Annotated in this window: 52 protein-coding genes and 2 pseudogenes (2 of these 54 running past the window's edge); 22 read left to right on the top strand and 32 right to left on the bottom strand. The window is 67.3% G+C overall.

What is annotated here, in order from left to right; all coding sequences use genetic code 11:
- From ACPXB3_RS04995 to ACPXB3_RS04980, 4 genes are all read right to left on the bottom strand, one after another.
- Positions 1-345, bottom strand: partial view of a DUF4350 domain-containing protein gene (locus tag ACPXB3_RS04995; RefSeq protein ID WP_425726752.1) — the 5' end (the start) only. Its footprint begins 942 nt before the window's first position; the window shows 345 of its 1287 coding nt (coding positions 1-345); it begins with the start codon at positions 343-345; its stop codon lies beyond the left edge, outside the window.
- A complete protein-coding gene (locus tag ACPXB3_RS04990) occupies positions 342-1007 on the bottom strand; it encodes a DUF4129 domain-containing protein (RefSeq protein ID WP_425726750.1) in 666 nt (221 codons plus the stop codon). The genes ACPXB3_RS04995 and ACPXB3_RS04990 overlap by 4 nt, the downstream gene beginning before the upstream one ends.
- Positions 992-2020, bottom strand: coding sequence for a glycerophosphoryl diester phosphodiesterase membrane domain-containing protein (locus ACPXB3_RS04985; RefSeq protein WP_425726748.1), 1029 nt, complete (start codon positions 2018-2020; stop codon positions 992-994). The genes ACPXB3_RS04990 and ACPXB3_RS04985 overlap by 16 nt, the downstream gene beginning before the upstream one ends.
- 110 nt (positions 2021-2130) lie before the next feature.
- Positions 2131-2619, bottom strand: a complete 489-nt coding sequence (locus tag ACPXB3_RS04980; protein WP_425705319.1) for a winged helix-turn-helix transcriptional regulator — start codon at positions 2617-2619, stop codon at positions 2131-2133.
- Between the two features lie 131 nt (positions 2620-2750).
- On the opposite strand from ACPXB3_RS04980, the gene ACPXB3_RS04975 reads away from it, so the two are divergent.
- A complete protein-coding gene (locus tag ACPXB3_RS04975) occupies positions 2751-3155 on the top strand; it encodes a nuclear transport factor 2 family protein (protein WP_425726746.1) in 405 nt (134 codons plus the stop codon).
- 8 nt (positions 3156-3163) lie between these two features.
- Here ACPXB3_RS04975 and ACPXB3_RS04970 read toward each other — a convergent pair whose 3' ends face one another.
- On the bottom strand, positions 3164-3838 hold the full coding sequence (locus ACPXB3_RS04970; protein WP_425705317.1) for an SDR family oxidoreductase: 675 nt from the start codon (positions 3836-3838) through the stop codon (positions 3164-3166).
- Positions 3839-3933: 95 nt separating this feature from the next.
- On the opposite strand from ACPXB3_RS04970, the gene ggh reads away from it, so the two are divergent.
- Complete coding sequence (gene ggh / locus ACPXB3_RS04965; RefSeq protein WP_425705316.1) at positions 3934-5274, top strand: glucosylglycerate hydrolase; 1341 nt, start codon at positions 3934-3936, stop codon at positions 5272-5274.
- A gap of 129 nt (positions 5275-5403) precedes the next feature.
- Here the strand turns inward: ggh and ACPXB3_RS04960 are convergent, their stop codons facing one another.
- Positions 5404-6267 (bottom strand): SDR family oxidoreductase, encoded by an 864-nt coding sequence (locus ACPXB3_RS04960; protein WP_425726744.1) that lies wholly within the window; start codon positions 6265-6267, stop codon positions 5404-5406.
- 159 nt (positions 6268-6426) lie between these two features.
- Between ACPXB3_RS04960 and ACPXB3_RS04955 the strand changes: the two genes are divergently transcribed.
- Complete coding sequence (locus tag ACPXB3_RS04955) at positions 6427-6822, top strand: winged helix-turn-helix transcriptional regulator (RefSeq protein WP_425705314.1); 396 nt, start codon at positions 6427-6429, stop codon at positions 6820-6822.
- Between the two features lie 111 nt (positions 6823-6933).
- Here ACPXB3_RS04955 and ACPXB3_RS04950 read toward each other — a convergent pair whose 3' ends face one another.
- The gene (locus tag ACPXB3_RS04950; RefSeq protein WP_425726742.1) at positions 6934-8208 is read right to left on the bottom strand and encodes an MFS transporter; all 1275 of its coding nucleotides are present in this window, start codon (positions 8206-8208) and stop codon (positions 6934-6936) included.
- Positions 8209-8210: 2 nt separating this feature from the next.
- Positions 8211-8690, bottom strand: a complete 480-nt coding sequence (locus ACPXB3_RS04945; RefSeq protein ID WP_425705312.1) for a MarR family winged helix-turn-helix transcriptional regulator — start codon at positions 8688-8690, stop codon at positions 8211-8213.
- 57 nt (positions 8691-8747) lie between these two features.
- Here ACPXB3_RS04945 and ACPXB3_RS04940 point away from each other — a divergent pair, with 57 nt between their 5' ends.
- Positions 8748-8975, top strand: a complete 228-nt coding sequence (locus tag ACPXB3_RS04940) for a PLD nuclease N-terminal domain-containing protein (protein WP_425726740.1) — start codon at positions 8748-8750, stop codon at positions 8973-8975.
- Here ACPXB3_RS04940 and ACPXB3_RS04935 read toward each other — a convergent pair.
- Positions 8965-11061, bottom strand: coding sequence for a PhoX family protein (locus ACPXB3_RS04935; RefSeq protein ID WP_425705310.1), 2097 nt, complete (start codon positions 11059-11061; stop codon positions 8965-8967). The two genes, ACPXB3_RS04940 and ACPXB3_RS04935, sit on opposite strands and share 11 nt — an antisense overlap.
- A gap of 193 nt (positions 11062-11254) precedes the next feature.
- Here ACPXB3_RS04935 and ACPXB3_RS04930 point away from each other — a divergent pair, with 193 nt between their 5' ends.
- Positions 11255-12649, top strand: a complete 1395-nt coding sequence (locus tag ACPXB3_RS04930) for an IS1380 family transposase (RefSeq protein WP_425726738.1) — start codon at positions 11255-11257, stop codon at positions 12647-12649.
- A gap of 248 nt (positions 12650-12897) precedes the next feature.
- Here the strand turns inward: ACPXB3_RS04930 and ACPXB3_RS04925 are convergent, their stop codons facing one another.
- Complete coding sequence (locus tag ACPXB3_RS04925; protein WP_425726736.1) at positions 12898-14949, bottom strand: TPM domain-containing protein; 2052 nt, start codon at positions 14947-14949, stop codon at positions 12898-12900.
- Between the two features lie 73 nt (positions 14950-15022).
- Positions 15023-15805: an LLM class F420-dependent oxidoreductase gene (locus tag ACPXB3_RS04920; protein ID WP_425705308.1), complete on the bottom strand. Its 783-nt coding sequence runs from the start codon at positions 15803-15805 to the stop codon at positions 15023-15025.
- 116 nt (positions 15806-15921) lie between these two features.
- Here ACPXB3_RS04920 and ACPXB3_RS04915 point away from each other — a divergent pair, with 116 nt between their 5' ends.
- Complete coding sequence (locus ACPXB3_RS04915; RefSeq protein ID WP_425726734.1) at positions 15922-16524, top strand: class I SAM-dependent methyltransferase; 603 nt, start codon at positions 15922-15924, stop codon at positions 16522-16524.
- Positions 16525-16599: 75 nt separating this feature from the next.
- On the opposite strand, the gene ACPXB3_RS04910 is transcribed toward ACPXB3_RS04915, so the two are convergent.
- Positions 16600-18210, bottom strand: coding sequence for a DUF222 domain-containing protein (locus ACPXB3_RS04910; protein WP_425726732.1), 1611 nt, complete (start codon positions 18208-18210; stop codon positions 16600-16602).
- Positions 18211-18417: 207 nt separating this feature from the next.
- Here ACPXB3_RS04910 and dinB point away from each other — a divergent pair, with 207 nt between their 5' ends.
- From dinB to ACPXB3_RS04860, 10 genes are all read left to right on the top strand, one after another.
- The gene (dinB, locus tag ACPXB3_RS04905; RefSeq protein WP_425726730.1) at positions 18418-19629 is read left to right on the top strand and encodes a DNA polymerase IV; all 1212 of its coding nucleotides are present in this window, start codon (positions 18418-18420) and stop codon (positions 19627-19629) included.
- A 97-nt stretch (positions 19630-19726) separates the two neighbouring features.
- On the top strand, positions 19727-20422 hold the full coding sequence (locus ACPXB3_RS04900) for a HEAT repeat domain-containing protein (RefSeq protein WP_425706244.1): 696 nt from the start codon (positions 19727-19729) through the stop codon (positions 20420-20422).
- On the top strand, positions 20409-21422 hold the full coding sequence (locus ACPXB3_RS04895; protein ID WP_425706163.1) for a HEAT repeat domain-containing protein: 1014 nt from the start codon (positions 20409-20411) through the stop codon (positions 21420-21422). The genes ACPXB3_RS04900 and ACPXB3_RS04895 overlap by 14 nt, the downstream gene beginning before the upstream one ends.
- Before the next feature lie 137 nt (positions 21423-21559).
- Positions 21560-23983 (top strand): phosphoketolase family protein, encoded by a 2424-nt coding sequence (locus ACPXB3_RS04890; protein ID WP_425726729.1) that lies wholly within the window; start codon positions 21560-21562, stop codon positions 23981-23983.
- A gap of 170 nt (positions 23984-24153) precedes the next feature.
- Positions 24154-25593, top strand: coding sequence for an MFS transporter (locus ACPXB3_RS04885; protein WP_425726727.1), 1440 nt, complete (start codon positions 24154-24156; stop codon positions 25591-25593).
- Positions 25590-27122 (top strand): FGGY family carbohydrate kinase, encoded by a 1533-nt coding sequence (locus ACPXB3_RS04880; protein WP_425726725.1) that lies wholly within the window; start codon positions 25590-25592, stop codon positions 27120-27122. Before ACPXB3_RS04885 ends, ACPXB3_RS04880 begins: the two co-directional genes overlap by 4 nt.
- Positions 27123-27129: 7 nt before the next feature.
- Complete coding sequence (locus ACPXB3_RS04875) at positions 27130-28818, top strand: FAD-dependent oxidoreductase (RefSeq protein ID WP_425726723.1); 1689 nt, start codon at positions 27130-27132, stop codon at positions 28816-28818.
- Positions 28818-30338, top strand: coding sequence for an FAD-binding oxidoreductase (locus ACPXB3_RS04870; RefSeq protein WP_425726721.1), 1521 nt, complete (start codon positions 28818-28820; stop codon positions 30336-30338). The genes ACPXB3_RS04875 and ACPXB3_RS04870 overlap by 1 nt, the downstream gene beginning before the upstream one ends.
- Positions 30339-30359: 21 nt before the next feature.
- Complete coding sequence (locus ACPXB3_RS04865; RefSeq protein WP_425726719.1) at positions 30360-30938, top strand: glycerol-3-phosphate responsive antiterminator; 579 nt, start codon at positions 30360-30362, stop codon at positions 30936-30938.
- Positions 30931-31227 (top strand): putative quinol monooxygenase, encoded by a 297-nt coding sequence (locus tag ACPXB3_RS04860; RefSeq protein WP_425726717.1) that lies wholly within the window; start codon positions 30931-30933, stop codon positions 31225-31227. The genes ACPXB3_RS04865 and ACPXB3_RS04860 overlap by 8 nt, the downstream gene beginning before the upstream one ends.
- A 180-nt stretch (positions 31228-31407) precedes the next feature.
- Here the strand turns inward: ACPXB3_RS04860 and ACPXB3_RS04855 are convergent, their stop codons facing one another.
- The 9 genes and pseudogenes from ACPXB3_RS04855 to ACPXB3_RS04815 all read right to left on the bottom strand — a co-directional run bounded on the left by ACPXB3_RS04855 (position 31408) and on the right by ACPXB3_RS04815 (position 40981).
- Positions 31408-32682, bottom strand: a complete 1275-nt coding sequence (locus tag ACPXB3_RS04855; protein WP_425726714.1) for a DUF222 domain-containing protein — start codon at positions 32680-32682, stop codon at positions 31408-31410.
- 447 nt (positions 32683-33129) lie between these two features.
- Positions 33130-33627 (bottom strand): annotated as a pseudogene (locus ACPXB3_RS04850) (DUF429 domain-containing protein); the annotation flags it as partial.
- A 12-nt stretch (positions 33628-33639) separates the two neighbouring features.
- A pseudogene (locus ACPXB3_RS04845) lies at positions 33640-34216 on the bottom strand (GNAT family N-acetyltransferase).
- Positions 34213-35403, bottom strand: a complete 1191-nt coding sequence (locus ACPXB3_RS04840; protein ID WP_425726712.1) for a TerD family protein — start codon at positions 35401-35403, stop codon at positions 34213-34215. Before ACPXB3_RS04840 ends, ACPXB3_RS04845 begins: the two are co-directional and overlap by 4 nt.
- Complete coding sequence (locus ACPXB3_RS04835) at positions 35400-36236, bottom strand: HAD family hydrolase (protein ID WP_425706169.1); 837 nt, start codon at positions 36234-36236, stop codon at positions 35400-35402. Before ACPXB3_RS04835 ends, ACPXB3_RS04840 begins: the two co-directional genes overlap by 4 nt.
- Positions 36233-37357: a cysteine protease StiP family protein gene (locus ACPXB3_RS04830; RefSeq protein WP_425726710.1), complete on the bottom strand. Its 1125-nt coding sequence runs from the start codon at positions 37355-37357 to the stop codon at positions 36233-36235. Before ACPXB3_RS04830 ends, ACPXB3_RS04835 begins: the two co-directional genes overlap by 4 nt.
- Positions 37354-38652: a phosphoribosyltransferase family protein gene (locus ACPXB3_RS04825; protein ID WP_425726708.1), complete on the bottom strand. Its 1299-nt coding sequence runs from the start codon at positions 38650-38652 to the stop codon at positions 37354-37356. The genes ACPXB3_RS04830 and ACPXB3_RS04825 overlap by 4 nt, the downstream gene beginning before the upstream one ends.
- Complete coding sequence (locus ACPXB3_RS04820; protein WP_425706172.1) at positions 38649-39851, bottom strand: HpcH/HpaI aldolase/citrate lyase family protein; 1203 nt, start codon at positions 39849-39851, stop codon at positions 38649-38651. Before ACPXB3_RS04820 ends, ACPXB3_RS04825 begins: the two co-directional genes overlap by 4 nt.
- The gene (locus ACPXB3_RS04815) at positions 39848-40981 is read right to left on the bottom strand and encodes a hypothetical protein (RefSeq protein WP_425706246.1); all 1134 of its coding nucleotides are present in this window, start codon (positions 40979-40981) and stop codon (positions 39848-39850) included. The genes ACPXB3_RS04820 and ACPXB3_RS04815 overlap by 4 nt, the downstream gene beginning before the upstream one ends.
- Positions 40982-41137: 156 nt before the next feature.
- Here ACPXB3_RS04815 and ACPXB3_RS04810 point away from each other — a divergent pair, with 156 nt between their 5' ends.
- Genes ACPXB3_RS04810 through ACPXB3_RS04800 form a run of 3 tightly spaced genes read left to right on the top strand, consistent with a single transcriptional unit; the run spans position 41138 to position 43214 of the window.
- Positions 41138-41758 (top strand): AIM24 family protein, encoded by a 621-nt coding sequence (locus tag ACPXB3_RS04810; RefSeq protein WP_425706173.1) that lies wholly within the window; start codon positions 41138-41140, stop codon positions 41756-41758.
- An 11-nt stretch (positions 41759-41769) separates the two neighbouring features.
- The gene (locus ACPXB3_RS04805) at positions 41770-42456 is read left to right on the top strand and encodes an AIM24 family protein (RefSeq protein ID WP_425726706.1); all 687 of its coding nucleotides are present in this window, start codon (positions 41770-41772) and stop codon (positions 42454-42456) included.
- Positions 42453-43214 carry an AIM24 family protein gene (locus ACPXB3_RS04800; protein ID WP_425726704.1) on the top strand — a complete coding sequence of 254 codons (762 nt, stop codon included), beginning with the start codon at positions 42453-42455 and terminating at the stop codon, positions 43212-43214. The genes ACPXB3_RS04805 and ACPXB3_RS04800 overlap by 4 nt, the downstream gene beginning before the upstream one ends.
- 92 nt (positions 43215-43306) lie before the next feature.
- Here ACPXB3_RS04800 and ACPXB3_RS04795 read toward each other — a convergent pair whose 3' ends face one another.
- From ACPXB3_RS04795 to ACPXB3_RS04780, 4 genes are all read right to left on the bottom strand, one after another.
- Positions 43307-44461 (bottom strand): DUF475 domain-containing protein, encoded by a 1155-nt coding sequence (locus tag ACPXB3_RS04795; protein ID WP_425726702.1) that lies wholly within the window; start codon positions 44459-44461, stop codon positions 43307-43309.
- Between the two features lie 161 nt (positions 44462-44622).
- Positions 44623-45198, bottom strand: coding sequence for a TerD family protein (locus ACPXB3_RS04790; RefSeq protein ID WP_425706177.1), 576 nt, complete (start codon positions 45196-45198; stop codon positions 44623-44625).
- Positions 45199-45323: 125 nt separating this feature from the next.
- On the bottom strand, positions 45324-46733 hold the full coding sequence (locus tag ACPXB3_RS04785) for an acyl-CoA synthetase (protein WP_425726700.1): 1410 nt from the start codon (positions 46731-46733) through the stop codon (positions 45324-45326).
- A 26-nt stretch (positions 46734-46759) separates the two neighbouring features.
- Complete coding sequence (locus ACPXB3_RS04780; RefSeq protein ID WP_425726698.1) at positions 46760-47452, bottom strand: LuxR C-terminal-related transcriptional regulator; 693 nt, start codon at positions 47450-47452, stop codon at positions 46760-46762.
- Positions 47453-47595: 143 nt separating this feature from the next.
- Between ACPXB3_RS04780 and ACPXB3_RS04775 the strand changes: the two genes are divergently transcribed.
- Positions 47596-48324 carry a response regulator gene (locus tag ACPXB3_RS04775; RefSeq protein ID WP_425706180.1) on the top strand — a complete coding sequence of 243 codons (729 nt, stop codon included), beginning with the start codon at positions 47596-47598 and terminating at the stop codon, positions 48322-48324.
- A 30-nt stretch (positions 48325-48354) separates the two neighbouring features.
- On the opposite strand, the gene ACPXB3_RS04770 is transcribed toward ACPXB3_RS04775, so the two are convergent.
- The 7 genes from ACPXB3_RS04770 to ACPXB3_RS04740 all read right to left on the bottom strand — a co-directional run bounded on the left by ACPXB3_RS04770 (position 48355) and on the right by ACPXB3_RS04740 (position 56162).
- A complete protein-coding gene (locus tag ACPXB3_RS04770) occupies positions 48355-49428 on the bottom strand; it encodes a ThiF family adenylyltransferase (RefSeq protein WP_425726696.1) in 1074 nt (357 codons plus the stop codon).
- Positions 49425-50846, bottom strand: coding sequence for a hypothetical protein (locus tag ACPXB3_RS04765; RefSeq protein WP_425706182.1), 1422 nt, complete (start codon positions 50844-50846; stop codon positions 49425-49427). Before ACPXB3_RS04765 ends, ACPXB3_RS04770 begins: the two co-directional genes overlap by 4 nt.
- Positions 50847-51137: 291 nt before the next feature.
- Positions 51138-52076: a quinone oxidoreductase family protein gene (locus ACPXB3_RS04760; RefSeq protein ID WP_425726694.1), complete on the bottom strand. Its 939-nt coding sequence runs from the start codon at positions 52074-52076 to the stop codon at positions 51138-51140.
- Positions 52077-52114: 38 nt separating this feature from the next.
- A complete protein-coding gene (locus ACPXB3_RS04755; RefSeq protein WP_425706184.1) occupies positions 52115-52768 on the bottom strand; it encodes a TetR/AcrR family transcriptional regulator in 654 nt (217 codons plus the stop codon).
- 33 nt (positions 52769-52801) lie between these two features.
- Entirely contained in the window at positions 52802-54112 is a 1311-nt protein-coding gene (locus ACPXB3_RS04750; RefSeq protein WP_425706185.1) for a serine hydrolase domain-containing protein, read from the bottom strand.
- A 115-nt stretch (positions 54113-54227) separates the two neighbouring features.
- On the bottom strand, positions 54228-55169 hold the full coding sequence (locus ACPXB3_RS04745) for a TIGR03564 family F420-dependent LLM class oxidoreductase (RefSeq protein WP_425706186.1): 942 nt from the start codon (positions 55167-55169) through the stop codon (positions 54228-54230).
- Positions 55170-55274: 105 nt separating this feature from the next.
- Positions 55275-56162 carry a DUF5995 family protein gene (locus ACPXB3_RS04740; RefSeq protein ID WP_425726692.1) on the bottom strand — a complete coding sequence of 296 codons (888 nt, stop codon included), beginning with the start codon at positions 56160-56162 and terminating at the stop codon, positions 55275-55277.
- A 213-nt stretch (positions 56163-56375) separates the two neighbouring features.
- Between ACPXB3_RS04740 and ACPXB3_RS04735 the strand changes: the two genes are divergently transcribed.
- Both ACPXB3_RS04735 and ACPXB3_RS04730 read left to right on the top strand, forming a co-directional pair.
- Entirely contained in the window at positions 56376-57215 is an 840-nt protein-coding gene (locus ACPXB3_RS04735; RefSeq protein WP_425706188.1) for an SDR family oxidoreductase, read from the top strand.
- Positions 57212-57534, top strand: the beginning of a protein-coding gene (locus ACPXB3_RS04730) for a class I mannose-6-phosphate isomerase (protein ID WP_425726690.1). It continues 745 nt past the right edge of the window; 323 of the gene's 1068 nt are visible here — the first part of the coding sequence; its start codon is at positions 57212-57214; the stop codon falls past the right edge of the window. Before ACPXB3_RS04735 ends, ACPXB3_RS04730 begins: the two co-directional genes overlap by 4 nt.

The following is a 57534-nucleotide window of genomic DNA, read 5'->3' as shown; positions in this document are numbered from 1 at the left end:
GGACATGCTTGCTGCGCCGCTGATCACCACGGTCGTGTCGGCACCGGGCCGCTCGGTGGCGCGCAGCGCGTCGAGTCCGCGCACCGTCGCCACGTCCACCCCGTGGCCGGTGAGGATCGATGCCAGCGCGCTGGTGCCGGCCTCGCCGTGGTCGGCCGGGTCGAGGGGGGCGGAGCTCGTGGGATGGGCGTTGTTCGCCGCGGATGCGATGGTCAACAGCAGCAGGATCACCACGACCGCGACGACGACTCCGCCGATCACCCACCAGATCCAGCGTCGCGGCCGGCGGGGCGGTGTGCCGTGCGGCGGTGCGCTCGAGGTGCGCACAGCGCTCGTGGTGCTCATCGCGGCACCGCGTAGGCCGTGGCCGCGTCGCCGACGGTGCCGGACGGGCGCGCGGACTTCAGGTCGGCGTCGAGCGTCAGGACCGACCGCGCTTGTTCGGCGGTCGCGGTCGCGTGGCCGTACACGACCCGGTCGAAGAGGCCGGCGGCTTCGGTCAGGCTGATGGCGAATTCCCCGAACGCCGGCTGCAGCCGGACGGCGACCTCATGTGCGGTCAGTGACGGCGTGTCGTCGAGGAGCGATCGTTCGATGCTGCGGCGGGTGAGTGCGCGCATCGCCTCCCGGATACAGCCGGCGTTGTCGCCGGCGGCCAACAACTCCTCGGCGCGTGCGCGATGGGCGGCCGCCGACGTCGGATCGTCGGTCAGTACCCGGTGGTGTCCGTCGGTGACGGCGCTACGCGGGGTGCGCCGCACGAACCGGAGCGCGTAGATGATCAATGCCACCAGCAGCACGACGACGACGATCGCGATGATCCCCGGGATGGTCTTGCCGATGCCTGCCACGTCGGCGAACCGTTGGTAGATCCAGCTTCCGATGTCGTCGCTCAGCCGGTCGAGGGCGCTCGGCTGGGGGCTGGTCCACGCGTCACGGGCCCAGTCGCGCGCTTGGCCGTTGTCGGGTGACAGCCCGTCGGCGAGGACCGTCAGCGAGACACCCATGGTGGCCCCTCTCTGTCGGCCACGAGCTGTGTCAGCGCAATGTCCAAGCCTTCCTTGCGGATTCGCGAGTCGGTGTGCACCACCGACGAGGCCACCGCGAACATCGGCGCCAGGATGACCGTGACGAGCACCGCGGTGACGAGGCCGACGACGTCACCGGCGGTGCTCCCGACGACGTCGGTGATCAGACCCACGAGCCCCGAGAGCACGGTGTCGACGACGGTCGCGAGGATGCCCAGGATGACGAACACGGTGAAGTAACGGGCGAACAGGCCGCGGGTCAACGTAAACGACCGGGCGATGGCGGCCGGCGGCGAGAGGTTGTCGATCGTGACCGCCGGCATGGCCACCGACAGGCGGACGGCCAGCCACACCACCGGAATGATCAGGAGTACCGACGCCACGGCCACCGCGAGCAGGACGTCGAGATCGGGAGAGCCGATGCCGACGAGCAGCAGCGCGATGGCCGGTGCCGCGACGAGGACGAGGCCGACCGCCAGCAGCAGCACGGTACCGATGAGCCGACCGACGAACGGACGCCCGAACCGCCACGATTCGCGCAGGCCGGCACGCACACCGATCACGTCACGGGCAACGGGATAGGCCACGACGCCGGCGAGGAGCCAGCCGGCCACCGACCCGGCGTCGGTGGCGACACCGGACGCCGACGTGAGGGCCGCACGCGGATTCGGGAGACCGTCCCCGCCGATGACTCCCACCGCGACACCGATCACGAGATCGATGACGAGAGCCACGATGACCGTGGCCACGGTGACGACGGCCGACATCCCGAAGTAGACGCGCGGATTGCCGAAGACCGCGGCGAACGTCGCGCCGACGATGTCGCCGGGGCCGAGCGGACGCAACGGGATCACTCCCGGCTTGTGGGCGGGCACCGGTGGCGGCCACGGTGGCGGTACCGCCGACCGGTCGGGTCCCCGGCTCGATCGCGGGTCGCCGGTGGCCGAACCCCATTCCGGTTCCGGGAAGCCGTGTCCCGGGGACTCGGTCATGGTGGCTCCTCGGCAGGACGGTCGGCGCGCCGGCGTGGTCGCCGGGACATTCGAGCGCGAACCTATCAAACCGGCGATGTCCGCTGCCCTGTGGACGCCGGCCCGATCGGCTATCTGGATGACGGGCGGGGCGTGCGTTTGCGCGCGTACGATACGGCGATGTCGTCGCCGGTGAGGAGATCGCCCGATGCCGATCGCACCTCGACCCGGACCGGTGATCCGTCCTCGGCCCGCAGGCGCAGCGGAGCGCCGTCGGATTGCAGATGCCGGTCACCCCACTGCATGAGTCCGAGCACCACCGGCAGAAGTTCACGGCCCGCATCGGTCAACTGGTATTCGTACCTCGCGCGCTGACCCGGTTCGCGGTAGGGGACCTTGACGAAGATCCCGGCATCGGTGAGCTCACGCAGGCGCGCGGAGGCCACCGCCTCGGAAATGCCCACCCGGCGCACGAATTCGTCGAAACGGGTGGCGCCGTAGAACGCCTCGCGCAGGATCAGTAACGCCGAACGGGTGCCGACGACGCCGACGGCCTTGTCGATCGAGCATTCGGTGGCACGCCAACTGTCACGGTCGGACAACGTTCCGGTCAGCTTCACGTCCCCATCCTACGTGGCTTGGATCGACCGAAGTCAGCTGACGGAGATCCCGGCGTGAGCCCCTATGTCGAGGCCGCCCCTGCTATCGTCAAACGAGAACACGTTCTAATTCTGAGCAGAGGGGAAACTCGATGACTGTCGAGCAGGACAATGCCGCCGGAGCCGATCTCGCGGACCGGATCACCGCGGTCGTCGATGCCTACATCGACTTGCTGACCAACGGGACCGCCGAGCAGATCGCCGATCTCTACGCCTCCGACGCCACGGTCGAGGACCCGATCGGCACCGACGTCCGCAACACCCGCGAGCAGCTCGTCGAGTTCTACTCCGTCATCACCAACATGGACGAGCGCACCGCCACGCTGAAGTGGAAGAAGGTGGCCGGCGACACCGCGGTCTTCGAGTTCACCCTCGTCACCGGCACCTCCGGGATGCGCTTCGAGATCACCCCGGTCGACGTCATGGTCTTCGACGAGGCGGGCAAGGTCTCCTCGATGCGAGCGGTCTGGCAGGCGAGCGACCTCGTACAGCTCTGACGACGCCGCTAACGTCCGGTCGGCCGCAGCACGATCTCGGTCGGATGGGCGTCGGCCGGCGTGCCGACGGCATGGACGACGGCCGCCGCGACGGTGTCCGGTCGCAGGAACGCGTCCGGGTCGTAGTCCTTGCCCTCGATCGCGATCAGATCCCGTTGCATGTCGGTGTCGATGCGGCCCGGGAACACCGAGGTCACCCGCAGGTCCGGTTCTTCGGCGCGTAGGGCGTCGGCCAACGCTCGTAGCCCGAATTTGCTTGCGGCATAAGGAGCCCACCGCGGATTCGCGCGCTTTCCTGCACCCGAATTGATGAAGACGACGTGACCGCCGGCCGAGCGTAGCGCAGGCAACAGCACTCGCGTGAGCTCGGCGGCGGAGATCAGGTTCACCTCGAGCATCTGTCGCCACTCCTCGACGGACGTCTGCGCGACCGGTGACAGGGTGCTCCCGGCACCTGCGCTGTGGACGAGCACGTCGAGCGACGAGATCGATGCCGCCGCGGCCGCGACCGCCTCGTGATCGGTCAGATCGACGGCAAAGGTGGCCGCACGCAGTTCGCCGGCCAGGGCGTCGAGTCCGGCCGACGGGCGCCCCCCGATCAGGAGATCGTGGGTGGGGGCGAGTCGGCGGGCGATGGCTGCGCCGAGGCCGCGGCTCGCCCCGGTGATCAGTGCGGTGGGCATGACCCAAGCGTAGAGACCGCCCGGCCCGGCGCCGTCGTGCCGTGCCCGCCGGCACTCGTCGGGCAACCCATGCCGCCGCGGGGCAGAATCGCCGCATGGCGCGCAATGGATTCACGCCGACGCAGCTCGCGGCCCGTGCCGCCTACCTGCTGCGCGGCAACGACCTCGGCACGATGACCAGTGCCGCACCCAGGCTCTATCCGCACATGTGGAGCTGGGATGCGGCATTCGTCACCGTGGGGCTGGCGCCGTTGTCGGTGGAGCGAGCCGTCATCGAGATGGACACGTTGCTCTCGGCGCAATGGTCCAACGGGATGATCCCGCACATCGTGTTCGCCAACGGCCGCGACGGGTACTTTCCCGGTCCGCGCCGCTGGGAATGCGCTCGACTGGCAGAGTGCGCCCCCGACTACCCCGACACCTCCGGCATCACGCAGCCGCCGGTGCATGCGATCGCCGTGCAGCGCATCCTCGACCATTCCCGCCGCCACGGGCGCACCACCCGGTCGATGGCCAACGAGTTCATCGACCGCCGCTGGGGAGCGTTGGTGCGCTGGCATCGGTGGCTGGCGCACGCCCGCGACCCGGACGGGCACGGCCGCATCACCATCTACCACGGGTGGGAGTCGGGCATGGACAACTCGCCGCGCTGGGACAAGCCATACGCCGGCGTCATCCCGGGCGATGATCTGCCGCCCTATCAGCGCGCCGATCTCCACCATGTCTCCGATCTGTCGATGCGGCCCAGCGACCTCGAGTACGACCGCTACATCTGGCTGGTCGAGGAGATGAAACGCGCCGGCTACGACGACGCGCTGCTCCCGAAGGTGATGAGCTTCGAGGTCGAGGACGTCTTCGTCAGCGCCATCTTTGCGCTCGCCTGCGACGTGCTCGCGACGATCGGTGAGGATTACTCCAAACCGCGCTCCGACGTCCGCGATCTGCGCGCGTGGGCCGACCGATTCCGAACCGGCGTCGCGGCGGCATCCAACGAACGTAACGGCGCGGCAAGGGATTTCGACCTGCGGGCCAACAAGTGGATCACCACCGAGACGATCGCGCAGTTCGCCCCGCTGCTGTGCGGTGGCCTGTCCCGCGATCAGGAGCGGGCTCTGCTGCGCCTGTTCGACGGTCCGCGGTTCTGCGGTCATCCCGACCTGCGGTACGCGGTGCCGCCCTCGACGTCGCCGATCTCGCAGGACTTCCGCCCGCGCGAGTACTGGCGCGGCCCGGTCTGGCCGGTGATGACGTGGCTGTTCAGCTGGGCCTTCGCCCGCCGCGGCTGGCCCGAGCGTTCGGCGCGCCTGCGTGATGAAGGCCTGCGGCAGGCGACCGACGGCGCCTTTGCCGAGTACTACGAGCCCTTCACCGGCGAACCACTCGGCAGCATGCAGCAGAGCTGGACGGCGGCGTCGGTGCTGGATTGGCTGGACTGAGGCAATTGTGAATCGCCGATCACCATCAGCGCTCCGAGCAACCCGGCGAGTCCAGGAATTCGACCTCGGTGATAAAGGGCGTCGGTGATGCAGTGCGCCGGTGATGCAGTGCGCCGGTGATGCAGCGCGTCAGCGGGATAGGGCGACTGGGAGTGCCACGGCCAGGGTCACCGGCGGGCGGCCGATCAGGCGATGCAGGTCGCCGGAGTCGGTGAACATCTCGCCGCGGCTCATGGCCCGGTCGGCATCGGCGAGGACCTCCGCCAGCTCGCCGGGCAGGCCTGCGGCGGTCAGGACCTGAGCGAGTTCGGACACCGGCAGGTCGGCATAGGTGACCTGCTGTCCGGCCGCGGCGGAGATCGCGCCGGAGAGCTCGGTCAGGGTAAACGATTCGTCGCCCCCGAGCTCGTACACGGCACCGATGTGACCTTCGGTGGTGAGGACCACCGCTGCGGCCTCGGCGTAGTCGGCGCGGGTCGCGCCGCTGATCCGTCCCTCGCCTGCGGCGCCGACGACGACGCCGTTGCCCAGGATCTGCGGCAGATGCGCGGTGTAATTCTCCAGGTACCAGCTGTTGCGCAGCATCACGCTGGGGATTCCGCGGTCCCGGAGATATTTCTCGGTCTCACGGTGTGTGTTCCCGAGGACGCTGCCGGCCGTGTCCGCGTGCGTCGTGCTCGTGTACACCACCAGCGACACGCCCGCCGACGCCGCGGCGTCGATCACGCGCCGGTGGTTGGCGACCCGCTCGCCCACGGGAACCGAAGCCGAGATCAGTAGCAGCTCGTCCGCCCCCTCGAATGCCTCGGCCAAGCTGTCGGGATCGGCGAAGTCGGCGCGGCGCACCGTGATACCGCGGTCGGCCAGGTCCTTGATCCTGGTGATGTCCCGGCCGGTGGCGATGATGTCCCCGGCCGGGATTCCGCGGCGCAACAGGGCCTCGACGGTGAGCCTGCCCAGCTGGCCGGTGGCTCCGGTGACGACGATCGACATGATGATCCCTTCTCCAGTTCGTTCCGCAACGTGCCTCGCACGCGTGCCGCGGCCGGTCCGCGGGGCGGATGAACCCACCATGAGCTGAACACTCTCTGTTGGGAAGTAGCCACTCGTTGGTAGGGTACTTACCGAAGCGAAAGGATGGAGGTGAGGCGGGTGACTGCTATCGAGAACGTGACCGAGCGCATACCGTCATTCGATCCGTACGAGCGCGGGTGCCCGTCGCGGGACCTGCTCGACCAGATCGGCAGCAAGTGGGCAGTCCTCGTGCTGGGCGAACTCGGCCGAAACGGGATCTCCCGGTTCGGCCGGCTCCGGCAGGCGCTGGCGGGCGTGAGCGAGAAGATGCTCACCCAGACGCTGCGAACCCTCGAACGCGATGGACTGGTCAGTCGGACCGTCTACCCCGAGGTGCCGCCACATGTGGAGTACGAGCTGACCGCGCTCGGCCAGACGTTGCGAGAACCGCTGAGGGCGCTCACGGAGTGGTCCGTGCTGCACATCGAAGAGGTCATCACCGCGCGCGAAAGGTACGACGGGCGCACCCGGTGACAGCGGGCGCAGCGACACGAAGCGCGCCACCCGGCTGCATGCAACCGGGTGGCGCGTCCCCCGACATCCGTGTGGTCCCAGTGGTTCTCAGAACTCTGTGTTCATCTGGGCTCAGTACTCTTCGGCACCCACCAGCACGGCTTCTTCTTCGACGTCGTGTTCCTCCGCGGAGCGGATCTTGACGAAGCTCACCGCGATGACCGCGACGACGCAGTAGCCGGCGGCGAACCACCAGGGGGCGGCGGTCGACGAGAACCACTCGGCGAGGTGGGCGACGAGCACCGCAGCCACGGCGGCACCGGCCCAGCGCAGGAACGAGTATCCCGCACTCGAGACCGACCGAGGTGTGTGGCCGTCGCCGGAACCCATTGCGAGGCCGGTGAACAGCGTGTTGAGCACGCCCGAGGGGATACCGGAGAGGACGACGGCCAGGCCGATCAGCCACACCTGTCCCTCGAAGGTCCCGACGCCGGCCAATGCCATCACGATCGCGTAGCCGGCAATCGCAGTCATCACACCTCCGCGCTGCCCGATCCACCCGGCCAGGCGCGGCGCGATGAAGACGCCGGCCAGCGCGGTGAGCAGGCCCCATCCGAAGAAGATCAGGCCGGCCCAGATCGGCTTGAGCCCCATCGCGATCGGCGCCCAGGCGATGACGGTGAACAGCGCGCCGGTGTAGAACGCCGAACCGATCGACGTGATCAACAGAGTGCGGTCACGCAACGCCTTCAGGGGGTCGACGATCCGCACCGGCTGTCGGTCGGTGCGCGGTCCGTCGGCAGGCAGCATCACCGCACAGAGGATCGCACCGATCAGCATGAGGATGGCGGTACCGGCGAAGGGTGCACGCCAGGTCCAGGAGCCGAGCACGGCTCCCAGTAGCGGCCCGACGGCGAGACCGACGCCGAGCGCGGCCTCATACAGCATGATGGCGCCGTGCTGGCCACCCTTGGCGGAGCTGACGATGAACGCCAGCGCGGTGGCGATGAACAGCGCGTTGCCCAGGCCCCAGATCACGCGGTAGGCGATCAGCTGGTCGATGCCACTGGCGAAGGCGGAGATGCCCGCTGCGATGACGATGAGCGAAAGCCCAACTGTCAGTGTGCGTTTCGGTCCAAATCGGTAGGCCGTCCAGCCGGTGATCAGCATGGCGACGCACTGCACGCCGACGTATACGCCGAACAACAGGGTCAGCTTGTCCGGCGGCGCGTGGAGCGCCTCGGCGATGCTGTTGAGAATCGGATCGACGAGCCCGATGCCCATGAATGCGATGACCGCGGCGAAGGCGGTCACCCATACGGTCCGTGGTTGCTGGGCGAAGGTGCGCAGCAGGGACTGCTGCTGCTCGTGTGCACCGTCATGTGCGGTGGTCGTTGGTGTGCTCATTTCTACCTCGTGGATGGTTGGCGTGGTGTGGTCGGCTGCCGGCCCTCGAGCACCTCCTGCAGTGCTTTCAGGGCCGGTGCGGCGGCGGCCAGCGCGGCGCGGTCGTCGTCGGCGAGTTCGGCGATGGCATGGGCCAAAACGTCATCGCGTTGCGTGCTGACCCGTTGCAACACCGAGCGGCCGTGGTCGGTCAGCGAGACCAGCACCGCGCGGCGATCGGAGGGATCGGGGTCGCGGCGGGCCAGTCCGTTGCGGATGAGTCCGTCGACGAGGCTGGTGGCGGTGGGCATGCGGATCGACTCGCGGGCGGCGAAGTCACCCATGCGCATCGCACCGTGATCCAGCAGGGTCGCCAGGCCGGACGCCTGGGCTGCCGAGTATTCGGGGATCGGTGTGTGACGCCGCAGGATCAGGTACAGGCGGGTCACCGCCGGGCGGATGGCCCGGGCGATGTCGGTGGAGTCCTCTACTGGTGCGCTCACAGTTAGTCAGTCTAATACTTAGAGCTACGAAGTAAAAGGGCCGATAGTGTGACACACGTGACTCGACGTAAGAAGAAGTTCTCCGAACTGTCGAAGCGCTCCCGCGTGGTGATACGGATCGGCGCCGCCGGCCAGCTCGTCGTGCAGGCGGCGGCGTTGTGGGATCTGTCGCGCCGCCCGGCCGATCAGGTCCGGGGCGCCAAGAAGGCGTGGGTCGTCGCGTCCTTCGTGAACTACCTCGGGCCGATCGCCTATTTCGTGTGGGGCCGCGACGTCAGGCGTTGACGCCGATCGACCCACCGCCGTCGCGCCACACCGCGACGACCGCAGGGCGCGGCTGCGACGAGCCGCCGTCGGGCCAGTGCGACATCGGGTTGTCGGCGGAGTGATCGTCGTCCTCACCGGGGTGCTGGACGCAGACCACGACACGTTCGGCGTCGACGATGGGTCCACAGGTCTCACCGCCCTTGGGCACGGTGAGGAATTGCTTGGTCTCGCCCCGCCGGGCGCCGTCGAGGGCCACCGAGAACAGGCCGTCGTTGCTGTCGAGCGCATTGCCGTCGGTGGAGATCCACAGATTGCCATGCGGATCGAAGGCCACGTTGTCGGGGCAGGAGATCGGGCTGACCTTGGTCTTGTCGAAGCCCGCATAGTAGGTGTCGGCCTCGGCCGGATCGCCACACACCAGCAGCAGGTCCCAATGGAACTCGGTACCGGCGTGGTCGTCGTCGATCTCGATGATCTGACCGTTCTTGTTCTCGTTGCGCGGGTTGGCGGTGTCGGCGGCCGCCTTGCCCTCGGTCCCGCGCTTGGTGTTGTTGGTCAGCGCGCAGTAGACCTTGCCGGTCTGCGGGTGCGGCTCGATGTCCTCGGGACGATCCATCTTGGTGGCGCCCGCCTTGTCGGCGGCGGCCCGGGTGAACACCGAGACCTGCTCGGGTGTCATGCCGTCGACATGTGAATGCGCAGTGCCGTTTTCGTCGACGGTCAGCAGCGGGTGCCAGCGACCGGAGCCGGTGAAGCCGCCGCTCGCCGGGAGACTACCGCTGCCGTCGATCTGCTCGGGGTGATCCCCGGTGAAGCTCGCCACGTACAGCGTGCCTTCGTCGAGGATGCGCAGGTTGGCCTCGCGTGCTTGCCTCGACCGAGGCGGGGTGACCTTGCGGCTGGAGACGAACTTGTAGATGTACTCGAAGCGTTCGTCGTCGCCGCTGTAGGCGACGACGGTCCCCGCCGCCGAACCGCCTTGGACCACGTGGATGGTCGCCGACTCGTGTTTGAGCCGCCCGAGTGCACTGTGCTTGATCGGCGTCGACGTCGGGTCGGTCGGGTCGACCTCGACGACATATCCGAACCGGTTGGCCTCGTTGGGTTCTCGCGCAAGATCGAAGCGCGGATCAAAGCGTCCCCATTGGTGGTAGTCGGCGTCGTCGGCAAAGGAGTACCGCTCGAGATTGCCGGTGACCGCGGCGTCGGTGACGCGGCTCGCGTTGCCGAAGTAGTTGTTGAAGTTCTCCTCACCCGAGAGCATCGTGCCCCACGGCGTGATGCCACCGGAGCAGTTGCCGATCGTGCCGAGCACGGTGGTCCCGGCCGGGTCGGCGGTGGTTCGCACGTACGCACTGCCGGCCGCCGGCCCGGTCAGCCGGAACGGGGTGGCGGCGGTGATCCTTCGATTACGCTCGCCCACAACGGGACTCAGTGCACCCGAACGTGGCACCGCGGCGACCTCGACGACGGTGATGCCGTGCGCGGCCATCGAGATCCGCGCCTGTTGTTCGGTCGGCTCCTTGGTGCGGTACCCGCGGAACATGAATTCCTCGGTGGTGTATTCCTGATTGACCACGAGATAGTGGTGGTCGGGGACCCCGTCGATCGGGATCAGGCCGGCGAAGTCGTTGTTGAAGCCGAACTGCCCGGCCTGCGCCTCGGGCGTCTGATTGTCGAAGTCGAACGCGGGAGCCCCGGGCAGCACCGGATCACCCCAGCGGATGACGACCTGCTGCCGGTAGCCATCCGGTATCACCACCGCGTCGGTGGTATTCGGTGCCACCGGACTGAAATCCATACCGGCACGCGGTGATTCGGATGCGGCGGTGGAAGTGTCGTCACCGCACGCGGTGAGCAACGATGCGGCACCGATGCCGCCCGCTGCCACCGCCGTCGACTTGAGGAAGCCGCGACGGGACAGCCCGGCGCGCACGACATCCCGGAAGTAGACGTTGTCGCTGGTGTTCCCCGGCTCCTGCCGGCACGCGTCGCCGCACTTGTAGCGGCAGGTGATGCGTGCGCGGGCGGAGCGCCCCAGCCGATCGTTGCACGAGTGAGCCGACCGCTCGCCAGTTGTGAACAGCTGCAAAGGAATACGCACGAAATAGCCTCCCGACGGCAGTGCTGGACAAGGAATCTCCGCAGGGCTGTTTGCGAAGCTTGTCCGACCCTAGCCTGGATTTTTCGTGCGGAAGCACGGAAAATGGTGTGCTGATAAGCGAAAGTGCCTTCCCTGCAAGGCATAATGGGACTTCTCTAGGGCTCCATCACGCAGGCAGAAAGGCACTTCGCAGGTGAAGAATATCGCAACGGCTTCGCGAGTGAAAGTATCGGCCGACGGACACGGGGTCCTCTCGCACGCCGGTGTTGGAATGGTGCGCGAAGTCGCGGACCTGACTGGCCTATCTGAGCAGGTCACAGCAGTGTTGGCCGACACCTACCGCGGGCCGTGGTCGCATGCACCGGGCGCGGTATTTGCTGATCTGGTTGCCGCGGTCGCCGACGGCGCCGACTGCGTTGACATCGCCGCGCAAGCAACCCGGAGCCGTAGCGCAGTGTTCGGCCCGGCCGCCTCGACCACCACGATGTGGCGGTTGATCGATGAACGGATCGATGCTGATCATCTGCCACAGATTCGTACTGCACGCGCCCGAGCCCGGGCGGCGGCCTGGGCCGCCGGCGCGGCACCGGCGACCGAGTGGCTCTACATCGATGTTGATGCCACCATCACCATCGATCACTCCGAAGGCAAAGAGAACGCGGCCGCGACCTGGAAAAGAACCTTCGGAATGCATCCGCTGATGGCCTATCTGGACCGGGCCGACATCGCCGGCGGTGAAGCATTGGCAGCGCTGCTACGCCCCGGAAATGCCGGAAGCAATACCACCGCCGACCACATCACCGTCCTACATCAGGCGCTGGAATCCCTACCGCAGGACTATCGTCCCACGCCAGGCGTTGGTGGGGGACAGAAGATCCTGGTCCGCTCCGACTCGGCTGGGGCCACCCACGGGTTCGCTGCCGCATGCCGCGAGGTTGGGGTCGAGTTCTCGTTCGGGTTCGCCGTTGATCACCGGGTCCGAGATGCTGTAGAACACCTCAATGCCACCGCCGGATGGATGCCGGCAATCGATTCCGACGGCGAGGTTCGCGGGGGCGCCTGGATCGGGGAGGCCACCGACCTGGTCTGCCTCAGGTCCTGGCCGGCCGGGACCAGGCTGCTGTTGCGCAAAGAACGACCCCACCCTGGTGCGCAGCTCAATTTCACCGATTCCGACGGACACCGGATGACCGCATTCATCACCGACACCCGCGCATCGGTAGTGCCCGGTGGGATGGCCGGACTGGAGTTGCGGCACCGTCAACACGCGCGGGTCGAGGACCGGATCCGTCAGGCCAAGGCCACCGGGCTACGCAACCTGCCCTGCCACAGTTTCGACGCGAATGCCGCCTGGCTCGAAATCATCGGTGCGGCCACCGACCTGGTCGCCTGGACCAAACTCATCGGCTTCGCAGACGAGCCAGCCCTGGCGCGTTGTGAGATCGAAACCTTCCGCTACCGCGTCCTGCACGTGGCCGCCAGAATCACCCGCGGAGCCCGAAAGATCCGACTCCGCATCGATTCGAGTTGGCAATGGGCACAACAGATTGCCGACGCGTGGTACCAGATCCGATGTGCCTTCACCTGACCACGACTTCCTGCCCCTACGACCCGTGAAAGGCAAACCCCGGCCAGTGAATCCGGCACCCACCCGAGCGACATCGGGCAACACCCCACACCTACACACCGAAAACCGCCTCGGACCAACCCGATCCGAGGCGAAACCCGCACACTGAACAACCGGCACGAAAAATCGAGGCTAGGGAGTCGGGGCGAACCGAAAGCGAGCAGATTGTGAACACCAGCCGAACAGCCGGTGCGTGTCCGACCGTGGTGTCAGAACCGGCCGCCGACACCTATCCGGCCGGAACTCGACGACCCACCGAACGAGCCGGGACTGCGGCCGCCGCTGGTGTAGCCGCCCCCGTATCCGCCACCCCCGTATCCGCCGCCCCGCAATCCCCCGCCCCCGCGCATGCTGCCGCGTAGAAAGCTGTCGACCAGGATGCCGCCGAGAACCGCTCCGGCCATCGAGGATCCGTGTGATCGGGGCTGCTGACTCTGCTGCCAGCTGACCACGTCGCCCTGCGCGGCCATCAGTGCCTGATCGGCCAGCGAACCCGCGCGCCTGGCGGCGTCGGCAGCGGCCTGCGGGTCGGTGCCGACGGTGGCATGCGCATCCTGCAGCAGCCGCTCCGCCTCGGAGAGCCGGGTGCGCGCCACCGACTGCACCGCACCGCGGCGTGTGCCGATGAAGTCGCGGGCCGCCGACACCTTCGCCTGCGCCGACGTCAGTGCAGCGGTGAGGAGTTCGGTGCGGTGGCTGCGTTCGGCCGCCGCTCCCCGGGCGGCTTCGAGAGCCTTGTCGAGCGTGGCGTCGGCCTCGGCGAGTGTGGTGAACACCCCGAGCGGGTCGGCGTCGAATCCGGTGCGGGCCGCATCCAGTGCGGTCGTGGCAGTCGACACCGCGGACGCCAGTTCCGGGCCGCCGTCGGCCCCGAGCTGTGCCGCTTCGGCCAGTTCACCCTCGACCTCGGTGATCAGCGCGGGCACCCGGGTGTGTGCGGCGGCGATGTTGGCCTCCGCGTGGTCGATGGCGTCGAGCAAGGTGGTCGCCTGCCCGATGGCGCCCTCCGCCGCGCGGATGTCGGCGACCGCGGGGCCCTGCTCGCCGGCCGGCCGGGCGATGGCCTCGCGGCCCTGATCGGCGCTGCGCTCGGCGAAGTCGATTTCCTGCCGCGCCAGTGCCACGTTGTGCAGGATCGACGCGCAGGTCTGCTCACCATGTGTGGCGACCAGTGTGTCGAGTTGTTGCTGCGCGGCGTCGGCGTGGGTGCGCATGTCGACGAGTCGGCGGGTGATCTCGTCGAAGCGGGCCGATGCGTTGATCAGCAGGTTGCGCATCTCGTCGAAGGCGGCGGCCTGCTCATCGAGCGCATGGTCGGCACCGGTGCACGTGGTGATGATGCGCAGGAGCAGGGATCGTTGCTCGTCGGGTGTCTCGGGGATGTTGTCGTCGAGCCGCTGCCGCAGCGTGAACGAGGCGGCGAGAGCTTGTCTGGCCGCGTCCACGGCCTGTCGGAACGGTTCGGTCTGGGTCTCGCCGAACTCGTCGACCGCCAGCCGCAACTCCTCACCGCTGGTGCGGATGGCGTTGTCGGTGTCGGTGAGTACCTCCCGCGACCACGCGTCGAGCACCTCGAGCGGCTGCGCGGCCAGCTGATCGACGGTCAGTTCGTGTTCGCGCATGCTTTCCAGACCGGTCTGCAGCTGCCGGTGCTTGCGTCGGCGCGAGTAGACCCACAAGCCGGCGGCGGCGAGAACCGCCAAACCGGCCAGCGTGCCGACGACGATGAGACCGGTGTGCGAGGGCGTGAGCGCGTCACCGAGTCCGTCGGCCGCAGCGACCCCGGCCGCGGCGTAGTCGCCCTTCTTCAATGCCGGGACGATGTCGCCGGTCGCGATGTCGGACAGATCCGACTGGGAGACGCCGTCGACCGAACCCAGGGCACCGAACCAGTACGAACGGTCGGTGGTGGCGACGGCGAGCAGTACCTCGTGATTGTCGAGGCCACTGAGCTCGGCGGTGCGCTGCCCCCATTGCTCGGGAGTCAGCCCGTCGAAGTTGCCGACGTACACCACCCAGAGCTGCACGCTGTGGTCGTTGTAGAGACCGTCAAGCGACCGCTGGAGCTGATCACGCTGACCAGCAGGCAGGACACCGGCCGGGTCGGAGATCGGTTCGGGCAGCCGCGTCGGTGCCTCGGCGCCCGCGCGACCGGGTGCCCCGAGCAGAACGGAGGCGAGGAGCACCACCGCTACCAACATGAACGTGCCCACCGACCGCATCGCGCGCGGGGACGCCCCCGACCCTCCCGAACACAGCATGGTTATCAATCTAGGGCATCGTCGGACGCGGCCCCGCGCGTCCGACGATGCCAGGTGTGTTACCCGATTCGTGTCATCCGCGCCAGCGGCAGAGGGCCTTGACGGCGGTCATGTCGTAGTCGGGACCGGTGATGCCCACGGTCAGCAACGAGACGCCCTCGGCGGTGATGGCGTCGGCGTCGCGTAGCAGCGAATCCACGTCATCCTTGAATTCGATGGCGGCGGAGCGTTCGATGGTCTGCGGATCACGACCGACGGCGTCGCAATGTTCGGCGAGCACCTTCGCCTTGTGGCGGTAGGTCTCGACATCATTGAATCCGTGCCAGGCGTCGCCGTACCGGGCGACCAGCGGCAGTGTCTTCTTCTCGCCGCTGCCGCCGATCAGGACCGGGATGTGCCGGGTGGGCGCCGGGTTGACATTCTTCAGTCGGGAGTCGATGCGCGGCAGCGCCTCTCCGAGATCGCCGATGCGTGAGCCCTTGGTGCCGAACTCGTATCCGTATTCGTCGTAGTCCTTCTCGAACCAGCCCGCACCGATCCCGAGGATCAGCCGGCCACCGGAAATGTGGTCGACGGTGCGCGCCATGTCGGCGAGCAGGTCGGGGTTTCGGTAGGAGTTGCAGGTGACCAGCGCGCCGATCTCCACGCGCTCGGTCTGCTCGGCCCAGGCACCCAGCATCGTCCAACATTCGAAATGGGCGCCGTCGGGATCGCCATAGAGCGGGTAGAAGTGATCCCAATTGAAGACGACGTCGACCCCGGCGTCCTCGGCGCGGAGTACCGCGTCGCGGATCAACGAGTAGTCGGGTGCGTGCTGGGGCTGGATCTGGACACCGATGCGAAGGGGGAATGCCATGAATCCCAGTCTGCCCTCACCCACGGTGGGTCGGCCACCCGGACACGCGACGGCGGGTTCTTGCCATCGTGGCAATCACGATCGACGTGGTGACCTCGGCGTGCCAGAGTCGTGGCATGAGTACCGAGCAAGGAAGCCCGCACGGCGCGGCGGAATGGGACGCCCGCTACCGCGATGCGGACAGGTTGTGGACAAGTGACGTCAATCCGGCGCTTCCGGTGGAGGTTTCGGGCCTGACGCCGGGCGTGGCGTTGGAGGTGGGGTCGGGGGAGGGCGCCGATGCGCGTTGGCTGGCCGATGCGGGGTGGCAGGTCACCGCCGTCGACATCTCCCAGGTGGCCGTCGACCGGGCTCGCGAGATCGATCCGCGCGCGTCCATCACCTGGCTACAGACCGATCTCGTCGTCGACGATGTACCCGGCCGTGACTTCGACCTGGTGACCGCACACTACTTCCCGATCAAGGCAGACGATCGTGACGTCGCACGCAAACTCGCCGACGCCGTCCGGCCCGGTGGCACCCTTCTCGTGGTTGCTCATGCGCCAGAAGGCATGCGAGAACACGGCTTTGACCCCGACGACTACGTTCTGCCCGACGACGTCGCCGCAATGCTCGACGACGAGTGGACGGTCGTCACCCAGGAGACCCGCGCGCGTGGCCGTCCGGCCGGCGGCGGGCATCACATCAACGATGTGGTTCTGCGGGCACGCCGCGGGTAGGTACTTGACCACACCGGGAATCTGCAGCAGTTAGTCGCGGTTTCCGCGACTAAAGGCTGCAGATTTTTGCGAGCGTCAGAGTCCGCGGGTGGTGAGTAGGTGGCGTAGGCGCGATTCGCTCGGTGAGCGTGTGACGGCATCCTTCAGTACGTCGGCGGGATCCCAGGTGATGATCTCGACGACGTCGTGGGCACCGGTGCTGCCGGCCGGCAACGGTGTACCCGTATCGGGTGGGTCTGGTGGTTGCCGGTGGATTTCGGCACGCACCTTCGCGAGCCCGGCGGTGAAGTCGGGCCCGACGTCGGGCAGTTTGTTGACCCGTTTCGGGTTCGGTGGGGCACCGGGGGCGGCGTTGCGCCGCCACCAACACCGCCCGGCCAGGGGGCCGTCCCGGTAGATGCCGGTGGTGTATTGGCCGAGTCTGTCGCCGACCATTCGGTTGTGTTTCGGACACGCCGGGGCGAGGTCGTCGATGTTGGTCAACCCGCCCTTCGCATAATCCAGGGTGGCGTGGTGGATCTCCGAATGCGCGGCCGGTTGTGAGCACCCGGGGTGTGAGCACACTTGGCCGTCGGGTTTGGCGAACAGTGCCATCCGTTGCCCGCGGCTCGCCAGCCGGGCACGCCCCAAATACAGGGGCACGGTGGTGTGCTCGCCGAAGACCGCCAACCAGGGTTGAGCGTCGGCGGCCAACCGGATGACGTCGGTGATGGGCAGCAGGCTGTTGGTGGCGGTGACGCCGTGGCCGGTTTCGTTGATCAGATCGGTCAGGTCGGCTTTGATGATCAACTGCACCGGCAAGCCGCGGTGGGATTCGCCGAGTTCCCCCGACTGCAACGCCAGTTTGTACACGGCCTGCATCGCATCATGGTTGCGTTGGGCTTGGCTGCGGGTGTCACGGTCGGCCGCGGCCGCCAATTTTTCGGGGTCGGCGTCTTCGACGGAACCCCACGGTGAGTCGGGGTCGTCGGGGTTGTTCATACCGGGTGCCGCCCATACCGCCCACACGGCTTCTTGGTCGGCACGGCATTCCGGGGTCATCTTGCCGGTCATCTTCGACATCTGCTGGGTGTCTTGGCGGCCGAGGAACACTTGGCGTTTCTGCTGGCGGTCGGTGTCGTCGGTCAACTCGCCATCGGGGTCGAAGTGTGCCATCAGGCGGGCACCGATCGCCGTCAGTTCGGCGGGGGTGTGCACGCGCGCGTAGTCGGCCATCTGCTTTTCGGCGTTGACCTTGATGTCGTGGTCGACCTGATGCGGGATGTCGTCGAGCACATCGATCACCACCCGCGCATGTGCGGGCCCGACCGCACCCTCGGCGAACGCCTCGGCAAGAGTCGGATACTTCGGGGCGAGGGGTTCACCGGTCAACCCGTGAAAGGTCGCGGTGGCGGTCATCTGCTTGCGGCGGCGCATCGGCTCCGACACCCGCAACCCGACGACCATCATGTCGAGCACCGACCGAAACCCGAACCGGCGCTCCGCATTCCGGTCGGATAGCTCGACGATCTGCCGGTCACCCTGAAAGGTCAGCTTGTTGATCGCGCGTTCATTGGCTGCCGCGACCTCCAACAACGACTCATCCGAACACTGCGACAGATCCGTCGAACCCATCTGATCGAGAAGGGCATGCAACAACGCCACCTGCTCATCCGGCGCAAGAGCCGGCAGGTCAACCGTTGTCATTGTCACCCCCCAGTGCGAGTCTGCGAACACAAGTTCGCAAGAACATGCGTACGAGTCTACACCGGATATGCCCGGTTGACTACCCTCTCTCGAAGAAATTTTCGGATTTCGTCCGCAGGCTTCGTCGGCGTCGGACCGCTGCGTTAAGATTCGCGCAAACGTTCGATAGATATCCACATTCGCGAGGGCGGGGAGGGAGACGCGCCGATGCGAATCGACAGCGCGGCCAGGCATGACGCCTCTATCCTGCACGCCGATCTCGACTCGTTCTATGCATCGGTCGAGCAGCGCGACGATCCGGCGCTGCGTGGCCGTCCCGTGCTCGTCGGCGGCGGGGTGGTTCTCGCCGCGAGCTACGAGGCCAAGGCCCACGGCGTGCGGACGCCGATGCCCGGCCGTGAGGCGCGTGCCCTCTGTCCGGGCGCCGTCGAGGTCCGTCCGCGTTTCGACGCGTACATGGAGGCCAGCCGCGCGGTGTTCGAGATCTTCCGCGACACCACGCCGCTGGTCGAGGGCATCTCCGTGGACGAGGCGTTCCTCGATGTCGCCGGGCTTCGGCGCCTCGTCGGCAGCCCCGTGTCCATCGCCGAGACCTTGCGGGCGCGGATTCGCACGGAGGTCGGACTGCCCATCACCGTCGGCCTGGCGCGCACCAAGTTCTTGGCCAAGGTCGCCAGCGCGGTCGGCAAGCCCGACGGCTTGCTGGAGGTCGCGGCGGGCACCGAATTGGCGTTCCTGCACCCACTTCCGGTGCGCCGACTGTGGGGAGTCGGCCCCGTCACCGAGGCGAAACTCGCCGACGCCGGCATCGCTACGGTCGGCGACATGGCCGCAATCGGCGAGAAGTCGTTGTGCCGCATCGTCGGTCCCGGCGCCGGGCGTCATCTGTTCGCCCTGTCCCTGGCGCAGGACCCGCGACACGTCGAGACCGGCAGGCGGCGTAGCTCCATCGGCTCACAACGTGCGCTGGGCCGTCGAATCCGCGCGGAGGCCGACATCGAGGCCACCGTCATCGCCATCGTCGAACGATTGGGCAAGCGTCTGCGCGCCGCCGACCGGGTATCCCGAACAGTGGTGTTGCGCCTACGCTTCCACGACTTCTCGCGAGCCACACGATCGCGTACCCTGGCCGAGCCGACCGATCGCACGGAAGTGCTGATGAGTTGTGCGCGCGCGCTCTTCGATGAGGCGCGCCCGCTCATCCGCGAACGCGGCTGCACCCTTATCGGTCTGTCGCTGACCAACCTCGGTGACGACGACGCGTTGCAACTGGCCCTGCCCTTCGAGGACGACCATCAACCCCAACTCGACGCCGCGATGGACCAATTGCGCAACCGCTTCGGACGAGACTCCGTCACCCGCGCCGTGCTCGTCGGGCGCGATCATGGTGAGGACGCCCCGATGCTGCCGGACTCCTGACGTCGGCGGGGCTGAGACGAAACGATGACCGGCACGGGGCAGACTTGACCTTGACACCGTGACAACCTGTTGGCTGGTGGTGAAGGAGGTGGTCGACATGAACGCCATCGAGAACCACAGCACCAACCGGGACGAGCACATCGAACAGCTTCTCCGGGCCCTCGGCCATCCCGACCCGTCAGTTCGCCTGCGCGCCGCGATGTCTGTCGGCGCCTTCGGTTCCGAAGACCCGGCGGACCAACGAGTGTCGGCTCGATTGATCGAACAGAGTGCGGTGGAGCCGGACTTCTTCGTCCGCGACATGTTGACGTGGGCATTGTGCAGGCAGCCCGCCGACGTCACCGTCCCGCGGTTGCTCGCCGAACTCGACTCCGGCACCACTCAGGCGAAAAGCCAAGCGCTCCATACGCTGTCGAAGATCGGAGACCAGCGGGCTTGGCCGCGCGTCGCCGCGATGCTGCACGACGCCGACGACGAGGTCGCTCGCGCGGCCTGGCGCGCGGCAATCGCGTTGGCTCCCGCCGATGCCGTACCCGCCCTGGCCGGGGATCTCGCGATGGAGCTGGGCCGACGTCTCGACGAGGAGGCCCGGCGCAGTCTGAGCCGCGCGCTCGTCGCGCTCGGTGCGGCCGGGTACACGGTCGCCGAGGCCGCGTCGAGCAGCGCGGATGAAGCCGCGCGTACCCACGCGCGGGCCACGGTCTCATTGTTCGACGACCCCGACGCGGCGTTCACCGAATCGCTCGAGCAGGCGCGCCGGGTGGCGATACGGGGCGTCGATGCTGATCGGTGAGGTCGCCCGCCGCTCGGGGGTCTCGGCGCGCATGCTGCGGCACTATGACCGGCTCGGGCTGGTCTCGCCGACCGGACGCAGCGCCGGCGGCTATCGGCAGTACGCCGCGGGCGACCTGCGCAGGCTCTTCCAGGTGGAGAGCCTGCGCACGCTCGGTCTGTCCCTGCCGGAGGTGGCTGCCGCGCTGGACCACCCCGACGCCACCCCGGCAAAGATGGTCGACGAACTCATCCGGCGAACCCGCGACCGCATTGCCGCCGAGGAGGTGTTGCTCGACCGGTTGGAACGCGTCGCCGCGGTGTCGCCGGCGGACTGGACCGATGTGCTGGGTGTGGTGACGATGTTGCGCGATCTCCGGTCGTCGTCCGGGACCCGGCGCATCCAGGCGGTGCTGACTTCCGACGACGATGTGCTACCGGTCGCCGAGGTCGTGAAAGCGGCACTGGCCGAGCAAGATCCGAATGTCTTCGGGACGCTGGCCTGGTCGCTGGCACGGGTCGGCGATGCGGTCCTGGACCCGCTCGTCGAGGGGCTCGCAGCGCCGGACGCGGCGGTACGCGCGCGGGCCGTCCGGGTGATCGCAGCCATCGACTCCGACCGCGTCGAGCCGATCCTGCGCTCGGCCCTGGCCGACGATGCCGCTGCGGTGCGTGACCACGCCGCCGTCGAACTCGCCGAGCGTGGTTCGGTGGCGGCGATCGACGCACTGGTCGAGATGGTCGTCGCCGGTCGCCGCGACATCGAGGCGGCCGAGGCACTCGGGCTGCTCGCCGAAGACGCGCACCTCGCCGATCGTATCGTCGCCGATCTGAAACGTCCCCTCTTTCCGGGCAATCCCACATCGAGCGACCAAGTGCGGCTGCGGATTACGCAGGCCCTCGCCGAAATTCCCGGCGGTGCCGCGCGCATGCTGCTGGCAGACCTCGCGAACGATCCGGCGTACGTGGTCGCGATGACTGCCACCGCCATCCTCGCCGCTGCCGGCCGGTCGCCGAGGTGAGCGCAACGTGAACGGATGGGGCCGAAGGTCTCTTTCTCGAGCAGATTGACGAGCTTGTCTGACGAGCAGCGCCCGACACCGGTAAGAAGGAGAGAAGGAACCGCGGAATTCATCCAACGGCGTGAGAGGCCCACACGATGTCCCAAGGCACCGGAATCGCAGCGCATGCATATGAGAAGGCCGATATCGAGGCGGACCTGCGATGGTGGGCCGCCGCGAACTACCTCAATATCGCCCAGATCTATCTGCAGGACAACGTCTTGCTACGTGAACCGCTCACCGTCGACCACATCAAACCGCGGTTGCTCGGGCACTGGGGCACCAGCCCCGGGCTGTCGGCCATCTACACGGTGCTCAACCGCCTCATCAACGAGACCGGATCGGAGTGGCTCTACATCACCGGTCCCGGGCACGGCGGCCCCGCGTTGGTGGCCAACACCTACCTCGAGGGCACGTACTCGGAGGTGTACCCGGACATCTCGCTCGACGCCGACGGCGTCCGCCGCCTGTGCCGGCAGTTCTCGACGCCGGGCGGCATCCCGAGCCACGTCAGCGTCCAGACACCGGGCAGCATCCACGAGGGCGGTGAGCTCGGGTATGCGCTGGTGCACGCCGCCGGGGCCGCCTATGACGATCCCGATCTGATCGTCGCCGCCGTGGTCGGCGACGGCGAGGCCGAGACCGGCCCGCTGGCGGGGTCGTGGAAGATCCCGGCGTTTCTCAATCCGGCCCGCGACGGTGCCGTGCTGCCGATCCTGCACCTCAACGGTGCCAAGATCGCCGGCCCGACGGTCCTCGGCCGTAGCAGTGACGCGGACATCGCCGACTATCTGGGCGGCCAGGGCTGGCGTCCGGTATTCGTCGAGGGCGACGACCCCGAGCAGGTGTTTCCCGCCCTCCACACCGCATTGACCGATGCCTACCGGGCGATCCGTGCGATCCAGGCCGACGCGCGCGCCGACGGCCCGGACGATTCCGCAGGCGCAGGCCGGGCCAAGTGGCCCGCGATCGTCCTGCGGACGCCCAAGGGATGGACCGGCCCGAAGTTCGTGGACGGCAAGAAGATCGAGGGCACGCACTGGGCACATCAGGTGCCGCTGTCGGGGGTCAAGGAGAACCACGAGCATCTGCGGATGCTCGAGGACTGGCTGCGCTCGTATCGACCCGACGAACTCTTCGACGAGAACGGCACCGTGGTCGACTCCATCCGTGCACTCGCGCCAGAGGGCGACCTGCGTTTGGGTGCGACCCCGTACGCCAACGGCGGACGCCTGCTCAAACCGCTACGCCTGCCGCCGATCTCGCAGTACGCACTCGACATCTCCACGCCGGGCGTGCTGCTCCACGAGACGACCCGCGTGCTCGGCGAGTTCATGCGCGACATCTACCAGGAGAACGGCACACCCGACGGCGGCGGCAACTTCCGCCTGTTCTGCCCGGACGAGACGACGAGCAACCGTCTCGGCGCCGTCTTCGAGGTCACCGAACGTTGCTGGCAGCTTCCGACCACCGAGTACGACGATGATCTCTCGGCATCCGGCCGGGTCATGGAGGTGCTCAGCGAGCATCTGTGCCAGGGCTGGCTCGAGGGCTACACGCTCTCCGGCCGACATGGTCTGTTCGCGACGTACGAGGCCTTCGCAATGGTGAGTGCATCCATGGTGGTGCAACACACCAAGTGGCTGCAGCACGCCGCGGAATTGCCTTGGCGCGAACCGGTTTCGTCGCTCAACATCCTGCTGACCTCCACCTGCTGGCGTAACGATCACAACGGCTTCTCCCATCAGGGGCCCGGGTTGATCGACCTGGTGCTGCCGCTGTCGCCGGACGTCGTGCGGGTGTGGCTGCCACCGGACTCGAATTCGTTGCTGTCGATCGCCGACCACTGCTTCCGCAGTCGCGACCACGTCAACGTGCTCGTCGCCGACAAGCAGCCCCACCTGCAATACCTGACCCTCGACGAGGCCAACGAACAGGCCGCGGCGGGCGCCTCCATCTGGGAGTGGGCGGGCACCGAGGCACGCGACGACGGGCCGGGAGAAGCCGTGGTCCCCGACGTCGTGCTCGCCGCCGCCGGTGACGTCCCGACGCAGGAGGTGCTGGCCGCCGCGCAGTTGCTGCGTGACTGGGTGCCGTACCTGCGGACACGGGTGGTCAACGTGATGGATCTGATGGCGCTGCTCCCGCAGAACGATCACCCGCACGGCTTTTCGGAGGACAAGTTCATCGAGCTGTTCACCCGCGACACCGATGTGGTCTTCGCCTTCCACGGCTATCCCAGGGCCATCCACCAACTCGTGCACGGCCGCACCCATCCGGGTCGCTTCCACGTGCGCGGGTTCTCCGAGCAGGGCACCACGACGACTCCGTTCGACATGGTGGTGCTCAACAAGATGAGCCGCTACCACCTGGTACTCGAGGCTCTTCGACGTTCTCGCCGCGCCCCCGAGAAGGGCACCGAGCTCGCCGAGTATTGCCGGACGCAGTTGGCCAGACACCACGACTACGTGCGCGAACACTTCGAGGATCTCCCGGAGATCCGGGATTGGACGTGGGGGTGAATCCAAGGGTGCAGCGCATGTGAGCCAGACCCGAGGGTTGCGTTATTGAGTCACGCGTCACATACTGGGTGCCGTAGGGCCAGACAAGAGACTTCCTGCAGGAGGTTCTTGGCTGCCCTTTTTCGTGTTTCCGGGCCACTTCCTTGCAGGATGACCGGAAGGACAATGGCGTGTCTTCACTCACCACGATCCGCGGCGTCAAGGACGTCACGGATTTCATCGACTCCCGGCCGGGTATACGAGGACACGCCGGCCTCGTCTGGTGGCTGCTGCTGGGTGGCCTCTTTTTGGAGGCGTTGTCGAACTCCGCCATGAGCGCAGGCCTCGGCCCGATGACGGACGACCTTTCCCTCAGCGCCGGCCAGGTCTCGCTTCTCACGTCGTTGTCGTCCTGGGTTGCGTTGGCGTTCAATCCGATCGGTGGGTGGCTGGCAGACCGGTGGGGCCGGGTGCGCCTGCTGATCGCTGCCAAGGCGCTTTCCCTGGTGGGTGCCGTCGTGGCGGCCACCGCAGTCGGGCTGGTCGGGGTTGCCGGCGGTCGGATACTGGTGGGAATGGCCTATGGAATCGACTTCGCCATCGCGATGGCCATGCTGGCCGAGTTCACTCCGAAGAAGTTCGCCGCGCGGCTGAACACCTGGCAGGGGATCTGGTACGTAGCGGTGTCGGCGAACCTGTTGCTGGCGATCCTGTTCTACAAGCTCGGTGCGGGCCTTTCGATCTGGCGTTACCTGCTCGGGGTCTGCGGCCTCGTGGCGCTGGTCCTGTTGGTGCTGCAGGCGAAGTACCTCGTGGAGTCGCCCACCTGGCTGGCGCGCAAGGGGCGGCTGGTGGAATCGGCCCGCTCGTTGAGCAAGGCGTTCGGCGCAAATGTCGAGGCAGGCGAACCGGTGCGGGAAAACGTTGCTCCGGTGGCCGACCGGGGCGTGGCAAACATCGCTCTGATCTTTCGCGGGACCTATCTCCCGCGGACGATCGTGGCGACCACGGTGCAGTTGGTGCAATCGATCCAGTACTTCGGTGTGGGTTGGTACCTGCCGATCATCTCGGTCGCATTGTTCGGCTCCGATTTCGTGTTCAATACGTTCGGCACCCTGGTCTTCAACCTGTTCGGCATCCTGGGCGGCTTCTGCTCGGCGGCGATCGCGCACAGATTCGGTCTACGCGTCGCGTCCAAGTGGGGTTTCGCGGTCGTCTTCGTGATCCTGGTGATTCTGGGCTTCTTCTACCAAGACTTTCCGCTGTGGCTCGGCTTCGTGGTGCCGTCGGTGTTCATCCTGGCGCAGTCGGCCGGCCCAGGCGGCAACGGAAAGTCTCTGTCCTCATTGTCTTTTCGGTCTGAAGTACGCGCAACCGCCAACGGCTTCATCGGCGCGATCGGCGCCCTGGGCGCAGCGATCGGCTTGGTCGTGTTCCCGCTGTTGAAGAGTGCGGTGGGCCTGGGTAACACGTTCCTGATCGTCTCGGTCGCCCCGCTGTTGGCGTTCATCATCTGTTCGGTGATCCGGTGGGAGCCGACGCGTGCACCGTTGTCCCCGGACGAGGAGACCGATGCACCCCGGTTTGCTTCCACTCCCGCGTCCCCGGTCACCGAGGGTGTGCGGTCATGAGTGAGAAGGCCATCCTCGCCATCGACGAGGGCACCACCGGCACCCGGGCCGCGCTCGTCACCGAGACCGGTGAGGTCCGGCACCTGACGTACCGCCCGCTGACGTTGCAGCACCCGGTCGCCGGGGTGGTCGAGCAGGACTTCGACGAGATCTGGATCGAGACGCGCGATGCCGCCCGCGCGGTCCTCGCGCACGCCGCTGCCGAGGGCGTCGAGGTGGTGGCAACTGCCATCGCGGTGCAGCGGTCCTCGGCGGTGCTGTGGGATGCCGAGTCCGGTAGGCCGATCGGCCTTGGCATGGTCTGGCAGGACACCCGCTACGCCGAGGAGCTGGGCGACCTCGCGTCGGTCTGGAACCCGCGTCTGCAGTCGGTCACCGGTCGGGTCGCCGGAGTGCGGTCCCCGTATCTGTGGGCCGCGCACCGGGTTCGCGAAGATGCGCAGGTTGCTGCCGCGTACCGGCGAGGGGCGTTGCGGTTCGGCACCGTTGACACCTGGCTCACCTGGAACCTGACCGGCGGCCGGCGGAACGTCACGTCGGCAACCAACGTGGTGGCGTGCGGAGGGTACGACCTGGCGGCAGGCATCTACTTCGACGACTGGATCGCCGCCACCGGCCTGCCGACCGATCTGCTGCCGGAGCTCGTCGACGACGGCGGCGAGCTCGCCCACACCGATCCCGACGTGCTGGGCATCCGGGTGCCGATCCGCGCGGTCATCGGCGATCAGCATGCAGCTCTGCTGGGTCTCGGTTGCTTGGCGCCATCCGAGGGCACATGTATTCACGGGACCGGCAGCTTCGTGGACCAGGTCATCAGCTCCGACCTGGTCATGCCGGCGACGACGCCAGATGCGGTCGTACGTCATATCGCGTGGAAGCGGGGCGGTCCGGTGCTGGCGCTGGAGAACTACACCGCCACCACCGGGTCGGCGCTGCAATGGGCGTGCGACGAGCTGGCATGGTTCTCGTCGCCGCAAGAGATCTCGGCCCTGGCGGGCAAGCAGCCGCTGTGGTCACGGCCCGTGCCCGCCTTCGCCCCCACCTTGACCGGTGTCCGACTGCCTCGGGTGGAGACCCGAGTGCGGGGGACGTTGACGGGCCTGAACCTGGCGACCACCCGGGTCGACCTGGCGCAAGGGATGCTCGAGGGCATTGCCCAGTGCGTGGCTCGCAGCGTCGACGCCAACCGGTCCATCGCCGGAACGGCGCCACACTCTGTTCGTGTCGGCGGCGGTCTGTCGTTGAGTGACCCGCTGGTGCAACTTCAAGCAGATCTGACGGGCCTGCCGATGCTGCGCTACTGGGACACCGACAAGGCGACGGTGCGTGGCGCGGCATTCCTGGCCGGCCTGGATCTGATCTGGGGCTCCTTGGCCGAAGCGGTGGCGACCCTGCATGTTCCGGAGGTCTTCGAACCGCAGATCACCGAGGACGAACGCCGCACCCGCATCCACGCCTGGCGCTCGGTGATAGACGCCGAGCTGGCCGAGCTCGATCACAACCGACTTCAGTCATCGTCAGAAAGGTAGTACCCCAATGGTTTCCCTACCCGCACGCGCAATAGATTCCAAGCGCGCCGCGATGGTCCGCACCGAACCGTTGGACTTCACCCGCGCCACGATGGTGTCGCGGCTGGAGTCCGAACTCTTCGACGTGGTCATCGTCGGAGGTGGTATCACCGGAACGTACGCGGCCCTCGATGCCGCTCGTCGCGGCCTGCGCGTCGCCGTGATCGAGAAGGACGATTTCGCGTCCGGCACCTCGTCGAAGTCATCGAAGATGGTCCACGGTGGTCTGCGCTACATCGAGCAGGGCAATCTACGGCTCGTGCGGCATTCGTTGCTGGAGCGGCAACGACTGCGCCGCAACGCATCTCACCTGGTACACCGACTGCCGTTCCTGTTCCCGGTGCTGAGTCAGGACGGGGTGTTCGACCCGCGGCTGGCGGCCGGTTTCGAAGCTCTGCTGTGGACCTACGATCTGGCCGGTGGATGGCGCGAGGGCATCCTGCATCAAAAACTGTCTGCGGCGGAGGTGCTCTCGCACTGTCCTACGTTCAAACAGGACCGGCTCAAGTTCGGGTTGATGTACTTCGACGCCCGTGTCGACGATGCCCGCCTGACCTTGACCGTCGCCCGGACCGCGGCGCACCTGGGTGCGGTGACGCTCAACCACGCCACGGTCACCGACCTGCGCCGTGAGCACGGTCGGATCGGCGGTGTCGAGGTCGACCTGGGCGACCGCTCGGTGTCGGTGCGGGCGCGCTGTGTGGTCATGGCGACCGGTTCGTGGCTGCGGGACTGGAACGGTGCCCTGCCCGACGCGGACGTGCCACCGATCAGGCCCGCCAAGGGCGTTCACATCGCGGTGCCGTGGCAGAAGATCCGCAATGACTGCACCGTCACCATTCCGGTTCCGGGACGGTCGCGACGCGCGACGATCACCCGGTGGGGCGACCACGCGTTGTTGGGCACCACGGACGACGATTACACCGGCGACCTGAACGCGGTGTACTGCACCGCCGAGGAACGCGACTTCCTGATCGACGGAGCCCGGACCGCGTTGAACACCGACCTGGACGCCGACGACGTCGTCGGCTCGATCGGCGGCACCCGGCCGCTCATCGCCCAGCCGGGCGGGAAAACGGTTGATGCCAAACGTAATCACGAGATCCGGGTGGACGCCGACGGACTGGTGACGGTCGTCGGAGGCAAGTTGACCACCGCCCGCCACATGGGCGAGCAGACCGTTGACGCGGTCCAGCGGGTACTGGGTGTGCGAGGTCGTTCGCACACCGTCAAGCAGTACCTGCTCGGTGCTGCCGGTTACGACGCGGAATCGACCACGGCCACCGGTGGCCTTGCAGCTCATCTGGGTGAGCGTTACGGCAACGAATCGCATTTCGTCGCCGACATCATCGAGTCCAACCCGGAGATGGCCGAGCCGCTCGTGACCGGAATGCCTAACGCCACCGGGGAGGCGGTCTATGCGATCCGGCACGAGATGGCCGGTACGGTCGCCGACATCTTGGAGCGCCGCACCAGATCGCGGTTGTTCGCTCGGGACGCGTCGCTGCAGGCAGCCGCCCAGGTTGCCCAGCTCTTGGTCACCGAGGGCGCCGTATCCGAGGCACAGGCCGCCGAACAGTTGCGCCAGTACAACGCATCCGTGGCCGATGAAGTGGCCACCCTCAACACCGACATCAAGCAGGAGGCATACATCTGATGATCAGCAAAGAAGCTATCCGCCGGGGCTACAACCGGGGCGACTATCAGGTAGGCGCACCGACCCAACCGAAATTTGCCCGCGCGGGCGCCCCCGTCGCCACCGGACAACGGTTCGAGAACACCGTGCCGGCGCCCGACGAGGTGGTCGAGAAGCTGCGGGCCGCCGGTCTGGAGGTGGTCACCGATCCCACGAAAGTGCGCGACGGTGTGCGGGACTGGTGGGCCGGCACGATGATCGCGGAGACCGATGGCCGTGGTGGCACCGACGGCGTGGTCGTCGCCAAGGCCGGCACGGTCGAGGAGGTGCAGGAGGCGGTACGGATCACCCGTGGGGCAGGCGTGCCACTGACAGTGTCCGCGGCCCGGTCCAACGTGACGGGCTCGGCATTGCCTGTCCATGGTGGCGTCGTGCTCGATGTGTGCGGCCTGGACCGCATCCTGGACCTCGACGAGACCAGTCAGATCGTGTCCGCCGAGCCCGGCGTCTTCGGTGACGTCTTCGAAACGTGGTTGCAGGAGCGTGGATTCACTACCGGGCACTGGCCTTCCTCGTTCGGCATCAGCACCGTCGGCGGCTGGGCCGCATGCCGCGGCGCCGGTCAGTTGTCCACGCGGTACGGCAAGATCGAGGACATGGTCGTCGGCCTCGACGTCGTCCTGCCCGACGGCTCCCTGATCACCACCGGAGGCAACCCGCGTGCGGCGGTGGGACCGGACCTGAACCAGGTGTTCGTCGGATCCGAGGGCCTGCTGGGCGTCATCGTGGGAGTCCGTCTGCGACTTCACCGGCTGCCGGACTACTCCCGGGCCCTGGCGTTCGGTTTCGATACCTTCGCCGCCGGACTCGAGGCATGCCGGCAAATCCTGCAGCGTGGCGCCAACCCGGCCGTCTTGCGCTTGTACGACAATCTGGAATCGGGAGTGCAGTTCGGCCATGGGGAAACCAACGTGCTTCTCATCGCCGATGAAGGCGACCAGCCCCTGGTGGATGCGGTCATGACTGTTACCGAGCAGGTCTGCGCGGCTGCACAGCCGTTGGACCAGGATGCCATTCTCGAAAAGTGGCTGGACACTCGTTATTTGACCGGCAAGTCGGCCGAGGGCTTCAAACCTACGGAAGGCAAGGGCTTCGTCGCCGACACCCTGGAGATGGCTGCCCGGTGGGCCGACCTGCCGCAGATCTACGACGAGGTGGTCGCGGCAATCAATTCCGTCGAGGGCACCCTGGCCGGTTCGGCGCACCAGTCGCACGCCTACGTGGACGGAGCATGCCTGTACTTCTCCCTGCGGGGTGAGGTGAACCTCGAACACCGCCAGGACTGGTATGACCAGGTGTGGAAGGCGGTCAACGAGATCCTCATCGCGAAGGGATCGGCCATCAGTCATCACCACGGCGTCGGCTTGCTGCGGTCGCCGTACGTTGGTCAGGCGCTCGGCGAGGGGCATCGAGTACTCGCGGCCACCAAGGCGGCGCTGGACCCCAAGGGGCTGTTCAACCCAGGCAAGTTCGGCCTCTGAGTCGAGAAAGGAACACACGCCATGTCCGTGGTCGACCGGCTACATGCGGCACCCGTTATCGCCACCTTGTTCGGGACCACCGACTTGGACACGTTCCTGCAGGCACCGACGGTATTCTGCTTCCTGGCCAACCTGCCGCTGGTGCAGGTTGGGCCCGTGGTGCAGCAGGTTCAGGAAGCGGGCAGCTTCGTCATCCTGAACGTGGATACCGTCAAGGGCCTGAGCGCCAACCCCGACGGGCTCGACTACCTCCGGTCCGTCGGGGTGATGGGGATCGTCTCCACGCATGCCGCTGTCGTCGCCAAGGCAGCCAACAGCGGCCTGCTCACCCTGCAGAAGGTCTTCGCCACCGACCGCTCCAACCTCCCCCGGATCCGCGCCTCGATCGCGCAGAGCAGACCTCATCTCGTGCAACTGATGCCGTGGCCGGTGGTCCCGCGGCTTCGTGGGGAGTTCTTGGAGGCGATGCCCAGCTTCATCGTCAGCGGCTTCGTACACGACCGCGCGGACGTCGACGAGGCGTTGGAGTTGGGCGCCGTAGCCGTATCGACCAGCCAACAAGACCTGTGGGTCCCGATGGAAGGCAAGAACCATGGCTGACGCCTCGCACCTGGTGCTGGCGCATTACCATCCGGCAGACGATCAGCACACCACGGTGCTCGCCCTGCTCGAACAGCTCGCAGCGGCCAGTCGGGACGAGCCGGGAAACCGGGGATACGACTACTACCTCTCTCCGGACGGCTCAGACGAGATTCTGATCGTCGAAAGGTACGGCAGTGCTGCCGATTTCGTGGCGCACCGGGAGTCCGAGCATTTTCGGCATCTCGGGGTGCAACAGATCATCCCATTGCTCGCGCGACGTTGGATCGAAGAGTTTCCGCTCCGATGACGTTTGGCGGCGAAGGACGAAAGCCGCCTGGCGCGGCCAGCAGTCAGCTCCGAACGGTGGTTGGCGTGGCGAGGCGGAAGCCCGAGTCCCGGGCCGGCGCCCTATGAAGTTCTCAAGGAACAATTGCGGTCCCGGCTGGCCGGGGGCAAGGGTCAGAAAGTCGTTGCGGATGAGCCTGTTTCAGGCGGCGACGTCTAATCGCAGGGTGCGTCGGTTGTAGGCCGGTTGTGGGCGTCGTCGGGGATCGACCGTGGCCGGCGGTATCAGCCACGGATGCCGATCGAACCCCATCACCACATCCCACCCTCTGTCATGGACGTCGTGGTGGCAGCTCGTGCAGAGGAGGCAGCCGTTGTCGAGGTCGGTGGCGCCACCGTCAGCCCAGTGGCGCAAATGGTGCGCCGCGGTGCGTGACGCGGGTGCACCGCACTTCACGCAGCATTTATCCCTGAGCAGCAACGCTTTCCGCTGCGAAGGCGTGAACAACCGCTTCTCGCGGCCGACGTTCAACGGCACCTGCTCGCCGTCGACGATGACGACGGTGATCCCGGCATCACAGCCCAACGTTTTCGCCGTCGCGGGCGTCACGGACCCCATGAACTCGAGTGCGGACAGCTTCGGAGCATCGGCAGGAATCGTCAACAGGACCCCGCCGGTGGGTTTGCACGACACCGTCTCATCGGCGAGACCTTCTCCGGCAAGCTCCAAGATGGATTCGAGAGCATCAGCACGTCGGCGGTCGACTGTCCGTGGATCGTGGGAGCCGTCGGGTTGGGGTTTCGGCGCGGATAGTGATTCGACGAGGCTGTGGAGTTTCTCCCCGGCGACAGCATCCAGGTTGGCGCGCACATCGAGTCGGCCATCATCGGTTTTGTGGTAGCCGAGTTCGTTGATCGACTTGTCTTCGGCCGCCGGTTTACCGTCGTCGGTGTCGGCGGCGAGTTCGTTGGCGATCGTTCGGGCGTGATCAGTGATCTGAGCGGGCGTCATCCCTGCCGAACACCATGACTGCAGCGACATCAGCTGCGCCGACCGCATGTCGGGGTCGACGGGTTCGGGTGACCGATAAGCGATATGCGACAGCCCCCGCACGATCGCGTCGGCGTGTTCGGACGAGATGGAACCGTCGGCCGCGTGGCGTCGCAGTGGGTCGATGTCGGTGGCGGTGCCGATCCGTACGAACCGTGCGGCGACGGCGGGCGCGCACCCCATCACGACCAACAGTTCCCGCAACCGGCGTCCCTTGCCATCGGCGACATCGAGTCGGCCGAGGTCGCCGGTGAACGTGGCTGCATGATGGTCGGCGAGATTGCGGATCAGCAGAATCTGTTGCATCGCGGCGTGTGCTTGCGGCCCGCTCACATCCGGGCTGGTACGGAGTTCGGTGAGCTGGTCGACAATGCCGGCCAGAATTGCTGCGGTATCGGTGCTTTCAAAAGTGATGTCGGCGATCATGGTGCCCCCCTTGGCGATCGATGCGATGTCTCCATCTTACACGCATGCGCCGGCAATGGCACCCAAATCTGCGGCATCTGTGTATCGAATACTACTTGTGGACAACATGTTTCGCGGCTGTGGCGAGTGCGCGGTGCTGTCGGTGAGGTCTGGTAGGGCGCGAGCGCTGCACCGGATCACTGATCGTCACCGCCGAAATCGTCTTCGTCGCCGCTAGTCAATGGCGATCGGCCGGCTTGGATCTGCCGGCGTATGCGGAGTTCCTCGACGGCAAGTCTTCGTGGCGGAACGGTTTAGATCTCAAACGGATGGCACACCACGCTGCGGCAAACCGAACGGGGACGCCCGGATCAGCCGTTCGTGCTCTACGGCTTACGCGGCGTGGGTAAGACGGTGCTGCTGACAGAACATCGTTCGATGTCGCTTGCTCTGCGCTGCGCGGTCACCTCAGTGGCCATCGGAGAGCAGCGCGTCCAGTGGGACCGTCGGAAGGTGAATCCACCCCTCGCGCTGGGCAATTACGCGGTCGATGCCCTCGAGGAGACGTGTATCGCCCAGATCGGCTGCGCGCGCGACCAAGGCGGTGATCACCGCGTCGAAAGCGTCGTCGTCGCGCTCCATCAATGCCCGGTGCGGCCCGAGTCGAAGCCATGGTGCGGCATCGGCAAGGGTCGAGACGAGCTCGGCGAGCGCGGCGCGATTGGCCGTCCGCTTGTACCCCCGCGACTGCATTCCCCAATGTCGCAGTGCCCCGGCCGGATACGCCTCGACGGCCCAGCCGTCGACGCGATCATCGACGCCGAGGTCGGCGAGGAGTCCGGCGCACCGAAAGGCGACGTGCGCGATCCTGTCCGCCGACACGCTCAGCGGCCGGCCGACGACCACTCGATGACCGCTCGATGACCGCGACCGCCGTCGAGGCGGGTGATGCCGCGAGATCGATTCCGGCCGTTCGTGTCACCGATTCAGCGGTAGACGCATCAGGACCCGTGGGAAGCCATCGAGCACAGAGGTCGTGTCGGCGGCCTTGGTGAAGCCGACCCGTTCGAACATCGACTGGGTACCGACGAAGGCCATCGTGAGATCGACGCGCTCGCCCCCGTTGTCGACAGGGTATGCCTCGATCGCCGGAGCACCGTTCGCGCGCGCGAACTCGACGGCACCGGCGATCAACGGATGCACGATCCCGGTCTTGCGGTGACCGGGGGCGCACCCGCAGACACCACAGCGACCAGACGTCGAGGTCGTCGACGTGCGGAATCTTGCGATTGCGCGCGAAGTTGGAGGCAGAGCGTGGTGCGACCGCTGCCCAGCCGACGACCTCATCGTCGAGATAGGCGAGCACGCCGGGCGGGGGATCGGCGGCGCACAGCTTCTCGACGTATCGACCGCGTTCCTCTTTCACGAGAGAACGGTTGAGTTTGCTGGGGAGTCGATGGCTCAGACACCAGCAGACGGTGGCCTCGGGGCGTTTCGGGCCGACCATGATGGCGACGTCATCGAAGTTCGAGGCCGGTCGGACCGACAGTGTCATGCCAGGTGCCGGGCCGCGTGGGGGACGGCGTCGCGGGGCTTCTTGCCCTGGAAGCCCTCGCCGATGGCGCGCAGCTTCCACTCACCGTGCTCGCGTGAGATGACCGCCATGGTCACGCCGGTGAACGGCATCCCGCCGGCGAGGGTGAAGCGGGCCAGCTCGGCGCCGGTGGTCTCGTCGACGAGCCGGCAGAACGCGTTGTCGACCTCCTGGAATGTCTGCCCCTGATACGAGGTGACGGTGAAGACGAGATTGTCGATGGCCGGATGGATTGCGGTGAGGTCGACGCGGATCACCTCGTCGTCGCCCTCGCCCTGACCGGTCAGATTGTCACCGGAATGCACGATCGAGTTGTCGTCGCTGCGCAGACTGCCGTAATAGACGATGTCGGCGATCTGGCCGGCGCTGAACATCAGCACCGACGCGTCGAGGTCGATGTCACGTTGGCGTCCGCCGAAGAACCCGCCGCGGGTGATCGGGTCCCAGCCGAGGCCCATCCGGATGCGGGTGAGCGCCACCCCGCCGTCCTTGCGGAGCGAAACCTTCTGTCCCTTCACCAGATCCACGCGCCGGTTCTTGGTCAGGCTGATCTCGCCGGGAGCACCGGCCGGTGGCGTCCGAGCAGGCGCCGGGGGAGGTGGCACCGGGGCGGCCGGCGGTGCGGGAGCGGCCGGGGGAGTCGCGGCGGGTGCGTCGTCGACGGAGACCCCGTGATCGCGGATCAGATCGGCGAACCCACCTGCGTAACCCTGGCCGACCGCGCGCACCTTCCAGTCCGTCCCACGCCGATACAACTCGAGGGCCACGACCACCGATTCGCTGGACAGCCCGTCGACGGTGAAGGTGAACAACTCGGCGCCGCGGGCGTCGGCCACCCGCGCGACCGGTGGCGCCACACGACCGAAATTCGACGACGCGTCGTCAAGAGTCACGACGGCGCGCACGGCATGTATGTCGGCGGGCAGCCCATCGGTCCGCACCCGTAGGACTTGCCGACCCGTCGGATTCTGCAACTCGACGCCGGGCCCGGTGGGCTGGTTGTAGAAGATGAAATCGGAGTCCGTCCGCACCTTGATCGCGTCGGTCACCAACAATGCCGACAGATCCGCTGCGGTGCCGACGTCGACCGAGATCAACACCTCACCGCCGGGGAGCGGCGCGTTCTGTCCTTTGGTCAGTGCGGTCATGACCCAATCTTGGCATCTGCGCCGACCCGTGCGAGAAACCATTCGAGAATCTGCTCGCCGGCGATCGCACCCGGCTCGGTGGTGACGGTCAGATCGGGGCACATCCAGTCGATGCCGTGGAGCTCTCCGTGGCATGGCCGAATCGCGGCGTCGGCATATTCGAGCAGATCGATGTCGAGGCGACCGTCGCCGGCCGCATACACCGGGGCATCTGCATCGAGTGCGCCCTCATCGATGAGTCGTGCCCGCACGTGGGCGAGCGCCGCCGACTTGGTGACCTCACGCGGCAACGCATAGATCTTTCGGCCCTGCTGCGAGACGGTCCACCCGCGGGCGGCGCACCAGCCACGCCAGTCGTCGAGGAATGCCGCCGGCTGCCGGTCGAGGTCGACGACGACGTAACAGAACAAGTCGTCCGCGGTCCGCGACGAGCGGACCCAGGAGTCGTCGATCCGGGTGTGCAGCGCCGAGGTCACCTCGGCCAGCGGCGCGCAGGTCCGCACCCGGCGCTCGACCTCGGCGCGCCACTGCGGATCGTCGCCGCCGGCACACAGGATCCGGCCGCCGCTGGAGACGATGGCATATCGGAACGGGCTGCCGGGCAGCGTGATCCGGGCAAACTGGGCCGGCGTGCGAGTGGTCACCGGGACCACCGGCGCCACGGCGGCGAGCCGCGACAGCAGGGTATGGGCGCGTGGCGTGAGATACGACAACGGTGCGTCCTGATAGATCTCGACGCAGACCGGATCGAGGGCGGCGAACTGCTGCTCGCCCATGGCCGTTCGGGAAAAGATCAGCGTCCGGTCGAGGTCGGTGGCGATCAGGTCGCTCACGCATCCTCCTTGATGAGTCCGACACACGAGTACGCGAGATCGGACCGGACCTCGATCGGCACACCGCGTTCGGCGGCGAGTATCCGAATATGTTGGTGCTCGGGCAGATCCGCCGCCCGCACGAGGATCATCCATGGCACTCGCCGGAGCAGGACCCGGGTGGTCTCGCCGACGCCGGGTTTGACGAAGTTCACCGACGATACGCCGTATTCCTCACGCAGCTGCTCCATGGATTCCCAGCCGGACCACCGCGGCTCGCGATCACCCGAACGCACTGCGGCCAACCGGGTTCGGACCTGCGGCGCAACGGTGGCGAACTGCGCGGACACGGTGTCCAGGAGGAGGTTCGACACGTCGAACTCGCGCAGATGCCGGTAGAACTTGCCGCCGTGGAACTCGGCGGGGCCGATGTGGTCGGCATTGAGGACGGTGCGTGACACCAGTCCGGACACCGTCGAGTTCAGGCAGGCCGATGCGATGAGAAAGTCGTCCCGGGTCCCGAACGTGCGGGTACACGAACCGGGGTCGGCGAGCACCGCCAGCTCGTCGTCGAGCCGGGCGCCACCGGCACGTGCGTACCCGGCGAGGGCCGCGGAGAGTTCCCGCTGGATCGCCCCCTTGCCCGTCCACCCGTCGACGAAGACCACCGACTCCGGGCGATGCCGGGCGGCGATGTGGTCGAGGGCCATGGTATCGATGCCCCGGTCCCGCACGATCGAGATGGTGTAGTGCGGCGCATCGACGCTGTGCGCGAATGCCATCCAGCGCCGCATCAAGATCCCGACCGGCGTCCCGGCGCGGGCCAGCGACACCAGTGTGGGCACCTCGTCGCGCTCGGCGAGCACCAATTCGCTGACCACGCCGGTGGCCTCGGCGAGTCGTGCGGCCGAATCACGCAGTGCCGCATGGAACAGTTCCTGGTACTGCTCTCCCGGCTGATACTCGATCGGCAGCGACTCGGCGTAATGTGCCTTCCCCGACTGGATTCGGCGCTCCCGTTCGGCGAGGTCGCCCTCCAGGGCCACCTGCGACAGATCCTTCAGTAGCCAGGTGACCTCGTCGGCGGCATACGAGCCGAACTCGGGTCCGCGCAGCGGCGGTGTCGAGACGGGGACGCTCATCGGGCGGCTCCGCCGGTGGGCAGGATCGCCAGGCACACGTCATGACCGGCGGCGGTGAGGACGTCGAGGAGGCCGCCCTCGGCGCGGAGCAGCTCCGTGTCGGCGGGCCGGTCGATCACCATGACCACCGTCGGCAGTACCGCCGGAGTGCGGTCGGGGGCGTCCGGTGCGAGCAGGTTATACACGAAACGTGGTGTGGTCGGGTCGGATTCGGGTGCGGTGAACGTGAACCCGCGGCGCAGCGGATAACCGTCGACGTCCCGGACCTGCGCGGGCGAGCGGGTCGTCGTCTGATAGCGCGTGGGCACCCCGGCTCGCTCGAGGTGCTCGGCCAGGCACAGCGGTAGATACATGAGCTCCTCGTGGCCAACCACCACGGTCTCGCGCTCGGGGTCGAGGGCGCCGAGCACCTCGGCGGCGGCAATCCCGACGGCCAGATCGAAAGGCGCGGTGTCACTGTGGGCGAAGCCGTGTCGGCCGCCGTCGGGCACGCCGCCGGGCCATGGCAGATGCAACTCGTCGACCCGGCCGCGGTGGGTGCCGACCGGATTGAGGGGATCGGCTGTGGCGGCCCACACCGACTCGAGGAGACCGTCGGGAAGCTCGACGCGACCATCCGCGAGTGCGACGTAATCGATGCGAACGCCGAGTTCGGCAGCTGCGCGGGCGGTTTCGGCCCGGTGGGCGTCGGTACGCATGTCCACCAGGGACGCCACCACATAGTGGGTACGCGCAGCGATTTGTTGGAGCGATGCGATCGCCCGCAACGCCGTCGAGCCGGTGGAGATCTCGTCGTCGACCAGCACCAGGGGTGCGTCCGGGTCGAGCGCGAGCAACTCGGGAGAGCTCGGGAGCAGCAGGTGGGTGGTGGCGTGCGAATGGCCCTCCTCGAAGGTGCCGTACACCGAGGCTCCCTCGACCGCCCGACGCGTCGAATGCAGGTACATCCGAGCCGACAACCTGTGCGCCACACAGTGTCCCAGGCCGGTGGCGGTCTCGGCGAAGCCGAGGACCGTACTGCGGGCCGCGAGGTCGGCACCCAGCAGGTTGATCACGGCGTCACCGAGATCATCGGCGGCGGCGCGCACCCGGCTCGGTGCGGTCGGGATGTGTTTGCCGAGCACCGTCGACACCAGCAGATGCGCGCGACGACGGTTGCGCCGCAGTCCCAGAACGACGAGATCGTGGACAGTCCAAGACGATTGCCCGGCGCGTCCGGCCAGCGTCACCCCGAACCGGTCGGTGACCCAGCCCCCGGCAACCCGGTCCGCAGCGGGTGAGGCGGTGGTGCTCACGCGGCGTCCACCGCGGTCAGCAGGTCGACGAAGTTGACGCCGGGGGCGGTCACCCCGAAGGCGGCCGCCCGGTCCATGACCCGCATCGCCCAATTCCGGTGTGGCTTCATCTCGTTCATCTTGTTGCGGTACGACGACGCCGCGACGCCACCGGCGTCGACGGCCAGAATGTCGAGGGCGTCGCGATACTCCTCATGGGTGACCACACTCAACGCGTGCACCGGTCCCGCATGCGCCGGATGGATGACGGTCTTGCCGTGCATACCGTTCGCCCGGTCGAGGGCGATCTCCCGAAGGAGGCCGTCGAGATCATGGCTGACGAGCTGCTGGCGGAACAACACCGCGTCGTGGTCGCGGAACGGAGTGGTGCGCAGCTGTGGCACGAAGAGCCGTTCGTGGTCGGCGAAGTACTCCCAGACCGGGCCGGTGATGATGTGTCCGTCCTCGGCGCGGCCCAGGATGTTGACGACCGACGCGATGGCGTCGGCGGCCACCCGCACGTCGTAGATCGTCAGATCGCGGGCGCGGCGAATCCCGAAGAGTCCGCACATGTCGGTGGCGCCGATGCGCACTGCCAGCACGGTGGCTCGGTACTCGTCCAAAGCCTGTGCAATGCCGAGCAACTCGTCGTCGCGGGTCTCCCGGTGGACCAGCGCGGCGGACTCGAGCACCGGCATCGCCCATAACTGCCCGCCCAGCGCTGTCCCGGCCCGCCGCACCGCTTCCAGCGCCGTAGTGGCCTCGGCGGCGGTGAACTTGGGCAGCACGAATCCCGACAGCGCGCCTGCGGAGTCCAGCATCGAGGTGATCGTCTCGATCTGCGAGGTGTGCCGCACGCGCACGAACAGCAGCATCTCGCCGGCGGCGGTGCCCTCGAGGTGGCGCAGTGCCCGGACGGTCGCCGCGATGGCCTCGTCGGACTGGTGGTCGGCGATCGCATCCTCGAGGTCGATGACCATCGAGATGACACCTTCCCGGTGGCGGCGTTCGATGACCGCGGCCAGATCGGGTCGGGTCGCCGGCACGTAGAGCGTCGCGCCCAGCGCGACAGCGATCCGCTGCGTCGGCCACTGGCCCGAGATCGCTTCGGGCCGGTGCAGGAACAGGTGATCGAGGACGTCGGAGGAGAGCTGGTGGAAGTGGGTGGGGCCGGGGCCGCTCGTCGTGGTGTCCACACCCCTCGGGGCGGTCGTGGTCATCGTGCGCCCACTTGTCCTCTCATTCGGTCGACGATCTCGATGACGCGTTGATCGACAGCGCGTAGTTGCGTCAGATATGACCAGTAGTCGGGATGAACTCGGTCCAGCGCCCCCCGGGCTCTCGAGATCCGCTCGGCCTGAGCATCGAGCACCGAACCCCATTCGTCAACCAGTGAGTTGTTGACCGCGAAGTGTTGTGCGTCCCGTAGCCGGAACCGCACACGTTGTTCGGTCGCGGCCGGGTCGGCTTGCACATCGCGCAGCAGTCGTAACCGGTCGCCCACGGCGTCGACGGCCTGCTCGGCGGCGTCGAGGTCGTCGCGGGCGGCCTCTGCCTCGTCGATCGCCTGGTCGGGCATACCGCGCACCACCGCACGTGACTTTTCGAGATGTGCGTCGGCGGCCCGGAGGTGGTCTCGGATCACCGTGTCGGAGTTCTGCAGGTCCTGCGAACAATCGGCGCTGAACTCGCGGCGCAGCGCGGACAGCTGGTCGGGAACCTGACCCTGACGCGTCCCGATCGCGCTGCGCCGGGTATCGACCGACCGGATGACGCGCGCGGCCCGATCGGCGAAGCCGGGGGCGTCGGTCAACGCGGTGCCGACGTGTTCGGCGGCGGCGAGCACAGCGGTTGCCGCCGACTTGCGCCCCCGGATGCCCTCGGCGCGTTCGAATGCGACGGCGGCATCGCGCAACTCGTCGGCGGCGCGTGCCACGGTGCGCAGCCCGAGGAGGGACGCCGGGGCCTGTTCGAGCGCGGCGGTGGACTCGGTGGCGGCCACCCGCGCCCGCTGTTCGAGCACGCCGAGTTCGGTGACCGAGTGCCGCGCCCGGTCGAGCTCGCGGGCGTGGGTCTGGGCGAACCGGTTCATCTCCTCGGTCATCGAGGTCAGCGAATCGGTGCACTGTAGGAGTTCGTCGGGACGGGGACCGGCACCATCGGCGGCGGGAGCGCCGGAGTTCACCGCGGCCGAGAGCCGCAGGTATTCGGCAGTCACCTCGGCGTACCGTTCCCGGACGGCCGTCCACTCGTCACGCAGCCGCGATCGTGAGTCGAGGTCGTGGGCCGTCTGCACCGCGGAGTCGATGTCGGAGAGCGCCTGTTCGGACGCGAGGAACGCCGACGTCATTTGGATCGAGTACTCACCGAGATCGGCATATGCGCGTGAGCTGCCTCCGAACCATCTCCTCGCGAACTTCCTGGGCACGCCCACGATGCTATCGACTAGCTTCTTCGGCAGGCGTGCCGTATCGAACGGTGGCGCAATCGCGGAAGGGGTGGGCGAGTGCAACTGGTGCAACGCTCCAAACGAGTCGTGGAGGCACGGCTCGACAACACGTCGGTACGGGCGCTGTCGGGATCGATGGTCGCCTACGAGGGGCAGGTCGATTTCAAGTCCGCGGGCTTCGGCGGTGGCGATGGCCTGTTGGCCGGTATCAAGCAACGTGCCACCGGTGAAGGCCTGTCGTTGATGGAGGCCGCAGGCAGCGGCGTGGTGTACTTCGCGCACAACGCCGCCGAGACCACCATCATCGACATGGCCGGCGAGACCCTGCAGGTGGAGTCGCAGCAGCTGATGGTGCTGGCAGGCAATCTGCAGACCAACATCACCTTCACCGGGGTGCGCGGTGCAACGTCGGGTCAGGGACTGTTCACGACCACGGTCAGCGGGCACGGCCAGATCGCGTTGCTGTCGCAGGGCGGGCCGCTCATCCACCTCGAGGTGAGCCCGCAGTATCCGCTCGTCGTCGACCCGGACGCCTTCGTCTGCGCGCGCGGCGCGCTGAACCAGTCCTTCGTCACCGACGTGAGCTGGCGCAGCGCGCTCGGCCAGGGCGGCGGTGAGGCGTTCTCGCTGCGCTGGGACGGCAGTGGCGTGGTCTCGATCCAACCGGCCGAGCGATAGGGAGCACAGCGATGTTCGAGAAGGTCAACGGCAAGGTCGTGTCGGTCGACATCGGCCGGAGCGGTCCGATCGTCGCCCGGCGTGGGGCGATGCTGTTCTACACCGGCAACGTCTACTTCCAACCGCACCAGGTGGCCGGTGCGTCCGGCGGCATGGGCGGCATGGCCGGCCGGATGATGTCCGGCGAGCACGAGTCGACGATGATCGCGCAGGGACAAGGTGTGGTGCACTACGGGTTTCGCGGTATCGAGATCCAGATCATCGACGTCGGTGCGGTCGGCGGCATGATTCGCGTCGAGGCCTCACGCACCCTCGCCTATACCTCGAACCTGCAGGCGTCGATCGTCTCGGTCGCCTCGCAGGGTGGCAGTGGCGGCGGCGGTGGCCTGCTGCGCTCGATGCGCTCGGCGGCGGCGGGTGCGATGACCGGCCAGGGTATGTTCACCACCCAGCTCTCCGGCCCCGGGCAGGTCGTGATACTCGGCCACGGCGGGGTCTTCGAGTTGCCCGTCTCGCCGGACCGCCCCCCGGTGACCGTCGACCCGCAGGCCTACGTGGGGGCCGCCGGGCCGGTCAACACCACGCTGCGATCGACCGTCAGCTGGCGCAATGTGGGCCGAACCGGCGGTGAGGCAATGCAATTGGAGTGTGCTGGGCAGGGCGTCGTCTACGTTCAGGCATCGGAGGAGAAGTTGTGAGTCAGCTCAACACCATCTGGAATCCGGCGACCCTACCGGCCGACGACAACGTCCCCGACAACGACTACTCGTTCTGCATCGACCTCGAGCAGCCGTGGTTCATGTCGAAGGGCGCGATGATCGCGTACTACGGCCAGATGAACTTCACCTCGCTGCAGCACGGGCTCTCCGGGCAGCTGCTGCACATGGTGGCCCAACAATTCTCGGCGCCACTGCATCTTGGCGACTTCGTCGTCGCCGAGGGACACGGGAAGCTGATCATCGGCGACCGCGGCTACCACATCAACGCCTACGACCTCGATGACGGAAACCTCACCATCCGGGCTGCGAATCTCCTTGCCTTTCAACCACAGTTGTCGCTGCAGCAGTCGATCGTCCCGGGCTTCCTGACGCTCATCGGCAGCGGCAAGTTCCTCGCGTCGTCGAACGGTCCGGTGATGTTCGCCGAGCCGCCGGTGCGCGTCGACCCCGAGGCGCTCGTCGGCTGGGCCGACTGCCCGTCACCGAGCCACCACTTCGACGAGGTGTGGGTGAACTCCTTCATCGCCGCCGCCGGCCGCCGGTTCGGCATCAACTCCGGTGAGGAGCGTCAGTTCGACTTCACCGGTAGCGGAACGGTTCTCATCCAGTCCAGTGAGAAGGTCCGCAACGACACGTCGGTCGTCCGCACCATTCAAGGCCACCTTCCCGGTCTCTCGGTCCCCGGTCTGCAGCAGATCAATCAGGAGATCAACCAGCAACTCGAGCAACAGCAGTAGCCACCCTCATTCCCGCTCAACGATTTACTTCCCGCTCGCCGAGATCGGTGAGCGGGAAGCAAATGAGTGAGCGGGAACGACCCAACGTCAGATCAGACCTCGATGTGGTCCTTGGCGTCGGCGGGCTCGTTGCGCCGGCGGATGATGCTCGAGACGAGCGCTGCCAGGATCAGCACCACACCGACGAGACCGGTGACGATCTCGGGGACGTGGGTGCCGATCGAGTAGAACAGGATCAGTGCCAACGCACCGATGGCCCAGTGCGCGCCGTGCTCGAGGTAGACGTACTCGCTCAGGGTGCCCTTGCGGACCAGGTAGACGGTGAGCGAGCGGACGAACATTGCGCCGATGAAGCCCAGGCCGAGCGCGATGATGATGGGGTCGGCGGTGATGGCGAACGCACCGATCACACCGTCGAAGGAGAACGACGCGTCGAGGACCTCGAGGTAGAGGAAAAGGAAGAAGCCGGCCTTGCCCGCGGCCTTGGCCAGGTCGCTCGGTCCGGAGCGCCGTAGTTCGGCATCGGCGACCGATGCCGCATCGTCGACGCCGGGCGTTCGCTGCGCCTGCGCGTGTTCATCGGCGGATTCGTCGGGATCATCGTCATCATCGTTGTTGAACAATTCGCCGAGTCCGTTGACGGCGATGTAGGTGATCATGCCCAGTACCCCGGCGAACAGTACCGTCGAACGCTCGTCGTCGGGGGCGATGAACTCGGCGGTGATGATGAGCAGGATCGAGGCCACCACGACGGAGAGCTGGTCGAGTTTGCCGATCTTCTCCAACGGCCGTTCGATCCAGGTGAGCCAGGTGATCTCCTTCTCCTCGAAGATGAAGCCCAGGAACAACATCAGCAGGAACATCCCGCCGAATGCAGCGATCTGTGGATGCGCGTCGGTGATGATCTGCTCGTAGGTCTGCGATCCGTCGGTCGGCGGGTTGAGCGCCAGCCGCATCGCTTCGACCGGGTTCAGGCGCGCCCCCAGCCACACGATGATCAGCGGGAACACCAGGCGCATGCCGAAGACGGCGATGATGACGCCGACGGTGAGGAAGATCTTCTGCCAGAACTCGCTCATCCGGCGCAGGACGGTCGCATTGATGACCGCGTTGTCGAAAGACAGCGACACCTCGAGGATGCCGAGGATCAGGGTGAGGAAGAGTGCTGTCGTGCCGCCGTAGAAGAAGGCGGCTATCAATGCCAGGATCGTGACGACGATGGACAGACCGAATATTCGCAGTACCACTGGGGCGTGGCCTTTCTGATCATGCTGGGGCGGTGTGCGTTACGCCGGGAACCGACGGCGTCGGTAGCCGGTGGGCGCGCCGCGTTGCGACGCCCGGTGGACGACGAATGCCGCACCCGTCACGAAGGGCGGGTGCGGCATCGGCGAGTGGGTGTCGACGTTCAGACGTTGACGCCGTAATCGCGGGCGATACCCGCGAGGCCAGAGGCGTAGCCCTGGCCGACGGCGCGGAACTTCCAGTCGGCACCGTTGCGATAGAGCTCACCGAAAACCATGGCGGTCTCGGTGGAGGCGTCCTCGGAGAGGTCGTAGCGGGCGATCTCCGCGCCGCCGCTGCGATTGATGACGCGGATGTAAGCGTTGCGGACCTGGCCGAACGACTGGCTACGCGCGTCGGCGTCATAGATCGAGACCGGGAAGACGATGGTGTCGACCTCCGGGGGAACGCCGGCGAGATCGACGTTGATGACCTCGTCGTCGCCTTCGCCCTCACCGGTCAGGTTGTCGCCGGTGTGCTCGATCGAGCCGTCCGGTGACCGCAGGTTGTTGAAGAAGACGAAATGCTGGTCGGAGAGCACCTTCTTGTTCGCGCCGAGCGCGATGGCGCTGGCGTCGAGGTCGAAATCGGCACCGGTGGTGGAGCGGGCGTCCCAGCCCAGACCCACGGCGACCGCGGTCAATCCCGGTGCCTCCTTGGTCAGCGAGACATTCCCACCCTTGCTCAGGCTCACGCCCATGTTCGTCTGCCTTTCTTTCGTTGAACGGCCAACCGCCACTGTCTGTGCGATGACCACACCCTATGCGACGAATCCGGCGTCCGACAGGTGCAGGTCGGCCGACCGAACGAAATCGAGTGGCCGCCTCATCCGCGCTCGGACCCGTCGCCCAGGAGCTTCTTCTGCACCTTACCCATCGCGTTGCGCGGCAGTGACTCCGTCCACCGGATCTCGCGGGGTCGCTTATGGGCCGATAGTTCTTGTCCCACAAAGGCGATCAGCTCGTCGTCGGGTGACCGGTCGCCGACCACGTAGGCGACGATGCGCTGCCCGAGGTCGGCGTCGGGGACGCCGATCACGGCGACCTCGCGGACCGCGGGATGTGCCAGCAGTACTGTTTCGATCTCACCGGCCCCGATCCGGAAGCCGCCGGATTTGATGAGGTCGGTGGCCCGCCGTCCGACGATCCGATGCATGCCGTCATCGCCGATCACCGCGACGTCACCGGTCGCGAACCAGCCGTCGCCGAGCCAGCTCTCGGCGGTGGCATCGGGCCGATTCAGGTAGCCGGAGGCAAGCATCGGCCCGCGCACATGCAGGTCACCGACGGATTCGCCGTCGTGTGGCAGCGCCGCACCGCCCTCGACGAGCCGGGTCTCGACGCCCGTCAGCGGTAGTCCGACCCAGCCAGGCCGCCGCTCGCCGCCGGCGCGGGTGCTCACGGTGATCATGGTTTCGGTCATGCCGTAGCGTTCGACGACCTCATGCCCGGTCACCGCACGGATCTGCTCGAAAATCGGGACGGGCAACGGGGCGCTCCCCGACACCAGCAGCCGGGCGCGCGACAACTGCTGGGCGAGGTCGGGCGCCGCACCGATCCGAGACCACACCGTGGGCACCCCGAAGAACATCGACGCGCCGTCCGCCGCCGCGCGGGCATAGTTCTGCGGGGTCGGTGTGACGGTGTGGATGAGCCGACCGCCACGGCGTAGCGGGCCCACCAGGCCGAGGATCAGTCCGTGCACATGGAACAGTGGAAGCCCATGCGCGAGTGCGTCGTCGGACGTCCAATCCCAGGCGTCGGCGAGTGCGTCGAGGCCCGCGGCGATTGCCCGGCGGGTGATCGGCACGCCCTTGGGTGCTCCGGTGGTGCCGGAGGTGTAGAGGATCAGCGCCACCGAATCGGCCGACGGCTCGGGGTGTGAATGCCAGGACCTGGCGTAGCGGCGGACCGGGATCGTCGGCAACGTGGCGCCGGTGGGTGCCTCACCCAGCCACGCCTGTGCACCGGAATCAGTAAGGATGTGGTCGATTTCGCGGCGCCCGGAGTCGGGCGGCACCGGCACGATGGTGACGCCGGCGATGAGTCCGCCGACCACGGCCAGCACCGTCGACCCCGTCGGCCGGGCCAGAACCGCCAGCGTGCGCGCCCCCCGGATGCGTTCGGCCACCGCGGTCGCGGCACCGACCAGATCCTCCCGGGACAGGTGTTCGTCGCCGATGATGACGGCGTCGGCGAGGTCGGGCGCATTCGGTGACAGGGTCGGCAGCAACACGACCCTCACTGTGCCACGCCGCTGCGTCAGGCGGTCGCCTGCAGGATCTCGAGCGGACGCACCCAGCCGTCACTCATCAGGCGCAGCAGCAACTGCGCCTTGTTGCCGATCGGCCGCCCGGCATCGGCGTAGCGCTGCGTCACCCGCCGGTAGTGTTCGCGCACGGTGCTCTCGGCGATGTGGTGGCGGCGCGCGGTTTCGGCCATCGTCGTACCCAGCGCGTACGTCGTCAGGATCTGACGTTCGCGCTCGGTCAGCCGGACGCGGGCGGATCGGTACGGCAGCCGGTCGGCGACACCTGCCAGGAAAGCCGCGAGTTCGGTTGCTGCGCAGACAGTATCGGGAATATCGAGCCCACGCGGATCGCCGGCCCGCACGCCGACGCCCAGCAGGACCGCGTTCTGAAACCGCGGATTCTGCCGAATCTGGCGGAGCCGGTGTGCCGAGCGCACCAGGATGACGGTGCCGGCTCCCCCCGCACCGGAACCATCTGCACCGGAATCCTCTGCGCCGGCTCCCCCTGCGGCCCGGGGGACCGCCGAATCGTCGGCGTCGAGCCGGACGATGCCCGTGTGATGGCCGAGCTTCTCGACGAGGGCACACAGCGCGGTATCGAAGATGTCACCCTCGGCGGCCACGGCGACGAACAGGGACCGATCCGCGGAATCGTCGGGGACGGCGGTCGGGACCGGCCGGGGATTCTCGTTCTCGTGCTGCATGGGCTCAACCCTTTCCGACGGCAGGGCGTCGGTCACCCATTCGTGCGACACAAATGCTGTTGATTCGGGTGTATACGGCTACCAAACGGCGATCGTCATGCGTGATTACGCATGAACAGCTTCCGCGGGGCACAATATTGTTCATGTCCGAGGGCTTACGTGTGCTGGTCGCCTCACCGCTGGGCGAGGTGGTGGCCGCTCCGTTGCGGTCGCGATTTCCCGATTGGACCGTGGAGGTGGCCACCGACGACACCGACTTCGTTCGGCGGGTCGCCGGCCGGGTCCGCTTCGACGTCGTCACCGCCGATCTGGTCTGGAACCGTCCCGATACGGAATGGGCCTTCGACGGCCTGGACGTGATCGAACTCTTGCGTGCCCACGACCGGCTGGCGCCGGTCCTGCTGGCGGCGCAAGGCCACAGCATGGAAGTGGACCTGATCGAGGAGGCGAGCCGACGCGACGAGGTGGTCGGGGTGGTCGCCAAATCCGACGGTTTTGCCGCGTTCGCCGACGCCATCCGCGTTGCCGCGCTGGGGCGCAGCCTGCCTCCGATCCCCTCGCCCGGCCGCCGGCCCAGCCTGTACGAACTCTTCTCCGGGCGTCGTGGGCAGACCGCCGGCCGGATGGCCGGCGCCATCGCGGCCGGCCACGTCTCCGACACCGCGTCGCTGGCCCGGGTGGCCAAGGTCTCGCCGAACACCGCGAACAAGATCACCAGCCACTACCTGGGGCCGATGATCATCCAGCGGGGCGAACACGACGAGCACCTGCCGATGACACAGGCGTCGGTGTACCGATGGAGCGGACTGCATGCCCGCTACCTGATGAGCTGGTGTCGCCGCAACGGTCACGCCGACGTGCTCACGGCGTGAGCGGGCGGCACAACCAACCTTGACGGCCGCTCACGCGGCGGCGTGTGCCGGCCCAGTGTGCCCAGTGTGCGCAGTGTGCGCAGTGTGCGCGGTGAGCGCGTCGTCGATGGCGACACGGTAGCGGCCCGACGGCAGGTCGCCACCACACACGATGGTGCGGGCGGCGAACGCGCCGACCACCCCCGCCAGACTGGCCGCCGTGCCCAGTTGCGGCCACGACGGAATCGTCTGGCCGACATGGGCCAGCGCCTCGGCGACCCGTGGGGCAACGTCCGGGCCGACGATCGCGCCCGCCGCCCGCACCCGGTTCGCCGGGTCGCGCAGTGCCTCCAGGTCATACTCGGCGATCTCGCCTGCGGCTCCGTGGAACGGGGGATAGTCGCGATCGAGATCATGACGTTCGACGTCGAGGATCACGTTGTCGCCGTCGTCGGTGACCATGATCAACGGGATTCGGGCGGTGCGCACGTGCGAGCGCACCGCGACCTTCATGGCCAGATCGTCCATCTCCTCGATGACGACGTCGACCGGCCGCCCATCCCGGCCGCGCAGGAACTCGGCCGACCTGTCGACCCGATAGCCCTGGTCCCAGGTGGCGATCTCGGCGTACGGATCTGCCTCGAGGAGGCGTCGGGCCGCCAGGGTCGTCTTCGCCAGTCCGAGGTCGCACACCGAACCGGCGAGCCGGTTGAGGTTGGTGGGGCCGAGCGTGTCCGGGTCGGCGAGATGGAACCGGCGCGCCCCGGTCAGCGCGGCGACCTGCACGACGGAGGCGCCGACGCTGAGGCCGGCCACCGCCAGCTGCGCCGACGACCACGCGGCCTGCTCGTCGTCGGTGATGAGGAATCGGTTGCGTGCGGTGCGCAGCCGGTGCAACAGCGGGTCGACCGGCACGCGGACCACCGTGCGCCGCCACGGATAGACGACGTAGCGGCTCCACGAATCGAGTTGGGCAGAATCGGGAACCTCCTCGCCGGTGAACTGCGCGAGTGCGGTCAGCTCGGGACGGGCGGTGGCCCACGCATCCACCAGCCGGTGGTCGCCGGCATGCAGAAGTGCATCGATGCGGTCGCGATCACGCGCCGGGTCGAGGATGTCGATCATTGTGCTGTTCCTTTGATGTAGACGTCTTTGGCGGCGGCGCCGAAGCCCGCCGAGTGGTATTCGTGCAGGGTGATGGTGGCCCGGGCCGAGCCTCCCGATGACGCGCTCAGTGCCCGGAACTCGGAGTTCGTGCGCACCAGCGACGCGTGACACCGTTCGCTCAATCGCGTGGTCAGGTCCCTGCCGCCGGTGGCGTGCCGGGCGAGTTCGGCCCGGATGTAGAGGGTTTGGTGGTGGTCGCGGTCCTCGAGCACCTCGACGACGAAGCGACCGGTGAGTTGCGCGGCGAGCGCCGGATCCTCGAAGGCGGGCCGGATGTTGGCGGGATAGATGTTGAGGGAGTGATAGATCGCCGCGATGTCGGTACGGCCGTACAGAACGAGGAAGTGATCGTCGGCCCCGACCTGGGCGGCGAGTTGGACGAGGCCGCGCCGGTGCAGGACCGAGCGTAGTGCGGCACCATCGAAAACCCTTCCGCGGTCGTTGATCCGGTAGCGGATCAACGGCATTGCCGAATCGACGGTGAACAGCAGATGGCCGTCATCGTCACACTCGGTGTAGCGGTATTCGGGGTGATAACGCACGAAGGTCGGCTGTGGGGCACCTGCGGTGCCGAAGAGCAACTCGGACAGATGCTCGTCCTCGAGTGCGGCCCGCCGGACGGCGATGCTGATCGGCGTCTCGTATCCCATGATCCCGGCGTCGGCGGTCCCGTACTTGAGGCAGATACGTTGTGGCTCCGACTCTCTGCCCAGAAGACCGAGTACGTGGTCGCGCCACGTCTCGGTGATCGCCTCACCGGCCAGCAGGATCTTGATATCCATGGCCAGGAGGTGCGGCGGAGTGTTGTCCAGAAGGTCTTTGATCAGCGGCGGATATCCGGCCACCACGACCTGATCGTAGTGCGGACCCAACTCGGCAAGCGTGGCCACGGCGACATCGACGTCGATACCGGGAGTGGCCACACCGATGTGATGCCCACGGTCGGCGAGCTCGAGCACCCCGGCCATCGTGTAGGTCCCGCCGATCCAGGTACCCATGGCAAAACAATTGAGGAGCAATGTGGTTCGCGTCCCGGACCCGAACGACTCGGTGAAGATCCGGTCGTACATGGCGGCGCTCTGGGCGAGTGCGACTGCGCCGCGGCCGAATTGCGTGGGCACGCCACTCGACGAACCCGACGTCGACGACCAGATCATCGCCTCGCTCAGGCGGCCGTCCCAGTAGCGCATCGGCTGCGGGTAGTGGCTGAGGTAGTTCTCCTTGGTCATCACGGGCAGCCGGGCGAAGGAATCGTTGTCGGTTCGATCGGCGGGATCGACGCCGTTGCGGAGCAGGAAGTCCGCATAGGCCGGAACCCGGCGGCGAGCACGCTCGGTCACCGCCACGGCCAGGTCCACATCGCTGATGGTGATCACAGGAGTCTCCTTGTCGGGTGTGGTCGACCGGGGAATCCTCTTGTCTCGCTGCTGCTCTCCAGGCGCTGCCGAGGACGTCGACCTGAAGCCAGTGTGGATCGGGGTGAATGGTGCGTGCGAGCTCTGCGCGGTGAATTCGGCCGTTCGCCCGACCGTCGGACGAATGGCGATCAATAGGCTCACCATGAGCGAAAACCATTGTGGTGCAGTGATAACTCGTACACGGCGAAGGTGCCGTCGGCCTATCGGGGTACGAATTGTTGTCGTAGGCCTGTGGTAGCGGGACGCCCGCTACCGGTCCGCCCGGATCACGACCTTGCCCCCGGCGTGCCCACCGGCGGCGAGGGCAACTGCCTCGCGCGCGTCGTCGAAGGGAAATGTCGCGGCGACGGGAACCACCATGTCGCCGTTTCCGGCCAGCCGGATCAGGTTGGACCGCACCGAGTCCCGGAACATCCGGCTCTGCGGTTGCTGACCGCCCAAGGCGGTGAAGCCGTCGGCCCCGGCTCGCCGGGGCGCGGCGACGGTGACGATCCGGGAACGATCGGCGACCAGCTCCAGCGAGGCATCGATCGCCTCGTCGGTGCCGACCGCGTCGAGCGCCGCGGCGATCGGTGTGCCGTCGGCGCTCGCGCGTATCCGATCGAGCACCCCGGGCCCGTATTCGACCGGCATCCCACCGAAACCGCGGACCCGATCCCGGGATCGGTGGCCGGCCGTACCGATGACGTGGATGCCACGCAGCCGCGCCAACTGCAACACGGCGACGCCCACCGCGCCCGAGGCCCCGTGCAGCACGATCATCTCGTCGCGGGTGGCGCGGGCCGCCCGGAGCATGTCGGCGGCGGTGGAGCCGGCGAGCAACAGACCGGCGGCCTGATCGAAGTCCAACGACGCCGGCTTCGCGAAGACCGTCTCGGCGGCGACGGTACGGGCTCTCGCATATCCACCGTGCACGCGGAAGGCGAGAACCTCGTCGCCGACCGCCGCGGGCCCGGATGCGATGTCGGTCTCGGCTCCGAGCGCGGTGATCCGCCCGGAGATCTCGTAGCCGAGTGGTGCCGGGAAGTCGGTCGCGGCGCGTGCGTGTTTGAGGTCGGCCGGATTGACGCCGGCCGACACGACCTCGATCGTCACCTCGCCGGACGCCGGTGCGGGCACCTCGATGTCGGCGACCGCGAAGTCGTCGATGCCGCGCGGGCCGAGCGCGACCCATCCGCGCGCGCGCATCAGATCAGAACCCGGCCGGATGATGTCATGCGGCGAGGCTACTCGTCCCGTTCCTCCACATCGTCGTTCGTGGCCTCGTCGATCCGCCGCAACGGCTCGTATGTCAGACCGAACAGCCCGTCGGAGACGAGACTCACCACGAGGTCGCCGAGAGCAGCAGGCGCCAGCCCGGTGTCCACGGCGATCCGGCCGCCCCGAATGGCGATACCCACCAGCAGCGACGCCAAGACCTCGGCGCTGCGGCCGAGGACGTCGGCGCCCCCCGACTGCAGTCGGCGCCGGATCTGGCCGGTGATCTTCTGGATCAGCTGCTCGATCATGATCTCGCGGAGCGCGGCCGCGGTGGCGGGTCTGGGCTCTTCGCTGAAGATGAGATGAAAGCTGTCCGGAAAGGTGCGTGCGTAGTCGAAGAAGGCGAGCATGTCGGCTTCGACCGCTTCCCGCATACCGAACGACTCGGCGTCGGCATAGGTCGTGAACAACACCGCCTTCAGACGATCGATTTCGCGGGCAAAGGCACGCACATACAGGTCTTCTTTGCCGCCGAAATGTGCATATAGCGTCGGCTTCGTCGAATCGGCGTCCTCGGCGAGAATTGCCATCGTGGCGCCCGGATAGCCCAGACGCCGGAATGTGCCGACCGCCCGGTCGAGGAGGCCGTCATCGTCGTGGCGGTTTCCCGTGCTCTTCACCGTGCCGACCGTAATCTCTGTTCGCGTCCGCTGCTAGCCGCTGGTGCAGCTCAGCACATTACAGTGCACGTTCGGCGCGAGACCCTTCTGGCTGATCTCGGGATCGATGAGCTTTGATGGGTCGACTTCGAAGCTCTCCCCCGGCCCGCGGTAGGGGCCCGGATCGGGGACGTGGACGTCTTTGACCCCGGACATCAGAATGCGGAAGAAATTGTGGTAGAGGTCGCCGGCCGGAACCGCGGACAGCAGAACCGCGATATTCGGGTAACTGTCACCCAGAACGCCGGTCCAGGTGATCACCATGTGCAGGCTCGGGATGATGAAGTTGTTCTGGTGGAGGAAGCCGACCATCGCGTACAGATCCGCCGGCGCGGACTCGATCATCCGATGGTTCACGGTGACGGCCGCAGGGAAATCTGCACTGGTGCAGCGGTTCCCGGCGTTGGTCCAGAACAGCAACCCATAGCAGGGATTGCTGGGGGTGGGCGTGGACAACGCGTCGACGTACGCCTCGGAGATCACGCGGCGGCCCTTCCACACGCCCTGATTCTGCAGCAGGAGGCCGAGTTTGGCGTATTGCACCGGCGGCAGGAACAGATGCGCGTAGCCGTAGGGCTGCCCGGACTGGTCCCGCAGCCAAGCGTAGGACGACGCCGGGATGCCCACTGGTCCGAACAGATTGCGCTGTGCGTAGGCCACCAGGTCTTCGCCGACTGCTCGGTGCACCACATAACCGAGGAGGTCGACCTGCCGCTGGCCATAGACCCAGTGGGTTCCCGGAGCGTGATCGAGCGGGTAGGCCAGGGCTTCCTGCGCGATGCTCGGATCGCTGAGTGAGGTCGCAGCCTCCGACAGGATGGATTGCTTGATCCCCGAGGTCTGGGTCAACAACTCGTGAACGGTGATCGAGCGGTGCGCGGCGTCGCCCCAACCGCGCGGGAGGTACTTTCCGATCGGATCGTTCATTCCCAGCTTGTGCTGGTCGATCGCGATACCGGTGAGCAACGAGATCACCGACTTCGTCGAACTCCACATCGGGAAGGGGACGTTCTGGGTCGCGGCATTCAACGGTCCGGTACCGACCAGGCAGTTGTCCCGGAAGATCTGCACCGACAGGCGCATGTGACTCGACGCGTAGGCGATCGCGTCGTTCACCTTGGCGGCGTCGAGGCCGTGCCGACCGGGAGCGCTCGAGCCGAACGGTTGTCCGCCGCCGGGCAGGGCGCAGGACGTTCGATCGGTCGCCGGCGAGGCCTCGACCACCGGCGATGCCGCGATCGTCAGTCCGGCGGCAACCGCCAGGACGATACCCAGAACGACGCCGCGTCCGCCCCTGCTCCGCACCGGTCCGGCCTCCTCCGTCAAATGTGACTGAAGGCACAGTATGACCCGGAGGTAAAGGCACGCAACTCTCTAGCCGTATTGTGACGTGAGTGTCAGCCGCGCCCCGGCGCAGGCGTCAGTGCCCGTCGGCGGCCCACTTTCCGACCGCATGCCACGTTCGCTGCCGGGTCTCCTCGCCCACGATGTCGGTCTGGGTCACGATCAGATCGGTTGCACCCGCATCGAGGTATTCCTGCAACCCGTCGGCGACAGCCGCCTCGTCACCGATCACGAAAACGTCACCGGCCGAATCGAATCCGCCCAGTTCGAGGACGCGCTGGTAGGACGGGATGGTTTCGTAGAACGACGCAGCGCTGCGGGCGGCGGCTCGGGCGGGCGCCACGTCGTCGGTCGCCAGGGCGGGGACCGCGGCGACGATCCGCGGCGCCGGTCGTCCGGCGGCCGCCGCGGCGTCGCGGATGACCGGCGCGATGTGTTCACGGATGACCGCAGGCGCGGCGAGGAAGGGGATCGTGCCGTCGGCGAGTTCGCCGGTCACGGCCAGCGTGCGTGGTCCCATGGCGGCGACGAGGAGCGGGATCGGCGCACTGACGCCGGGTACCGCGGTGGGCAGCGGCGGAGCCGAGCGCAGTGTCGGGCCTTCGACCGCCTCGTCGCTGCCGTCGAGGAGCGGGCGCAGCGCGCGCAGGTGATCCCGCAGGGCCGCCGCCGGTGGCGGCAACTCGACCCCGTAGACAGAGCCGAGGGCCGGTGTCCCCAGCGCGACGCCGAGTTCGAATCGGTCATGGGTCGCGGCGGCGGCGGTCTTCGCCGCACTTGCCAGGTTGATCGGGTGTCGAGGATGGATGGGAATGGCCGAGGTACCGACGCGAAGGCCGGGGACGGCGCGGCCGAGCAGTGCGGCGAGCGTCAGGGCGTCGTAGCTGTAGGGCTGGCCGAACCAGGCCGAGTCGATCCCGAGGTCGGCGAGCTCGCCGCCCAGCTCGATCGCCCGATCGACGATGTTGGTGACCGATGGGTCGTTGGCGAGGGGCGGTAGCGCGATTCCGGTGGCCATGACCAGGCCAACCCGGTCCCGCGCCGGTGACTTCCGCCGGCGTGTGGTTGCGCCCAGGGTGACTGCAAGGGTGGTGCATTGCGGTTCGGACTGGGCGCCCCGCACTTACGGAAGGCCCACCTGTTCGAACGCTTCGAGTGCGGCGTCGCCGGTGGACCATAGTGCGCTGATATCCGTGACGGCGGCGTCGTGGGTGGCGGGATCTTGCAGAGCCAGCCCGTTGCCGAACGTGAGCACGTTGTAGCCGACGTCGGCGGCACGGAGCATCGGCGTGGTCGCTCGCCCGGCGCCGACGATCCGGTCGAGGCCTTCGCCGACGAAGTAGAAGCGGAAGGCCGGGCCGAGGTCGATCCCGTAGGCGCGGTTCGTGGCCACTACGATCGAATTGCCATGCGCAGCAATGGTATCGACGATCAGAAAGAAGTCACGCGCCTGCGCCTGCGTGGTGGCGGCATCGGCCACGGCGTGCGCCAGGTCGACGGTGATGTGGGAGTTGAAGCCGACGGTCGTCACGCGCTCGCCAGAGACCCGGCAGTCGGTGGCGAGATCGAAGTATCGCGTCCAGTGTGCGGGCACCGGGCCGCCGGTGAACTCGGCATGGAGTGCGTCGAGGAACCGATCGAGGAGGTACTGGCTGACGCGCGGTGCCCACTGTGGATTCTGAAACGCGCCGGGGCGCTCTTGCAGCGGCATGACCGCGTCTCGTTCGGTGACGGCAAGCGCGAGCGGGAACAGTCCGCGGCGGTCGTGGTGTGCGACCAGGATGTCGGTGATCGACCACAGCCGGGCGACGTGGCTGCGCAGACCCGCCAGGTCCGGCCGGCCGCGGTCGGCCCCGATGTCCGACAGGGCCGCGATCCGTTCGGTGTCGGTGCGGGCGAGCGGAGTCACGCAGGCGGCGGCCGGAGCGGCCTCGGCACGCGAGATGGGCACGGTGCCGAGAAGCCCGAGGAGTATCAGGGCGATGAGCGGGATCATGCGGGTAGCTCGCATCGGGGCACCTTCCGGGTCGGCCGTTTCCCCAACTATTCCGCAATGTCTCGCCGGTCGCGATCTGATCGCGGCATGTTTGCGACCGGCACGCGGGGGTACGCGGGCTCTGTGCGTTCGGTGACACGCCACCGGAAGGTTCCGGGGATGGCAGGCATCGGGCGCATCCGCTGACGCTCAAGCACCGTCGGCACGAGACAGCGTGTAGGAGAACCGATGTCGCAGAATCCACAGCAACAGACGCCACCCGGTGTCACCGCGAAGATGGACCCCCGCCCCGATCACGGCGAGAACAGTTACCGCGGCTCGGGCCGGTTGGCAGGCAAGGCGGCGGTGATCACCGGCGCAGACAGCGGCATCGGCAAGGCAGTCGCGATCGCTTTCGCGCGTGAAGGTGCAGATGTGCTCATCTCCTACCTCGACGAGCACGAGGACGCCGAGGACACCCGAAAGTGGGTCGAGGAGGCCGGCCGGAAAGCCGTGGTCGTGCCCGGCGATCTGCAGAAGCCGCAGCACTGCCGGGACGTCATCGCCAAAGCGGTCGACGAGTTCGGGCGAATCGATGTGCTCGTCAACAATGCCGCTTTCCAGATGGTCCGCGAAGACTTCACCGACACTCCCGACGAGGAGTGGGACCGCACCATCGCGACCAACCTGTCGGCATTCTTCCACCTGGCCAAAGCCGCCGTGCCGCAGATGAAGCCGGGAGCCTCCATCATTGCGACCTCCTCGATCAACTCCGATCAGCCGGCACCCGACCTGCTTCCCTACAGTGCGACGAAGGGCGCCCTGGCGAACATCTGTGCCACCCTGGCCCAGCAGTTGGCGCCCAAGGGCATCCGTGCCAACAGTGTTGCGCCGGGCCCGATCTGGACGCCGCTGATCCCGTCGACGATGCCCGAGGACCAGGTGGCGAACTTCGGGCAGCAGTCACCGAGCGGGCGGCCGGGCCAGCCCAAGGAACTCGCGCCGGTGTATGTGATGCTCGCCTCCGACGAGGCCGGCTACGTCTCCGGCGCCCGGGTCGCGGTGACCGGTGGGGTACCGATCTTGTGACCGGTCCGACGCTCTACCCGCTGCGGCTGACGGTGCCGGTCAAGCACCACGTATTCGGTGGTCATGCGATTGCCCATCGCCTCGGCAAGCGCGGGATCCCGGATTGGTCGGTCGCCGAGACCTGGGAGTGCAGCGACGTCGACGGCAACAACGGCCAGGTGACCAACGGCCCGCTGGCCGGCCGTTCGCTCCGCCAACTCGTGAACGAACACCCGAAGGAACTCATGGGCGCCGGCTGGTCGGGCGAGTTCTTCCCGGTGCTCACCAAATTCATCGACGGCGCCGGCACCCTCCCGGTACACCTGCACGCCGACGACGA

Source organism: Gordonia sp. DT219, assembly GCF_049847065.1.
Classification (GTDB): domain Bacteria; phylum Actinomycetota; class Actinomycetes; order Mycobacteriales; family Mycobacteriaceae; genus Gordonia.
Note: the sequence above shows the minus strand (reverse complement) of the source record. Positions and strands in the feature narration are given on the sequence as shown.

Bases quoted from the DNA above. Each gene is read 5' to 3' on its own strand.
- ACPXB3_RS04990 (WP_425726750.1), bottom strand. From the start codon at position 1,007: ATGGGTGTCTCGCTGACGGTCCTCGCCGACGGGCTGTCACCCGACAAC.
- ACPXB3_RS04985 (WP_425726748.1), bottom strand. From the start codon at position 2,020: ATGACCGAGTCCCCGGGACACGGCTTCCCGGAACCGGAATGGGGTTCG.
- ACPXB3_RS04975 (WP_425726746.1), top strand. From the start codon at position 2,751: ATGACTGTCGAGCAGGACAATGCCGCCGGAGCCGATCTCGCGGACCGG.
- ACPXB3_RS04970 (WP_425705317.1), bottom strand. From the start codon at position 3,838: ATGCCCACCGCACTGATCACCGGGGCGAGCCGCGGCCTCGGCGCAGCC.
- ggh (WP_425705316.1), top strand. From the start codon at position 3,934: ATGGCGCGCAATGGATTCACGCCGACGCAGCTCGCGGCCCGTGCCGCC.
- ACPXB3_RS04960 (WP_425726744.1), bottom strand. From the start codon at position 6,267: ATGTCGATCGTCGTCACCGGAGCCACCGGCCAGCTGGGCAGGCTCACC.
- ACPXB3_RS04950 (WP_425726742.1), bottom strand. From the start codon at position 8,208: ATGAGCACACCAACGACCACCGCACATGACGGTGCACACGAGCAGCAG.
- ACPXB3_RS04925 (WP_425726736.1), bottom strand. From the start codon at position 14,949: ATGCTGTGTTCGGGAGGGTCGGGGGCGTCCCCGCGCGCGATGCGGTCG.
- ACPXB3_RS04920 (WP_425705308.1), bottom strand. From the start codon at position 15,805: ATGGCATTCCCCCTTCGCATCGGTGTCCAGATCCAGCCCCAGCACGCA.
- ACPXB3_RS04915 (WP_425726734.1), top strand. From the start codon at position 15,922: ATGAGTACCGAGCAAGGAAGCCCGCACGGCGCGGCGGAATGGGACGCC.
- ACPXB3_RS04910 (WP_425726732.1), bottom strand. From the start codon at position 18,210: ATGACAACGGTTGACCTGCCGGCTCTTGCGCCGGATGAGCAGGTGGCG.
- dinB (WP_425726730.1), top strand. From the start codon at position 18,418: ATGCGAATCGACAGCGCGGCCAGGCATGACGCCTCTATCCTGCACGCC.
- ACPXB3_RS04900 (WP_425706244.1), top strand. From the start codon at position 19,727: ATGAACGCCATCGAGAACCACAGCACCAACCGGGACGAGCACATCGAA.
- ACPXB3_RS04895 (WP_425706163.1), top strand. From the start codon at position 20,409: ATGCTGATCGGTGAGGTCGCCCGCCGCTCGGGGGTCTCGGCGCGCATG.
- ACPXB3_RS04890 (WP_425726729.1), top strand. From the start codon at position 21,560: ATGTCCCAAGGCACCGGAATCGCAGCGCATGCATATGAGAAGGCCGAT.
- ACPXB3_RS04880 (WP_425726725.1), top strand. From the start codon at position 25,590: ATGAGTGAGAAGGCCATCCTCGCCATCGACGAGGGCACCACCGGCACC.
- ACPXB3_RS04875 (WP_425726723.1), top strand. From the start codon at position 27,130: ATGGTTTCCCTACCCGCACGCGCAATAGATTCCAAGCGCGCCGCGATG.
- ACPXB3_RS04870 (WP_425726721.1), top strand. From the start codon at position 28,818: ATGATCAGCAAAGAAGCTATCCGCCGGGGCTACAACCGGGGCGACTAT.
- ACPXB3_RS04865 (WP_425726719.1), top strand. From the start codon at position 30,360: ATGTCCGTGGTCGACCGGCTACATGCGGCACCCGTTATCGCCACCTTG.
- ACPXB3_RS04860 (WP_425726717.1), top strand. From the start codon at position 30,931: ATGGCTGACGCCTCGCACCTGGTGCTGGCGCATTACCATCCGGCAGAC.
- ACPXB3_RS04855 (WP_425726714.1), bottom strand. From the start codon at position 32,682: ATGATCGCCGACATCACTTTTGAAAGCACCGATACCGCAGCAATTCTG.
- ACPXB3_RS04840 (WP_425726712.1), bottom strand. From the start codon at position 35,403: ATGACCGCACTGACCAAAGGACAGAACGCGCCGCTCCCCGGCGGTGAG.
- ACPXB3_RS04830 (WP_425726710.1), bottom strand. From the start codon at position 37,357: ATGAGCGTCCCCGTCTCGACACCGCCGCTGCGCGGACCCGAGTTCGGC.
- ACPXB3_RS04820 (WP_425706172.1), bottom strand. From the start codon at position 39,851: ATGACCACGACCGCCCCGAGGGGTGTGGACACCACGACGAGCGGCCCC.
- ACPXB3_RS04815 (WP_425706246.1), bottom strand. From the start codon at position 40,981: ATGACGTCGGCGTTCCTCGCGTCCGAACAGGCGCTCTCCGACATCGAC.
- ACPXB3_RS04805 (WP_425726706.1), top strand. From the start codon at position 41,770: ATGTTCGAGAAGGTCAACGGCAAGGTCGTGTCGGTCGACATCGGCCGG.
- ACPXB3_RS04790 (WP_425706177.1), bottom strand. From the start codon at position 45,198: ATGGGCGTGAGCCTGAGCAAGGGTGGGAATGTCTCGCTGACCAAGGAG.
- ACPXB3_RS04780 (WP_425726698.1), bottom strand. From the start codon at position 47,452: ATGCAGCACGAGAACGAGAATCCCCGGCCGGTCCCGACCGCCGTCCCC.
- ACPXB3_RS04775 (WP_425706180.1), top strand. From the start codon at position 47,596: ATGTCCGAGGGCTTACGTGTGCTGGTCGCCTCACCGCTGGGCGAGGTG.
- ACPXB3_RS04770 (WP_425726696.1), bottom strand. From the start codon at position 49,428: ATGATCGACATCCTCGACCCGGCGCGTGATCGCGACCGCATCGATGCA.
- ACPXB3_RS04760 (WP_425726694.1), bottom strand. From the start codon at position 52,076: ATGCGCGCGCGCGGATGGGTCGCGCTCGGCCCGCGCGGCATCGACGAC.
- ACPXB3_RS04745 (WP_425706186.1), bottom strand. From the start codon at position 55,169: ATGGCCACCGGAATCGCGCTACCGCCCCTCGCCAACGACCCATCGGTC.
- ACPXB3_RS04740 (WP_425726692.1), bottom strand. From the start codon at position 56,162: ATGCGAGCTACCCGCATGATCCCGCTCATCGCCCTGATACTCCTCGGG.
- ACPXB3_RS04735 (WP_425706188.1), top strand. From the start codon at position 56,376: ATGTCGCAGAATCCACAGCAACAGACGCCACCCGGTGTCACCGCGAAG.